The 57,671-nt window shown below is 51.3% G+C and carries 56 protein-coding genes and 4 tRNA genes (1 of these 60 running past the window's edge); 25 read left to right on the top strand and 35 right to left on the bottom strand.

Annotated features, from left to right (window positions below; all coding sequences use genetic code 11):
- From PKH29_00500 to PKH29_00475, 6 genes are all read left to right on the top strand, one after another.
- Positions 1-747, top strand: partial view of a glycyl-radical enzyme activating protein gene (locus tag PKH29_00500; GenBank protein HNX13316.1) — the 3' portion only. Its footprint begins 126 nt before the window's first position; only the last 747 of its 873 coding nucleotides appear in the window; its start codon lies beyond the left edge, outside the window; the stop codon is at positions 745-747.
- 101 nt (positions 748-848) lie between these two features.
- Positions 849-2,984 (top strand): pyruvate formate lyase family protein, encoded by a 2,136-nt coding sequence (locus PKH29_00495; GenBank protein ID HNX13315.1) that lies wholly within the window; start codon positions 849-851, stop codon positions 2,982-2,984.
- The gene (locus tag PKH29_00490; GenBank protein ID HNX13314.1) at positions 2,981-3,190 is read left to right on the top strand and encodes a hypothetical protein; all 210 of its coding nucleotides are present in this window, start codon (positions 2,981-2,983) and stop codon (positions 3,188-3,190) included. The genes PKH29_00495 and PKH29_00490 overlap by 4 nt, the downstream gene beginning before the upstream one ends.
- A gap of 10 nt (positions 3,191-3,200) precedes the next feature.
- On the top strand, positions 3,201-4,562 hold the full coding sequence (locus PKH29_00485) for an FGGY family carbohydrate kinase (GenBank protein HNX13313.1): 1,362 nt from the start codon (positions 3,201-3,203) through the stop codon (positions 4,560-4,562).
- 72 nt (positions 4,563-4,634) lie between these two features.
- Positions 4,635-4,889, top strand: coding sequence for a hypothetical protein (locus tag PKH29_00480; GenBank protein ID HNX13312.1), 255 nt, complete (start codon positions 4,635-4,637; stop codon positions 4,887-4,889).
- Positions 4,890-4,954: 65 nt separating this feature from the next.
- Positions 4,955-5,494 carry a hypothetical protein gene (locus tag PKH29_00475; GenBank protein ID HNX13311.1) on the top strand — a complete coding sequence of 180 codons (540 nt, stop codon included), beginning with the start codon at positions 4,955-4,957 and terminating at the stop codon, positions 5,492-5,494.
- Positions 5,495-5,515: 21 nt separating this feature from the next.
- Here the strand turns inward: PKH29_00475 and PKH29_00470 are convergent, their stop codons facing one another.
- From PKH29_00470 to PKH29_00450, 5 genes are all read right to left on the bottom strand, one after another.
- Positions 5,516-6,460 carry a hypothetical protein gene (locus tag PKH29_00470; protein ID HNX13310.1) on the bottom strand — a complete coding sequence of 315 codons (945 nt, stop codon included), beginning with the start codon at positions 6,458-6,460 and terminating at the stop codon, positions 5,516-5,518.
- 68 nt (positions 6,461-6,528) lie between these two features.
- The gene (locus PKH29_00465) at positions 6,529-6,975 is read right to left on the bottom strand and encodes an HIT family protein (protein ID HNX13309.1); all 447 of its coding nucleotides are present in this window, start codon (positions 6,973-6,975) and stop codon (positions 6,529-6,531) included.
- Positions 6,976-7,070: 95 nt separating this feature from the next.
- A tRNA-Thr gene (locus PKH29_00460) sits at positions 7,071-7,146 on the bottom strand.
- Between the two features lie 3 nt (positions 7,147-7,149).
- Positions 7,150-7,226 (bottom strand) — tRNA-Asp (locus tag PKH29_00455).
- A 58-nt stretch (positions 7,227-7,284) separates the two neighbouring features.
- Positions 7,285-7,360 (bottom strand) — tRNA-Trp (locus PKH29_00450).
- A gap of 155 nt (positions 7,361-7,515) precedes the next feature.
- Here PKH29_00450 and PKH29_00445 point away from each other — a divergent pair.
- The 4 genes from PKH29_00445 to PKH29_00430 are packed head-to-tail and all read left to right on the top strand — an operon-like array spanning position 7,516 to position 11,520.
- The gene (locus PKH29_00445) at positions 7,516-8,313 is read left to right on the top strand and encodes a DUF1730 domain-containing protein (GenBank protein HNX13308.1); all 798 of its coding nucleotides are present in this window, start codon (positions 7,516-7,518) and stop codon (positions 8,311-8,313) included.
- A 20-nt stretch (positions 8,314-8,333) separates the two neighbouring features.
- Complete coding sequence (locus tag PKH29_00440; protein HNX13307.1) at positions 8,334-9,341, top strand: peptidoglycan bridge formation glycyltransferase FemA/FemB family protein; 1,008 nt, start codon at positions 8,334-8,336, stop codon at positions 9,339-9,341.
- A gap of 33 nt (positions 9,342-9,374) precedes the next feature.
- The gene (locus tag PKH29_00435) at positions 9,375-10,451 is read left to right on the top strand and encodes an alanine racemase (GenBank protein HNX13306.1); all 1,077 of its coding nucleotides are present in this window, start codon (positions 9,375-9,377) and stop codon (positions 10,449-10,451) included.
- Positions 10,444-11,520: a metallophosphoesterase gene (locus PKH29_00430; protein HNX13305.1), complete on the top strand. Its 1,077-nt coding sequence runs from the start codon at positions 10,444-10,446 to the stop codon at positions 11,518-11,520. The genes PKH29_00435 and PKH29_00430 overlap by 8 nt, the downstream gene beginning before the upstream one ends.
- A gap of 62 nt (positions 11,521-11,582) precedes the next feature.
- On the opposite strand, the gene PKH29_00425 is transcribed toward PKH29_00430, so the two are convergent.
- The 4 genes from PKH29_00425 to PKH29_00410 all read right to left on the bottom strand — a co-directional run bounded on the left by PKH29_00425 (position 11,583) and on the right by PKH29_00410 (position 15,715).
- On the bottom strand, positions 11,583-12,296 hold the full coding sequence (locus PKH29_00425; protein HNX13304.1) for a hypothetical protein: 714 nt from the start codon (positions 12,294-12,296) through the stop codon (positions 11,583-11,585).
- Positions 12,297-12,339: 43 nt separating this feature from the next.
- Positions 12,340-13,635, bottom strand: coding sequence for a hypothetical protein (locus PKH29_00420; protein HNX13303.1), 1,296 nt, complete (start codon positions 13,633-13,635; stop codon positions 12,340-12,342).
- Positions 13,625-14,518, bottom strand: a complete 894-nt coding sequence (locus PKH29_00415; protein ID HNX13302.1) for an alpha/beta hydrolase — start codon at positions 14,516-14,518, stop codon at positions 13,625-13,627. Before PKH29_00415 ends, PKH29_00420 begins: the two co-directional genes overlap by 11 nt.
- A 375-nt stretch (positions 14,519-14,893) precedes the next feature.
- Positions 14,894-15,715: a hypothetical protein gene (locus PKH29_00410; GenBank protein ID HNX13301.1), complete on the bottom strand. Its 822-nt coding sequence runs from the start codon at positions 15,713-15,715 to the stop codon at positions 14,894-14,896.
- 163 nt (positions 15,716-15,878) lie between these two features.
- On the opposite strand from PKH29_00410, the gene PKH29_00405 reads away from it, so the two are divergent.
- The 6 genes from PKH29_00405 (at position 15,879) to PKH29_00380 (ending at position 21,123) form a co-directional block, all read left to right on the top strand.
- Complete coding sequence (locus PKH29_00405) at positions 15,879-17,063, top strand: aminotransferase class I/II-fold pyridoxal phosphate-dependent enzyme (protein ID HNX13300.1); 1,185 nt, start codon at positions 15,879-15,881, stop codon at positions 17,061-17,063.
- A 63-nt stretch (positions 17,064-17,126) separates the two neighbouring features.
- A complete protein-coding gene (locus PKH29_00400; protein HNX13299.1) occupies positions 17,127-17,897 on the top strand; it encodes an SDR family NAD(P)-dependent oxidoreductase in 771 nt (256 codons plus the stop codon).
- A 36-nt stretch (positions 17,898-17,933) separates the two neighbouring features.
- A complete protein-coding gene (gene rhaM / locus PKH29_00395; GenBank protein ID HNX13298.1) occupies positions 17,934-18,248 on the top strand; it encodes an L-rhamnose mutarotase in 315 nt (104 codons plus the stop codon).
- A 10-nt stretch (positions 18,249-18,258) separates the two neighbouring features.
- Positions 18,259-19,347 (top strand): uroporphyrinogen decarboxylase family protein, encoded by a 1,089-nt coding sequence (locus PKH29_00390; GenBank protein HNX13297.1) that lies wholly within the window; start codon positions 18,259-18,261, stop codon positions 19,345-19,347.
- A gap of 56 nt (positions 19,348-19,403) precedes the next feature.
- Entirely contained in the window at positions 19,404-19,820 is a 417-nt protein-coding gene (locus PKH29_00385) for a shikimate kinase (GenBank protein ID HNX13296.1), read from the top strand.
- Positions 19,821-20,211: 391 nt separating this feature from the next.
- Entirely contained in the window at positions 20,212-21,123 is a 912-nt protein-coding gene (locus PKH29_00380; GenBank protein HNX13295.1) for an AraC family transcriptional regulator, read from the top strand.
- Positions 21,124-21,247: 124 nt separating this feature from the next.
- Here the strand turns inward: PKH29_00380 and PKH29_00375 are convergent, their stop codons facing one another.
- The 19 genes from PKH29_00375 to PKH29_00285 all read right to left on the bottom strand — a co-directional run bounded on the left by PKH29_00375 (position 21,248) and on the right by PKH29_00285 (position 40,139).
- Positions 21,248-23,269: an ABC transporter permease gene (locus tag PKH29_00375; GenBank protein HNX13294.1), complete on the bottom strand. Its 2,022-nt coding sequence runs from the start codon at positions 23,267-23,269 to the stop codon at positions 21,248-21,250.
- On the bottom strand, positions 23,262-24,029 hold the full coding sequence (locus PKH29_00370; protein HNX13293.1) for an ABC transporter ATP-binding protein: 768 nt from the start codon (positions 24,027-24,029) through the stop codon (positions 23,262-23,264). Before PKH29_00370 ends, PKH29_00375 begins: the two co-directional genes overlap by 8 nt.
- 131 nt (positions 24,030-24,160) lie before the next feature.
- A complete protein-coding gene (locus PKH29_00365; protein HNX13292.1) occupies positions 24,161-25,147 on the bottom strand; it encodes a sensor histidine kinase in 987 nt (328 codons plus the stop codon).
- Entirely contained in the window at positions 25,140-25,811 is a 672-nt protein-coding gene (locus PKH29_00360; protein HNX13291.1) for a response regulator transcription factor, read from the bottom strand. Before PKH29_00360 ends, PKH29_00365 begins: the two co-directional genes overlap by 8 nt.
- 77 nt (positions 25,812-25,888) lie before the next feature.
- Positions 25,889-26,557, bottom strand: a complete 669-nt coding sequence (locus PKH29_00355) for a TrkA family potassium uptake protein (GenBank protein ID HNX13290.1) — start codon at positions 26,555-26,557, stop codon at positions 25,889-25,891.
- Between the two features lie 18 nt (positions 26,558-26,575).
- Entirely contained in the window at positions 26,576-27,226 is a 651-nt protein-coding gene (locus PKH29_00350) for a TrkA family potassium uptake protein (GenBank protein HNX13289.1), read from the bottom strand.
- An 11-nt stretch (positions 27,227-27,237) separates the two neighbouring features.
- Positions 27,238-30,072 carry a cation-transporting P-type ATPase gene (locus PKH29_00345; GenBank protein ID HNX13288.1) on the bottom strand — a complete coding sequence of 945 codons (2,835 nt, stop codon included), beginning with the start codon at positions 30,070-30,072 and terminating at the stop codon, positions 27,238-27,240.
- Positions 30,073-30,284: 212 nt separating this feature from the next.
- The gene (locus PKH29_00340; GenBank protein HNX13287.1) at positions 30,285-31,127 is read right to left on the bottom strand and encodes a pyridoxamine kinase; all 843 of its coding nucleotides are present in this window, start codon (positions 31,125-31,127) and stop codon (positions 30,285-30,287) included.
- A gap of 329 nt (positions 31,128-31,456) precedes the next feature.
- Positions 31,457-31,648: a hypothetical protein gene (locus PKH29_00335; protein ID HNX13286.1), complete on the bottom strand. Its 192-nt coding sequence runs from the start codon at positions 31,646-31,648 to the stop codon at positions 31,457-31,459.
- Positions 31,649-31,723: 75 nt separating this feature from the next.
- The gene (gene rsmI, locus PKH29_00330; protein ID HNX13285.1) at positions 31,724-32,539 is read right to left on the bottom strand and encodes a 16S rRNA (cytidine(1402)-2'-O)-methyltransferase; all 816 of its coding nucleotides are present in this window, start codon (positions 32,537-32,539) and stop codon (positions 31,724-31,726) included.
- A gap of 4 nt (positions 32,540-32,543) precedes the next feature.
- Complete coding sequence (locus PKH29_00325) at positions 32,544-33,254, bottom strand: methyltransferase (GenBank protein ID HNX13284.1); 711 nt, start codon at positions 33,252-33,254, stop codon at positions 32,544-32,546.
- A gap of 86 nt (positions 33,255-33,340) precedes the next feature.
- A complete protein-coding gene (locus tag PKH29_00320; GenBank protein HNX13283.1) occupies positions 33,341-33,511 on the bottom strand; it encodes a 4Fe-4S binding protein in 171 nt (56 codons plus the stop codon).
- Positions 33,512-33,821: 310 nt separating this feature from the next.
- On the bottom strand, positions 33,822-34,688 hold the full coding sequence (locus PKH29_00315) for a stage 0 sporulation family protein (protein HNX13282.1): 867 nt from the start codon (positions 34,686-34,688) through the stop codon (positions 33,822-33,824).
- 75 nt (positions 34,689-34,763) lie between these two features.
- The gene (locus PKH29_00310; GenBank protein ID HNX13281.1) at positions 34,764-35,720 is read right to left on the bottom strand and encodes an AAA family ATPase; all 957 of its coding nucleotides are present in this window, start codon (positions 35,718-35,720) and stop codon (positions 34,764-34,766) included.
- Positions 35,720-36,058 (bottom strand): cyclic-di-AMP receptor, encoded by a 339-nt coding sequence (locus PKH29_00305; GenBank protein HNX13280.1) that lies wholly within the window; start codon positions 36,056-36,058, stop codon positions 35,720-35,722. Before PKH29_00305 ends, PKH29_00310 begins: the two co-directional genes overlap by 1 nt.
- A gap of 152 nt (positions 36,059-36,210) precedes the next feature.
- Positions 36,211-37,431: a hypothetical protein gene (locus tag PKH29_00300; GenBank protein ID HNX13279.1), complete on the bottom strand. Its 1,221-nt coding sequence runs from the start codon at positions 37,429-37,431 to the stop codon at positions 36,211-36,213.
- Between the two features lie 30 nt (positions 37,432-37,461).
- The gene (locus PKH29_00295) at positions 37,462-38,724 is read right to left on the bottom strand and encodes a hypothetical protein (GenBank protein ID HNX13278.1); all 1,263 of its coding nucleotides are present in this window, start codon (positions 38,722-38,724) and stop codon (positions 37,462-37,464) included.
- A 225-nt stretch (positions 38,725-38,949) separates the two neighbouring features.
- Positions 38,950-39,729 carry a hypothetical protein gene (locus tag PKH29_00290; GenBank protein HNX13277.1) on the bottom strand — a complete coding sequence of 260 codons (780 nt, stop codon included), beginning with the start codon at positions 39,727-39,729 and terminating at the stop codon, positions 38,950-38,952.
- Between the two features lie 334 nt (positions 39,730-40,063).
- A tRNA-Val gene (locus PKH29_00285) sits at positions 40,064-40,139 on the bottom strand.
- A 138-nt stretch (positions 40,140-40,277) separates the two neighbouring features.
- Here PKH29_00285 and PKH29_00280 point away from each other — a divergent pair.
- Positions 40,278-40,817, top strand: coding sequence for a hypothetical protein (locus PKH29_00280; GenBank protein ID HNX13276.1), 540 nt, complete (start codon positions 40,278-40,280; stop codon positions 40,815-40,817).
- 119 nt (positions 40,818-40,936) lie between these two features.
- Here the strand turns inward: PKH29_00280 and PKH29_00275 are convergent, their stop codons facing one another.
- On the bottom strand, positions 40,937-41,803 hold the full coding sequence (locus tag PKH29_00275) for a dihydrodipicolinate synthase family protein (GenBank protein ID HNX13275.1): 867 nt from the start codon (positions 41,801-41,803) through the stop codon (positions 40,937-40,939).
- 130 nt (positions 41,804-41,933) lie between these two features.
- On the opposite strand from PKH29_00275, the gene PKH29_00270 reads away from it, so the two are divergent.
- Positions 41,934-43,985, top strand: coding sequence for a sulfatase-like hydrolase/transferase (locus tag PKH29_00270; protein ID HNX13274.1), 2,052 nt, complete (start codon positions 41,934-41,936; stop codon positions 43,983-43,985).
- Between the two features lie 175 nt (positions 43,986-44,160).
- Here PKH29_00270 and PKH29_00265 read toward each other — a convergent pair whose 3' ends face one another.
- Together PKH29_00265 and PKH29_00260 are read right to left on the bottom strand one after the other, a co-directional pair.
- Positions 44,161-44,433, bottom strand: coding sequence for a spore coat protein (locus tag PKH29_00265; protein HNX13273.1), 273 nt, complete (start codon positions 44,431-44,433; stop codon positions 44,161-44,163).
- Between the two features lie 13 nt (positions 44,434-44,446).
- Positions 44,447-44,635, bottom strand: a complete 189-nt coding sequence (locus PKH29_00260) for a spore coat protein (protein ID HNX13272.1) — start codon at positions 44,633-44,635, stop codon at positions 44,447-44,449.
- A 174-nt stretch (positions 44,636-44,809) separates the two neighbouring features.
- On the opposite strand from PKH29_00260, the gene PKH29_00255 reads away from it, so the two are divergent.
- The 4 genes from PKH29_00255 to PKH29_00240 are packed head-to-tail and all read left to right on the top strand — an operon-like array spanning position 44,810 to position 50,311.
- Complete coding sequence (locus PKH29_00255; GenBank protein HNX13271.1) at positions 44,810-45,580, top strand: sugar phosphate isomerase/epimerase; 771 nt, start codon at positions 44,810-44,812, stop codon at positions 45,578-45,580.
- Positions 45,581-45,602: 22 nt separating this feature from the next.
- Complete coding sequence (gene cdaA, locus PKH29_00250; protein ID HNX13270.1) at positions 45,603-46,487, top strand: diadenylate cyclase CdaA; 885 nt, start codon at positions 45,603-45,605, stop codon at positions 46,485-46,487.
- 45 nt (positions 46,488-46,532) lie between these two features.
- Positions 46,533-47,891: a hypothetical protein gene (locus PKH29_00245; GenBank protein ID HNX13269.1), complete on the top strand. Its 1,359-nt coding sequence runs from the start codon at positions 46,533-46,535 to the stop codon at positions 47,889-47,891.
- Between the two features lie 23 nt (positions 47,892-47,914).
- Positions 47,915-50,311 carry a 3'-5' exonuclease gene (locus PKH29_00240; protein HNX13268.1) on the top strand — a complete coding sequence of 799 codons (2,397 nt, stop codon included), beginning with the start codon at positions 47,915-47,917 and terminating at the stop codon, positions 50,309-50,311.
- 74 nt (positions 50,312-50,385) lie between these two features.
- Here PKH29_00240 and PKH29_00235 read toward each other — a convergent pair whose 3' ends face one another.
- The gene (locus tag PKH29_00235) at positions 50,386-50,631 is read right to left on the bottom strand and encodes a hypothetical protein (GenBank protein HNX13267.1); all 246 of its coding nucleotides are present in this window, start codon (positions 50,629-50,631) and stop codon (positions 50,386-50,388) included.
- A 29-nt stretch (positions 50,632-50,660) separates the two neighbouring features.
- Here PKH29_00235 and PKH29_00230 point away from each other — a divergent pair, with 29 nt between their 5' ends.
- Positions 50,661-52,766: a family 78 glycoside hydrolase catalytic domain gene (locus PKH29_00230; protein HNX13266.1), complete on the top strand. Its 2,106-nt coding sequence runs from the start codon at positions 50,661-50,663 to the stop codon at positions 52,764-52,766.
- Between the two features lie 11 nt (positions 52,767-52,777).
- On the opposite strand, the gene PKH29_00225 is transcribed toward PKH29_00230, so the two are convergent.
- Entirely contained in the window at positions 52,778-53,419 is a 642-nt protein-coding gene (locus PKH29_00225; protein HNX13265.1) for a 4Fe-4S binding protein, read from the bottom strand.
- A 121-nt stretch (positions 53,420-53,540) separates the two neighbouring features.
- Between PKH29_00225 and PKH29_00220 the strand changes: the two genes are divergently transcribed.
- Positions 53,541-54,185: a Crp/Fnr family transcriptional regulator gene (locus PKH29_00220; protein ID HNX13264.1), complete on the top strand. Its 645-nt coding sequence runs from the start codon at positions 53,541-53,543 to the stop codon at positions 54,183-54,185.
- Between the two features lie 39 nt (positions 54,186-54,224).
- On the opposite strand, the gene PKH29_00215 is transcribed toward PKH29_00220, so the two are convergent.
- Together PKH29_00215 and PKH29_00210 are read right to left on the bottom strand one after the other, a co-directional pair.
- Entirely contained in the window at positions 54,225-54,461 is a 237-nt protein-coding gene (locus tag PKH29_00215) for a DUF6171 family protein (protein ID HNX13263.1), read from the bottom strand.
- Between the two features lie 9 nt (positions 54,462-54,470).
- Positions 54,471-55,898, bottom strand: a complete 1,428-nt coding sequence (locus PKH29_00210; GenBank protein HNX13262.1) for an alpha-L-arabinofuranosidase C-terminal domain-containing protein — start codon at positions 55,896-55,898, stop codon at positions 54,471-54,473.
- 108 nt (positions 55,899-56,006) lie between these two features.
- Between PKH29_00210 and PKH29_00205 the strand changes: the two genes are divergently transcribed.
- Positions 56,007-57,635, top strand: coding sequence for a ribulokinase (locus tag PKH29_00205; GenBank protein ID HNX13261.1), 1,629 nt, complete (start codon positions 56,007-56,009; stop codon positions 57,633-57,635).
- The last annotated feature ends 36 nt before the right edge of the window (positions 57,636-57,671 follow it).

Genomic DNA, 57,671 nt, shown 5'->3' with positions numbered 1-57,671 from the left:
GTTACTCCGACGTTGTTTGTTAACGAAAAAATGCTGGTCAATTCAATTTGCCCTTACAGCGCGGTTCATGATCACCGGCTTGACCGATCTGTCTGTAAATCTTGTTCCGATCGGCCCTGTATTTATCAAAATAAAAATCAGGGCATCGTCTGCAAGTGCAAGTCCTGCGAAATCGACGAAATTCTTGCCGAAGTCCGCAAAAACGTGCCGATGTTTTTTGACAGCGGAGGCGTGACCCTGACCGGCGGCGAACCCACTTGTCAGTTTAAGGCCGTCAAGGTATTGCTCTCACGTTTTAAAAGTGCGGGTATTCATACAGCCGTTGAAACCAACGGAACCCATCCCCGATTACCGGAGTTACTTCCCCTGATTGATCAGTTGATGATCGACTTCAAACATCCTGACGATAAAATTCATCGTGCCGTCACAGGTATCGGCAATCAAACGATCAAAGAAAACATCACCAAAGCGAACATTTTAAAGAAACCAATCGATATCCGAGTCCCTCTCATCGGCGGCTTCAACACCTCTGAGGAAGCCCTGCAAGGAATGATTGCTTTTATCAAAACGCTGGACACGGACTTTTTTACCGTCGAGCTTCTGCGCTATCATGAATACGGCAAGCCAAAATGGCACGCCTGCGGTCTGGAGTATATCATGGACGGAACCGCGCAAATCAGCGCTGAAATCCTGACCCGTTTCCGTGATGCCTTTCTCGCCTGTGGTTTTCAAGTCATCCGTACATAGCGGGTGAGAACCCGCGGTCAAACGCGAATTTTGACTTTTTTTAAAGAAACTCCTGTCTCGCGGTCAAAGCTTAGTGACAATACATAAAGGAGCCGATTGGTATGAACGCCATTTCAGCCATTCTGTCCCCCGAACAACTCGCCCAAAAGGCCAAATTGCTGTTCAAAGAAGAACAGGCGACCAACCGATTGGACGGATGGTTTTTCATACAGGAAATCCGGCGGGACTGCGACGCGAAATTCGCCGGTCAACCTGCCGAACTCAAAGCTGCGAATACGCTGAAAGTAATTGCCGAAAAGCTGCCGATCTCGCTCAGCGAAAACGCAGTCTTTGCCGGAACCCAGCGCGATGCGTTTGCTCGAAGTTATGCACTGATCAACCCGACTTTTAAAGTCCAGTCCTTTTCAGGCTACTGTGACCCTACCGCCGTATTTGACGATATTACCCCCGAGGGCGACTTGACCAAAGAGCGGATTGAAACCCTGCGTGCCTACAACGCCGAAAGCGCTTATGTCAAGACGCTCGCCGAGACCTATCGGCAGGCCACCGATTATACCGGGGAGGTCTGTTTCTTTATCGAACAGGTCACCGGTCATGTGATTCCCGATATGCGTGTAATTTTAGCGCAGGGCATCGACTGTGTGACAAAGCAAATCGAACAAAAACTTTCCATAGAAACCGACCCCGAGCGTAAAACCAACCTATACGCGATGAAAATCGCCCTTGAATCAGCGTTGATTTTAGCTGCTCGATATGCCCGACTCACCCGTAAACAGGCTGAAACCGCAGAAGAACAACGAAAATCCGAACTGCTTTTGCTCGCCCATACGCTCGAAAAGGTCCCTGCCAAAGGCGCGGCCGGTCTTTTCGAGGCCATCCAGAGTTTTATTTTGCTGTGGCAGATGATGTGCATCGAGCAGTCGCCGAACCCGTTTGCCTTCTCGGTCGGAAACGCCGACCGCATTTTCGAGCCCTACCGGAAAGCCGAGAATATGAGCCGCGAGACGGCGGCCGCGTTGTTTCGGCATTTCCTCGTGTTTTTCAATGTCGGCGACCGCAGTTGGGCAATCTCGCAAAATGTCCTCGTCGGCGGCAAAGATACTAGCGGAAACGATTTGACCAACGACTGCACCTGTGCGCTGCTCGACGCCTATTACGATATGAATCTGCCGCAGCCGATTCTCTCGGTCAAGCTGCATCAAAACACTCCCGACGCGCTATATCAGGCGCTGGGTAAATTCTTTTTCACGCCCGGCTGCCTGACGCCCTCTCTGTTCAACGACGATTCGCTGTTTCCGATTCTCGCCTCCGCCGGCATCGAACAAGCCGATTTACCGGATTATTCGATCGCAGGCTGTCAGGAGCCGCTGATTATGGGCAAGGACAACGGCAACACCACAAACAGCTGGCTCAACCTCGGCAAGATTCTGGAACTGACTCTGCTCGACGGCGTCTCGGCGATCTCCGGGAAACCCATCGGCCCCAAAACCGGAATCCACAATGCTTTGGATCGCTTAAAAAATATCCGAAAACTCTTTTATAAAAATGTCGAATTCTATATCGCAGAGATGGCAAAGGCGGCGAACAACGCCACCAAAGCGCTCTCCTACCTGCCGGTTCCGTTCATCAGCACGTTGATGAGCGGCATCGAAAGCGGTTACGACATGCGCGATGTGACGCACCAAGGTACCAAATACAACGGCAGCGGATGCCTGATTCACGGCCTGACCGTCGTAGCCGACTCGTTTATCGCCATCGACATGCTCTTGAGTGAACGTCCGCAGGATACCGACCGATTGATTGAGGCCCTTCGCACAAATTTCGAACACGACGAAGACCTTCGGCAATACCTTTCTTCCTGCGAGAAGTTCGGAAATAACTTCGATCTGCCCGACGAAGAGGCCAAACAGGTCGCCGAAAAGGTCTCAGATATTGTCGCGTCTCAAAGGAATTTGCTCAGTAACCCGTTCCGCCCCGATTTCAGTACCCCCTCGACCCATCTGCTCTACGGCTATTGGGTCAGCGCAACCCCGGACGGACGCAAGTCCCACGACATGCTCAAAACGGACTCGGCTTCCGGATGCTTTCGTGCTTTAACCTGCCTTATGAAAAAATGTGCGGCGGCTATGCTTCCCATTTCGGAATCGACCCGAAATATTTTAAAGGCGATACCTGTGAAGATAAAGGTCTTGAATTTAAGACGCGCGTCATCGCACCGCTGTTTTTCAACCGCATGAATCAAAATACCTCCCCGTTTTATCTCTATGTCAACGTCACAACCGCTGAAATCCTGCGTAAGGTGCTTGCAAATCCGAAAAAGTATGCTCCGAGCGGCGTCTACGTCATGCGCATTCACGGTACCTTCGTCAATTTTCTCGACCTCTCCCCGGCCATTCAAAACGATATCATCACGCGGCTTGACCCGCAGTCCACCGCGATTTAAGGAGCATCATATGAAAATCATCGGCTTGGATATCGGCACAACTTCCATCTGCGCAACGGTCGTCGAAGGTGTATCAGGTGAAGTGCTCGAGACAGTCAATACCGCAAACGTTACGTTTCTGCCGTCTCAAACGTGGGCAAAGATACAAGATCCTGTTAAGATTCTATCCAAAGCGGAAACACTGATTGCCGAACTTACGCAAAAACACGCTTCCATCGGTGCGATCGGCGTGACCGGCCAGATGCACGGCATTGTCTATCTCGATTCAAACGGGCAAGCCGTAAGCCCGCTTTATATCTGGCAGGACGGCCGGGGTGACCTTGTTTATCAAGAAAATCAAACCTATACACAATACCTTTCTGATTTGACCGGATATCATCTGGCCACCGGGTACGGCGCGGTCACGCATTTTTATAATCTCAAAACCAGCCTTGTCCCGAAAGAAGCCGTGACTTTTTGCACCATCCATGACTATGTCGCCCTGAAGCTCGCAGGTCGAGACTACCCTTTGACCCACACCTCCGATGCGGCGAGTTTCGGCTTGTTCGACCTGCAAAATGTCCGCTTTGATATTACCGCTCTAGAAAAAGCGGGAATGAACCCATCTATCTTCCCCGCAGTCACGGATCAATTTGAAGTGATCGGAAAAACCGATGGCGGCATTCCCGTCTCGGTCGCCATCGGCGACAATCAGGCCGGTTTTCTCGGCTCGGTCAAAGACCCTCAGGCAAGCATTCTGGTCAATGTCGGCACCGGCAGCCAGATTTCGCTGCTTGCGGACACCTATCGGCGCGAAAAAGCCATGGAAACCCGTCCCCTTACCGAAAAATCTTTTCTGCTCGTCGGGGCTTCTTTATGCGGCGGTCGCGCTTATGCGATCTTGGAGCACTTTTTCCGTTCGGTGATTGAGATGACGGGAATATCATCAGACCGTCTTTATCCGAATATGGATAAACTCTCCGAGGGCTTTGAAACACTCGAAGATAAACTCATCATCTCCACCCAGTTCAGCGGCACCCGCGAAGACCCGGCTTTACGCAGCTCGATTCAAAATCTCGGCATCGACAACTTCACGCCACAGCATTTTATCGTCGGCGTGCTCGAGGGCGTCGTCAACGAACTATATCTGATGTACAAACAGTTGAATATAAACGATCATCAACGCACTGTTTTGATCGGCTCGGGCAACGGTATTCGAAACAGCGCTGTCATGCGAAAAATGTTTTCGCTAAAATTCGGTCTCCCGATCCGCGTTCCGTTATATAAAGAGGAAGCCGCCTACGGCGCAGCGCTTTCCGCCATGACCGCCTGCGGCTTTTACGCCGACATCCTGCAAGCCCAACAAATCATCCGATACGACGAAATCGAGTAGGGGACTGCTTTGACTGTTTCGGATTAACAATTATAGATGGGAGATTATTCTATGTTTCAAAGGATTCGCCGCATGAAAGAAAAAAAGCTGATCGAAAAGAAAGCGCAGGCCGAACGTGAAGAACGCCTGAGAATCTCACACGAGCAGGGCTTGGAAAAATGCAAAAAAGGCGTTCACCAATGGGAATACACCTATGAGGTTCAAGGTGACGGCGACCCCAATGTTGAGGGCTATATCCTGATCACCCGGGCCACCTGCAGCGTCTGCGGTGAGTCGGAGACCACCATTGAGCCCTATGACAAATCGGACGCGCAGAGCGCTGATTAATACCATAATTTCAGGAGGCCTTCCATGTATAAGAAGTTGTTTGCGGTCATTCTGTCAGCGTTTGTTTGATCGGTGGATGTGCAAACCCAGGGGTTGCCTCAGATAAAAAAGGCCTGTATGATTATCGTGCGCTTTATGCCTATCACAGCGATGCCCCCGCAAAAGAAACCCTTGAGGTAATCGGACAATATTTACAGGCAAAAGACACGTTGGAGTTAAACGGCGTACGGTTTGAAGTGGGACCGGACGGTGTTCACGAGGACTCTGTCCAGTTCGATTACGCGCTGCAGCTCACCCCGAATAATCCCAAGTATACGGTCAACCTTCAGGCAGTCATGCAGGATGTTATCTTGATTTTTGCGCTGTTTCCGAAAATTAATTCCGTGAATATCGAATTTACCCAAGCCGATTACGGTTTTGGCGGTGCGATATCCAGAGAAGAGGCCACCGAGGTTTTCGGTCAAGACATCACCGCTTTCAGCAAGAGTAAAAATAACTTTGCCGAAGCGCTACCGCCTTTATTGGAAGCGGTGGAATATCATCCGGACGTGATGGACACCGTAGATTATTATCACGCCATGGGTTTGGATGAGGCCGGAAATTAACTGTTCTCAATAATCCTATATTTATAACACAACAATCCTCGGATGTATATCCGACCAGTCTAACCCCGCCAGACATAACCCGTCGGTGCGGTCGAATTTATGCACAATATCTTCCGGCGGCCTCGAACAGGACGAGATCACCCATCTGCCGTCGGCGATAAAGATCTCACTCGCGTGGCACGGCCCCAAATAAAACGCGCTCGAAAGCGAGAAATCCGTCAGCGTATCGGAGATGCAGTAATAGGTCCCGTCCCCGTGGCGGTAGAAAAGATAGAACAACCCGTTTTTCTCGATCAGGCAGGGGGATTCGGTTTTCATCACCAGCGCCTCATAAAAAGAATATTTCCGCGATAACACCGGCCCGAGGTGTTTCCAGTCCCGCAGATTTTCCGAAGTCGACAATGCGATGCACGAGGCGTCTTTCGGAGTGTTCAGATCGGCCACCCAGTACATATAAAACAGCCCGTCAGCCGGATTGAAAATCACATGCGGGTCGCGGCACGAACACGGGACATCTTCTTTCCAATAGCTCCAATCAAATGCCGGATAAAATAACGGCTCGCGGTCGCGCTCCCAGTGCTCCAAATCGTTCGAGAACGCATGGCACATATACTGCGCACCCGCCATGTTGTGCGACGCATAAAATAGATGCCACCGGCCCTGATGTTGAATCACATAAGGCGCATAGATACCCCGTTCTTCATGGGGCAGCGTCCCGTCGCTTTCCAACGCGTTGCCGACATGCCGCCACTCGCGCAAGTCACAGCTCACCGCATGCCCGATAATCTGCTCGTTGCCGAGGTCATAACAACCCTTCCCGACTTCACCGTCGATATAAAAACAGTGCCGCTGCGTTCCGTCCGAGACAAAGCAGTGGTCGTTGATGTAACGCCCCGGCGTCTGATAGACAAACCGAAAACACTTCGCCGTCTTTTTAATCAGTTCCCGATCATGCGGATAATTCATATGATCCCTCTCATTTTTAAACAAATAGTTCTGACTATCGGTGACGATGCCATAACTGCTCTGAAAAACTATTCCCCCAGCAGTTGTTTGATCTCGGTTTTGATTTTTAAAATCATTTCTTTCCTTTCATCATCACCGGGTCTTGTTTTTTCATCATATAATTCATCATGAGGCAATTTCCATATCGGGCTGTCTTGCGGAGTATCACCTTTGACTCTCGGGATCAGATGCCAATGAAGATGCGCCACACCGTTTCCGAGCAATTCATAATTCATCTTATCGGGCTTAAATATATTGTAGACAGCCTCTGCAACAATCGACATTTCAAAAAGAAACTTCGCTTTGTATTCAGGTTCAAGTTCATGCAGCTCTTCTGCGTGGACTTTACATTCAAATATTGTATAGCCCTTGAATCGCTGATACAACTTAAGCACCACATATCCTGTTTCCAGTTCCGTAATATAATATGGATCATCTTTTATCGTTTTCAATGATTCACAAATCTTGCATATCATGGGATCATCTCTTTTTCCTCAATTTAATTTAAAACAATATTACCATAAAATGCAAAAGAAGTCGATTGTTAATAATCGACTTCTTTTAAAAATTCTGGAGCTGATAACCGGATTTGAACCGGTGACCTCGTCCTTACCAAGGACGCGCTCTACCGACTGAGCTATATCAGCATCTGGCGACTCGGAAGGGGGTCGAACCCTCGACCTCTAGCGTGACAGGCTAGCGTTCTAACCAACTGAACTACCGAGCCACATGGGTATTAAGGGCGCGACAATCATTTTTCGCAACTTGCGGCGACAGAGCGCCGCTGGCAGGGGCAGAAGGAATCGAACCCTCGGCACGCGGTTTTGGAGACCGCTGCTCTACCTGCTGAGCTATGCCCCTATGCCGATTGTGTCTTTTACAAAAACAAACGCTTTTGAAAGCGCCCCGTCATTATACACAATTTATGCCCCGATGTCAACATTCCTTGAACATTTTTTCGCAATTGCCAAAAAAAATCTCAGGGGTTATAATGATTAAAGAGGGCGGTGAGAAACATGACCGATTCGGTGAATGACGTTTTAATTAAATCCGGCATCGCCGATTTCGGCTTTTGCGCCGCGGAACCTGCGGTTTTCCGCAATCCGCCCAAAACTCCGTTTGATTTCGCACCCGCCTCGGTCATCGCCGCGGTGTTCCCTTATAAAACTCCCTCTTCCGGAGACGAAAACCTCTGTTTATATGCCCGCGTGCCGGATTATCACATCGTCGTTGGCAATCGGCTGAAATCCGCCTGTGAAGCGCTTTCATCCGCATTTCCGGACAATCGCTTTTTGCCCTTCGTCGATTCTTCGGTGCTCTCCGAAGTCGCCGCCGCCCTACGCTGCGGTCTTGGAGTTTTCGGTAAAAACCGACTTTTGATTACACCGAAATATGGCTCCTATGTTTTCATCGGCGTGATTTTGACCGACCTTAAACTCGATTACTATGACAAACCCGTCGCGTTTTGTCCCGACTGCAGGCGTTGTATTGAGGCTTGTCTGACCGGAACCCTCTCTGGCAAGCGCGATTGCCTGTCCCGCATCACCCAAAAAAAAGGTGATTTGACCAATCAAGAAGCCGATCTCATCCGAAAAGGCGGCCTTGCCTGGGGCTGCGATATCTGTCAAAACGTCTGCCCGCTCAACGAAAATGCGGCATTGACCGATCTGCCCGAGTTTCTATGCGGCATAAAAGGCCGAATTTGCGCCAAAGATTTGGACGACCTGACCGGGCGGGCTTACGGCTGGCGGAGCCGCGAAGTGCTCGAGCGTAACTTGAAAATCATAGGCCAATGTGATAAAATTTTGCCATAATTTATTATCGGAGTGATATTTTGACCGACAGAGAGATTGAAAATTTTATCAGGACAAGCCCGAAGGGGCATTTTTGCCAGAGCGAGAAATGGGCCGCCGTCAAACGCGACTGGACCCGCAAGACCGTTGCCGTAACCGATCCAAACGGGCAAATCAAGGGCGCGATTTCATTTTTGCTGCGCAAAACCCCGGTGCTGCCGTATCATTTAATGTATGCCCCGCGCGGCCCCGTCTGCGACCCCGATGATGCCGGGACGCTCAAAGCGCTGATCGAAAAATCCAAGGAACTGGCGAAAAAGTGCCACGGGTACATCATCAAACTCGACCCCGATGTCCCCGTACAAAATACCGGTTTTATCAAGATCCTTGAAGATGAGGGATTTTCCCGTGTCGTGGGCAAGAACTTTGACGCCGTCCAGCCCAATTTCGTCTTTCGGCTCGACATCAAGGGCAAAACCGAGGAAGAGGTTTTCGCCGGTTTTGCCGCTAAAACCCGCTACAACATCCGCGTCGCCGAGAAAAACGGTGTCAAGGTACGCGTCGGCGGCCTGCCCGACCTCGGCGAGTTTGCGCGCATCATGAAAATTACCGGCGAACGTGACGGCTTTGCCACGCGCCCGGAGTACTATTTTAAAGGGCTTCTGACGGCGATGAGCGAAAACGCCCGGCTTTATGTCGCCGAGCTCGACGGCAAGATGATCGCGGCGACCATCCCGATCCAATACGGCAACAAAACTTGGTATCTCTACGGCGCGTCGGATAATGAATACCGCAACGCCATGCCGAATTATCTGCTCCAGTGGGAGATGATCCGCTGGGCGGTTCAGAGCGGCTGCGAGATCTACGATTTTCGCGGCGTCTCGGGTGATCTGTCCCCCGAAAACCCGCTATACGGCCTTTACCGCTTTAAAAAGGGCTTCGGCGGCGAACTCACCGAATTTTGCGGCGAATTCAATCTCGTCACCAATCCGGGTGTTGAAAAGCTGGTCCATCGCGGAATAGAACTAATCAAAAATATCCGGCGGTAGTAAACACCGTTTGTTGAGCGAAAGGAAAATCCTATGGCCATCATTACCGCAAGCGCTGCATCCCTTGCCCGCAACTATGAAAGACTAAAGCAACTTGCTGCCCCCGCCAAGGTCTTTCCGTTTATTAAAGCGGACGGTTACGGGCTCGGGTTGGAATTTGTCGTGCGCACGCTGGCCGGACAGGGCGCGGACAATTTTTGCACCGCTCGATATGAGGATTCCTCTGCCATCCGCCGAATGCTGCCCGAAGCCAATATCCTGCTTTGCTCAGTTTATGATAAACCCGATACGGTCAAGGCCATTCTCTCGGAAAACATCATTCCGACCGTCGGCAGTGTCGAGTCCCTGAAACTTTGCGCCGCGCTGCGTGAAAATAAACTTGATATAAACATCGCCGTCGATACCGGTATGGGGCGTTTCGGCATAAACAAGGAGGAACTCTCTGAGTTTGCCGAAATGTATAATTCTATTAACAATATACATATTGTATCTACATTTACCCATTTTGCCAACTGTTTCGGCGGCAAAAAGGGCAATCGCTCCACTTTGCTGCAGCTTTCGAAATTTAGCGAGGCCGTTCAGACGATGCGTAATCTCGGCCTGAATCCGGGGATTCTGCACGCAGCCAATTCAGCGGCGGCATTGTTATTACCCGAAAGCCGCCTTGACGCGGTGCGCTGCGGCTCGGCATTACTCGGACGCAGTGAGGGTTCCGTTAAAGCCGGACTTGAAAAGGTAGGCCGCCTTTACGGCGAGGTGCTTTGTCTGCGCACTCTCAAGAAAGGCGATACCTTCGGTTACGGCAGCGTTTTCAAGGCAAAAAGCGATATGAACATCGCCATCGTCGACTGCGGCCACGCCGACGGCGTGTTTTTGACCCGCGAACACGACGGCTTCCGGTTTTCCGACCGCCTGCGCAACATCAAGCGCAACCTGACGCAAAAGCACCTATACGGCAGTTTTGACGGCAAAAGAATCCCGATTGTAGGACGCGTCGGCTTAACCAATCTTGCTGTCTCCGCTGAACACTCTGACTTGAAAGCCGGAAACCTGATCGAATTCGAATTCAATCCAATCTTCTGCGGCGCAAAAGAGATCCGCTATGAGTGAAATTCTCCGTGTCAATATCCCGGAGGGCAGCCGCATTCTGGTCACATCCGATGTCCACGGCTATCCGGAATTGTTGAAAACTTTGTTGAAAAAAGCCGAATACCGTCCCGGCGTTGACTTTTTGTTTATCCTCGGCGACACACTCGAAAAAGGCCCCGACAATCTCGGCGCGATGGAATATGTCTACGCGCTCTCGAAAAATGACCGCGTTTATGTGACCGTCGGCAACGTCGACCGCTGGCTGTGGCGGCTTTTTGAAGGCGATCTGCAGAAAGCTCTTGACTACACCGCTTTTCGTCCCGACAATACCCTCACTCAAGCCGCAAAAAAGCTCGGTGCTGCTAAAATCGATAATACATTTCGTAAATCATTCCTTATAAATTACAAAGAGGAAATCTCGTATTATAAAAATCTGCCCTGCTGCATTGAGACCGAGCAGTTTATTCTCTCTCATGCGGGTTTGCCTGAAAACGGCACCCTTGAAGGAACTGATGCGGATTTCATCACAAATTATAATTTCTATCTTTCCCGCAAAAACCAAACCGGTAAAACTCTTATCTGCGGCCATATCCCGACCTATTATCTTAATCCGGGTCCGAACTTCGCCCCCTTTTTTGACTATGAAAATAACGTCATTTTTATCGATGGCGGCACGATCACTTACGCCCGTCAGCTGAATATGTTGATCATTACCGATAAAATTGATTGGATCAGCGCTGACGCGCTCCCAAAAGCCCGCGTGATCAAAGATGTCAACGGCGATATGAGCGCCTGCGTCAAGATTACCGCCGATCGCCACCGCAAAGAACTTGACAACACCGAGATCGAAGTGCTTGAAGACGCGGGCGACTTTTTGCGGGTGCGCTGCGTCAACACCGGCGAAGAGGGACTCGCTAAGTGCGAAATGCTCGACGGCGATGTCTACTGGGGTGAGCTCTCGGCCTTTCTCTCTGCTGAAAAAGGGGATGTCGTCGGCATCGCCAAAAACGGCATGAGCGGCTACACCTATGTCAAAAACGCCGCCGGAGACATGGGGTTTTTGCCCAACGACTCGCTGTGCGCGCTGTAAATACCCGTTCAAAAAACAAAAACGCCGTTTATTAACGGCGTTTTAAATTTTACTGCGTCGATTTAAAAGAACAGGCGTTTTTTGATCTGCTCCTTGAAATTGCGGCGATGCTGCAAAACTGCGGCGCAAAGACCGAGGAAAACGCAGGGGACAAAAGCGTAAAGCGACCACTTCGGAATAATCGGTCCCTTCAGATAGGCATCGAGGATCAGCTCGATCGAAACCGTCAGAAGGCCGGAAGCGAACAACACCGCAGCCAGTTTCGAAAGGCCGGCGACCCGGTGTTTTTTACCGCAGAACAAGGTCGTCAGACCCAGTGCGAGTAATACAACGCTGCCCGAAATCGGAAGCCCGAGCGGCAAAAACCAATCTCCGCCCGAAATGAACGCAATTAAGAAGACATACCCCATCAGGACGAGTCCATCGAATGTCATAAATAAAAAGAAGCGGTTTTTCGGGAAGAAAAACGGAAGCGCGCCGCAGACGAATAATAAAAACAGCGCGCCGATGACATACAGCGACCAGGACAGGCCGCCGCCTGTGATCAGGTCAACGATCACGGTGATCAGCAGCGGGATCATCAGTAAAATGCTTGCGAGCGATGCAAAATACTTCCGGTCGATTTTCCTGGAGATCATCTCCATTCGGGTCGGATAGGACTTTGAGACCGGCAGTTCCGGCACAGACGCTGCCGGATTGATGACCGCAACACCGCAAAGCGGGCACTTTTTTTCGGCGGAGGCAAGCTCCACGCCGCAGTTGACGCAATATGACATACTTTTATGACCGTTCCTTTCGTTGAGCTTGGTATGGTTCCGCTTATTCACATTCCCGGGTTTCCCCGATTTGATTGCTCTCAATTCGCACGGGGATGCCCAGCTTGACCAGCATGCGGAAAAATTCGCGCTCGATAAAGGTCTCTTTTATAATTCGGGTAAAATTAAAATAGACGGTGTTTTGATAGGAAAGCATCGCGGCGATCACGCGGTTTCTCGAGAGCGGCCCGAGGATAAAATCCATACGGGTGACATACTGCTCCATCTCAGGCGGCAGCTTGACTGCGCCGAGATTTGAAATACTGCTGCTTGTCTGGCGGTCGCCGACGAATTTAAAAGTCATCTTCATGGCGATATTCTTGATAAACAGCGGCATCAGACGCAGAACGCGCACTTTTTCAACCTGAACGTTGGTCGCGATTTTTGCGTTCAGTTTTTTCTCGGTGACTTCACTGCCCATATGATGATGAACCGCCGAGAGTACCTCATCAAAAGAAAATAGTCCGTAGCGCGGGTCGATACCGGGATTCGTATAATTGGAGAAGTTGCGCAGCGTGTGGGTCGGATAAAATTTGCGCAAATTGATTGGCACGCAGATTTTGACCGGTTTCAGCTTGCGCTGGGGTCTGCCCTCGGCACGCTGCACCTTGTCGATGGCTAAAATCAACACGGCGGTCAGGTATTCGGTCAGCGTGACTTTTTTCTCCTTTGCCTTGGCGAGCAGCAAATCGAGCGGCATCTGGGCATTCGTGATATGGATGACATCGGGGCGCTCGAGGGTACCCTTGAAATAATAGGCGCTGCTCTCACCGCGAGGGGCGGTATGGCTTTTAGCGTATTTGAAAAAGGCGTCTTCGAGTTCATCGGGTTTGGGCGCTTCCGAACAATCTAGTATTTCGGTGTCACGCGGGATTACTGCGCCGTATTTGATGCGCAGATATTCTGCGACAAGGGTTTTGAGGAAAACAAAACCCCCGGTGCCGTCTGTGAGCACATGGTAGATTTCAACAGCGACGGTGTTTTCGAAATAGCGGACACGGAACATGAATCCCCTGTTTTCCCGCAGGTCCATGCGAACGCAGGGATTTGCGACATCGCGCTGAATTTTCGGCACCCCGTCGATATGCTCAAGATAAAACCAGAACATTCCGCGGCGGAGCCGAAGCGTAAAAGTCGGAAAGCGTTTAGCGCACGATTCGAGGGCCGCCCGAAGAGCGACCGGATCGACCGGCTCGGTCAGGCAGGCAGACAGCCGAAAAAGTGCCGTCCAATTTCGGCGTTTTGCCGCAGGATAGATCTTTGCGGCGTTATCCAGTTTCATCCATGACTTAGCAGCCATTCGGCATCTCCAAAAATTTGTGTATTTTTTCGATTGCATCGTCGGCTTCGGGGCAGCTGAACAGCGGAAAGACATGCCACATTCCGTCTTCGATAATCAGTTCACATCTGCCCCCGCTGGAGACGATGCGTCTGGCAAGGTTTTGCGCGTCGGAGAGCAGCAGCTCGTCCCCGCCCGCGATAATAAGCGAAGGGGGCAGCTCGCTCAGGTCACCGAAAATCGGAGAGACCAGCGGATTTTCGGTATCATCTCCGGCATACATGACGGCATACTGCCGCAGAAGGTCTTCTGAAAGTGAAGGGTCGGCGTCCCGGTTGACCTCATACGATTTGCCGGAAAAGGTCAGATCGGCCCAGGGAGAGATGGCGACCATTTTATGGGGTAGGGGAAGGCCCGTCGCTTTGAGCTCCAGCGCAACGGCGAAGATCAGTCCGCCGCCCGCCGACTCACCGACAAACGAGATGTTTTCAGGGTCGTTGCCCTCATCGAGCAGGTATTCATAAGAGGCCACAGCGTCGCGCAAGGCAGCCGGAAACGGATGTTCGGGCGCAAGCCGGTAAGCGGGGCACATCACATCAGCGCCGGTGCGGGCACAGAGGATGCTGCCGAAACCGCAGGCATATTTGATGTCTCCGGCGGTATAAGCGCCGCCGTGAAGGTAGAGGATCACTTTATTATTGGCATTTTCGCGGCGGGTGATATAGCGGGCTTTAAAAATTCCGAACGTCACCGTGGAAAAATTGAGTTTCCGGGCGTTTGCCGAAGCTCCGAGCGCGCCGAAGGCATCTTGGCCCGCACGGGCAGTCTTGATGTCCATCTTGGAGGTGAGCGGTTTTATAAAGCGAATTTGTTCGCGCAGTGTGATCGAACGCAGCGAGGGCATTTATGGAATCATCCTCCCGAAGATTTTGGGGTGCTTGACCCTTTGCCTTTGTATAAGAACCAAACTCCGGTTTCGAAAAATCTGTTTATCAAACTTCCCGCCTCCGATGATTTTATTGTAGCATAATGTCATAAAACATTCAATCAACTGCATCAAAAAGACGAAACCGGAAATTTAATCAAATAAATCATCAACCGTGAGAAGACCGCCGAGTCTTAAGTCGACGGTTAAAGTAAAAAAGCCCGGAGGACCTCCAACGGAAATGTAACTTAAATTTTATGCCTTACACTTTTCACCGAAAAATTATGAAATAACAAGAGACGGACGGCGATGCCGTCCGTCTCTTGTTTGGGAGAGAATACGTCCTTATATGGACTACCTGTTGCAGCTGCAGCCGGGTCCGGCGACAGCGTTGTTGTCGCCCATGCGCGGAGGGAAGAATTGATCGGTTGGAAATTGAATCTTGTAGAACAGTTCGCAGGGATCTTCTTCGGAGCCGATACACTCCTTCAGCGGGACGCCGAAGCCGCAGGCCGGGATTACCAGCGAGACCTTGCGGGAGATGCTGACAATCGAGAACAGGCCGATGGTGGCCAAAACGACTCTGCGCGGTTCGCAGACGTTGAACGGACCGTCGAATTGTTCGGCGATCGGAGCGGGAATATTCGCTCCGAAGCGGGGAAGGTTGCGGGGAAAATCGCAGATGTCCAGCAGGCGCGCGGATAGCGCGATGGGCTGTACCGTTTCAACCGTGGCTTTTGGCATGTTGGTGCTGAAAGTCGTGCAGTCGTCGCAGTCACCCGAGTACTGGGATGTAAAGATCATCGAGTCGCCCTCGGAGCCATAGAGGATGACTTTTTTGTTGTAGATGGCAAGACCTTCAACGCAATGGCCGCGGTCGCCCATGCAGGTGAAACACTCAAACCAGCAGTGGAAGAAGAAGGTTATGTCGACGGCAAAGAATCCGTTGTTATAGGGGATCGGCTCGACGTTTACGATTACGTTGACGATCTCACACCTCTTGAATTTTACAGAAATGGAATTGTCGATGATATTCTGGCCGTTGTTGGTAAAACAAACCGGGAGATCTTCCAGACAATCCTTGTCGTAGCAGGAATCGTAAATCCTGTCGACGCTGCAATTGACAACTTCCCGGAAAGAGCCGGTCGACGGATTGCATCCGTTACGCTCGTTCATAATATGATGTCCTCCGTTTCAGGTTGCGGCTATAAACGATAATACGGCCGCTCAACCTCATTATATGAGAACGGGGCATTTATGTGATGTGTTGACAGGTTTTTTTACAGGTGGTAAAATGAATTCCAGCTTAACTGCGTATTTTTTTTAGGGGAGTGCTTAGATGGATATCTTCGAAAAATGTAATTTTGACAGAACGGCTGAGGCCAAAAAACTGGGTCTTTATCCGTATTTTCACGAGCTGCAGACCCGTCAGGATGTCGAGGTCGTTATGGAGGGTAAGCGCCGGATCATGCTCGGTTCCAACAATTATTTGGGCCTGACCGTGCACCCCGAGGTCGTCGAGGCGGGCGTTAAGGCACTTGAGCAATATGGCAGCGGCTGTTCCGGCTCACGGTTTTTGAACGGGACGCTGGAACTTCATGTCCGGCTGGAGAGAGAATTGGCGGAATTTTTAGGCAAAGACGCCGTGATGACCTTCTCGACCGGCTTCCAGACCAACTTGGGTATTATCAGCGCGATTGCCGGGAAAGACGATTATATTTTATGCGACCGCGAGAACCACGCGAGCATCTACGACGGCTGCCGGCTGTCGTATGCGCAGATGGTGCGCTACCGCCACAGCGATATGGCCGACCTGGAGAAGAAACTCTCCGAGATCGATGATAAATTCGGAAAGCTGATTGTCACCGACGGTGTGTTCAGCATGGGCGGAGATATTTGCAAACTTCCCGAGATCGTCGCGCTCGCCGAAAAATACGGCGCACGTGTAATGGTGGACGATGCCCACGGGCTTGGCGTGCTGGGCGGCCACGGGCGCGGCACCGCCGAGTATTTCGGGCTGACGGATAAAGTCGATATCATCATGGGTACATTCAGTAAGTCGCTGGCTTCATTGGGCGGTTATATGGCGGCAAATACCAAGATTGTCGAATTTACGCGGCATTCCTCGCGGCCCTTCATCTTCTGCGCTTCGATTCCTCCGGCCAGCTGTGCCACGGCGCTGAAGGCCCTCGAAATTCTGCGCAATCACCCCGAGCGTGTCGAGCGCCTGCGCGAGATCTCGCGTTTTGTCCGGGCCGGGATGGATATGCGCGGCATCGAATACCGCTGCACGGATCTGACTCCGATCATCCCGCTTCCGACCGGCGAGACCTTCAAAACTCTGAGACGGGCAAAGGACTTTTACGATGCGGGCGTCTATGTCAATCCGGTGCTTCCGCCTGCGACGGGGCCTGCGGACTGCTTGCTGCGCACGAGTTATATGGCGACTCATACCAATGCCCTGCTCGACGAGGCAATGGACATTATGAAAGAAGTAATTGAGGCGGAAACAAAAGAGAACTAATAAACGACCGCGCTCGGCTCGGCAATTTTGCAGGATGCCGCGTGCGTAAAAGAGGTATAAAAATTGAAAACGGTTGTTATCAGCGGCGCGTCCGGAGGTATCGGACTGGCGTGTGCTTATGAGTTTGTTAAAAACGGCTGGCAGGTTTATGATCTCTCGCGCCACGGAAAAAGTCATGACGGCATTCTCCATATCACCACAGACGTCACCGATCCGGAAGCGGTCAAAGCGTCATTTGCGCAGATTGAACATATCGATGTGCTGATTGCAAACGCCGGATTCGGCATCTCAGGCGCAATCGAATTTACCGAGACGGCAGCGGTTGAAAAACAAATTTCGGTCAATTTTGTCGGCGCGCACAACTGTGTGAAGACCGCAATTCCGAAACTGCGCGAGAGCGGGGGGCATCTCCTTTTTACGAGCTCGGTCGCGGGAGTTTTGTCGGTTCCGTTCCAGACTATCTATTCGGCGAGCAAGGCGGCGATCAACGCCTACGCCTGCGCGCTCGCAAACGAACTTCGACCATTCGGCATCCGGGTCTGCGCTTTGATGCTCGGCGACGCAAAGACCGGGTTTACCGAAAAACGCGAAAAAGCGCCGATTGAAAATACACTGTACGGAAGTACCATCGAGCGGCAGGTAAAGCAGATGGAGCACGAGGAGCAAAACGGCATGGATCCGGCGGTCATCGCAAAAGTGTTTTATAAAACCGCGCTGCAAAAACATCCGAAAACGCTGAAAGCCGTGGGATTTCAATATAAACTTTTCGTAGTTCTCCAAAAACTTCTGCCGGTTCGTCTGATGAACAGGCTGGTCGGAAAATATTACGGTTGATAAATAAAACATAAAACACGAGAGGAAAGCAGAAACATGATTTACAAGGGCTTTAAAATGAAACTTTATCCGGGAATGGAGGCCGAATACGAAAAGCGGCACAACGAACTCTGGCCGGAGATGATCAAGATGATCCACGAACACGGCGGCAAGAATTATTCGATCTATCTCGACCCGGAGACGCTGATTTTGTTCGGTTATATCGAGATTGAGGACGAGCAGAAGTGGTCCAAGAGTGCCGACACCGCGATCAACCGCAAGTGGTGGGATTTTATGGCCGACATCATGGAGACCAATCCTGACAACAGCCCGGTTGCCAAAGACCTGAAGCTGCTGTTTCATTTGAGTTAGGAAATTGAATATGGATTTAACACCGTATAAGCGAGAGAAATACGACGCGTTCATGGGGCTTGCCCCGAAACACTTGCCGCACTGGGAGCACTGGTCGAACCCAGACGCCGAGACTTATATCACGGGTATCGATGCCTATGACCATCCGAAGCTCTGCCGCGAGCGGATGCTGGAACTGTATCCGCGGCTTGATCTCGCGATTCCGAAGGACGATGCGCCGATTGCGCGTCCGACCGGCGACGACATCTGCCACGGCACGGTGCGCTGGGGCGCGGGACAGACCGGGACATTTATCCACGGCGAGCAGATTTTCAAGAACGCCGAGGATGTGTTCAATTTCAGTCCGCTTGAACACGCCGACATGACCGATTGGGGCTTTGTGGTCGAACACTATGATTTTTCTTCGATGGAAACGATTGAAAAGCGTTTCGAGGTATCGTTTCCGAAACCCTGGGGCGAGCCGGAGCCGTTTTCTGCGCGCGGTGTCGGTTTTTATAACACGACATTTATGTGGCCTCTGCTGACCTTCGGGTGGGAATTGTTTTTGGAGTGCTGCCTCGATGAACGGTTTGAGCGGGTCATGGATGAGTTCGCCGAGATCAACCGGCACTTGTTTTCGGTTTACGCCAAATTACCGGTCAAATTTGTCACCTGCCACGACGACATCGTGACCACGCGCGGGCCGGTCTGTTCGCCCGAGTGGATGCACAAATACGTTTTCCCGCGATATGAAGAATACTGGGGCATGCTGAAAGCCGCCGGAAAACGGGTTATCTTTATGGCCGACGGCTGCATGGATCAATATGCCGATGACGTGTTCGCCTGCGGCGCTAACGGGATTATCTCGGAACCGTACACTGATTACAAGACGATTGCAAAAAAACATAAGGATTGTTTCCTTGCGGGTGAAGGCGACAACCGGATTTTAAAGCGCAACAACCCGGCTGAAATTTCGGATATGGTCGATCGAATGGTCGAGACCTCCAAACTATCCGGCGGGTATATGATGTGCATCGGCAATCACATTCCGTGGGACATTCCCGGCGAAGCGATCAAGTTATATCTTGATCTCGCACAGGAAAGAGCTGTACGTACATAAAAAACAGGGGTCGTTCATGCGACCCCTGTTTTAATAGAATACCGTTAACGACAGAGGTGCGAAAAATACCGAACGGAATTATTGTTTTCGGCGCAAACGGCAGCGGGAAGTCCACCATCGGACGGGAGCTGGCGCGCGTTTTAAATTACAAATTTATGGATCATGAGGATTACCATTTCGAAAAGTCGGAGATCCCCTATACCGTCGAGCGTACACGCGAAGAGTGTTTGCGGTTGATGCTGGCCGATATTGACGAATACGGTTCTTTCGTCCTCTGTACCGTCACCGGGGACTTTTGCGAAGAGATTTCGTCTATATACGATTTTGCCGTATACCTGTCGGCACCGCATGATATTCAATGGAACGCATCGAGCAACGCGCTGTTGAACGATACGGAGACCGCGCTTCAAAGGGCGGCGACATGTATGAGCGGCAAGCGGCATTCCTGGATTTCGCATCAAAGCGTCCTTTGACAAGAATCGAACAATGGGCAAAGACGCTTACATGTACTGTCATACAGGTGGATACCACAAAACCTGTTTTTGAAAACGTAGAATTGATTGCGGAAGAATACTTGCGATTTCGACGTTCTTACTTGCGATGACGACTTCCCGTCTTTGCGAGGAGCTTTAGCCCCGTGAAAATCCATGCGATGGGGACAAACCAGACACTGAGGTAAATTCCCCGCTGGGTGAACCGGACGCTTGCGCTCTGGATTGCTTCGTCCGGCGCGGGGAACCCGCGCTGACTCCCTCGCAAAGACGAAGTGAGCTACAAGATATAAAATGATTGCAAGATCGGTCGAGAAATCAATCTTCGGATTCGGTATAATCAGTTCGGAATTTCACGAAAGGAGTGTGTGAAATGCGGCAGGAAGAAAAAGCATTTGTCGTCGAGAAGCTGCAGGAGTATATCGACCTGCACATCGACCGCCCGATTACGCTGAAACAGCTCTCCGACGTTGCCGGGTATTCCCCCGGATATGTAACGCTGATGTTTCGCGACACGGTCGGACGCAGCCCCTATGACTACATCCGCGCGCGCCGGCTGACAGCTGCGGCTTTGGCGCTGCGCGACGGGGATCACAGGGTGCTCGACATCGCGCTTGACTTTCTGTTTGACAGCCACGAGGGCTTCACGCGTGCCTTTTCAAAGGAATTCGGAATTCTGCCCGGGGAGTATAAGCGCAGCACACCGGCAATCCGGTTGTTTTTGCCGGTGAAAGCGCATCAGAGTTATCGGGCTCTTCATCCTGACAATAGCGACAAGGAGGAAATTATGTCGAATACAAGTTTTAAAACGATTTTTGCACAGGTCATCGAACGTCCCGCGAGGAAATGTCTGTTGAAGCGCGGGAAGACGGCGGACGGATATTTCAAGTGCTGTGAGGAAGCCGGCTGTGACGTTTGGAACGTGCTGCTGAGTGTTAAGGAAGCGCTGTATGAGCCGATCGGCATGTGGCTGCCGAAACACCTGATTCCGGCGGGCACTTCGGAATACGTCCAAGGTGTCGAACTTCCGCTCAATTACGACAAGTCGATTCCCGCGGGATACGAGCTAATCACGCTGCCGCCCTGTACCTTAATGGTATTTCAGGGCGAGCCGTATGATGATGAAAAATTCTGTGAGGCAATCGAGGAAGTCTGGGAGCATCTTGAGACCTTTAAACCCGAATTGTACGGGTACAAATGGGCACCAGAAGCAGCACCGAGTTTTCAACTCGCGCCGATCGGAAGCAGGGGCTATATCGAAGCAAGATCGGTCGAAAAGGCATAAGTCAAATCATGAAAACCGCCCGCCGAATTTTCGGCGGGCGGTTTTGATGTTTAAGAAACAGGAAAGTAAAATGTGACATGCACGGCAGAAATAGAGACGATACCCTTGTCACTCCCTGCAGTGGTCATTTAACGATTTTATAGTAAGTGCGGGCAGTGGCGCGGAAGGCGAAGATATAGACGAGCGAATAAACCACGACGGAAACCGCAATGCAGGTCAGCGTCAGAGCGGTGTTCAGCATGACAAAGGCGCTGATGATTTGGGTGATAATATTCGTCGCGGCAAAAATATGCGCAAGCGCCGCGGCGAGCGGAAGAAAGAAGATGATCAAAACCTGTCGGTTGATGGTGGCGCGGACTTCCTCGTCGCTCATACCGACTTTACGCATGATCTCGTAGCGTTCCCGGTCCTCATAACCCTCGGAGACCTGTTTAAAGTACATAATCAATACGGTGTTGACCAAGAACAGGATGACGAAGAAGATGCCGATGAATAACAAACCGCCGAAGGTGGCGTAGTTTTGGCCGCGTTCGCGGTCGATGCTGCTGGTGCTGTAATCGGGTTCGGAAAGTTGAGAGCCGGCGATCTGACCGATTTTTTCACCCGCAGCATCAGTAAATGCGATACGGGCTTCAAAATCGGTGCCGGATAAGTTGATGTCGGTGAGAATGCGTCTGAGGTCAACGGAATCGGCTGAGCCCGTGTAATCGAGCTGCCCGCAGGCAGCCATATCTTTAGCAACGATGTAAATGACTTTGGTTCGCACGCTGTTTTTGCAGTCGGTAAAGACCGTACCGGAACGGACGAATTTTATCGTGAAAACGTTTCCGTTCGGAGCGGTGACATTTTTGGAGCTGACCGGCTCATCGCTCAGAACGAGAATTTCGTTGTCGTTGAGTGTTTCTTTTTCACCTGTTACAGCATTATAATCGGAAAGCGGAACCAGATAGAGTTTATATTGCCTGTCGTAATCGCTGAGACCTTTGATTGAGAGGGTTCCGTCGGCGGATTTCAAGGCCAATTCGCCGTCGGAAAGCATGGCAAAATTCTGAATGGCATTATAGGTGTAAATCGATTCGATTTTTACGCCTTTTTCTTCAGCAACCGCCCGTACCGTTTCGGGAACTGCGGACATATCGGGCATCGGCCCGGAGGCATTATAAGAGATGTCGATCTGATAATCGACCGGATGCTGGGTCTCAAGAATGCCTTCCTGACCGAAAAACAGCGCGCAGACCGACGACACGGTGACAAGCACCATTGTGGAGAGAATACAGATGTTTGCAAGGCCGAGGGCGTTTTGCTTCATTCGGTGCACAAGCCCCGAGACCGAAATAAAATTTTTGGGTTTATAATATAAACGGGGATTTTTTTTGACGGCTCTGAGGACAAACTGGCTGCCCGAGACGAACAGCAGATTGGTGCCTACGATGACCAGAATGACTGCGGGCCAGAAATAGCCGATTGCAGCTCCCGAACCTTTCACAATAAATGAGGCGTAGTATCCGAGGCCGGCGCAGGCAAGGCCCAAAATCGTGAGCGGAATCACACCGCGCAGTTTTTTCTCACCTTTCTTTTCTCCGTTGATCAAGTCAATCGGGTTTGCCAGCCGCACGCGGAACTGGTTATAGATTGAGGAGATTAAAAAGATAACGCCGAAAAATAAAATTGTGGCGGCATATGCCCAGGGGGAAAGCTCAAATTTACTGTCCGGGGCCGAACGGACGATAACCATGAGCAGCATGAAGATCAATTTTCCGAAGACCGTGCCGATCAGCAGCCCTGCCCCCAGCGACGAGAAGTTGAGCATCGTGTTTTCGGCTAAAATGATTCTTCCGACATGGCGCTTTTCGAGTCCGAGGATGCCGTAGAGACCGAATTCCTTTTTGCGCCGTTTAATCAGAAAACTGTTGAGGTAGAGCATATAACCGAAAGTAAATAACGACATGACGATGATGCCGAAAACGAGCATGGTCATCATGGTCGGGCCGTAGCTCATGTTGGAGATGCTCTTGCTGAACACGGTATTGACGATGATGAAAAACATCGCAGACATGATGGCCGAGGCGATGGCGTAAGGCAGGTACATCCGCCGGTTACGCGCGAGATTCGCCTTGGCAAGCCGGATAAAAAGGCGGTTATTCAACGTCGACACCTCCGTCGTTGAGGACCGTGAGGGTCGACACGATCTTGTCGAGGAATTCCCGGCGGGAGAGCGAGCCGCGGTAAATTTGGTTGAACAGTTCACCGTCTCGGATGAACAACACCCGTCCGGCATAACTCGCTGCGGTGGAACTGTGGGTGACCATCAATAAAGTACGCCCCTCGGCGTTCAAGTCATAAAACTGCTCAAGCAAAGCCGCAGAGGCCTTGGAGTCCAGCGAACCGGTCGGTTCGTCAGCGAGAATGATCTTCGGGTCGGTGATGACGGCCCGCGCGACTGCGGTGCGCTGCTTTTCTCCGCCGGAGACCTCGAACGGGAATTTATCAAGCAGTTCGGCGATGCCCAAGTGCTTTGCAAGCGGCAGAAGGCGGCTTTCCATCTCCTTGATCGGCATATTCGAAAGCACGAGCGGCAAGAGAATGTTATCACGAATCGAAAAAGTGTCGAGCAGGTTGAAATCTTGAAATACAAAGCCGAGGTTGTTGCGCCGGAAAGCCGAAATTGCCTTATCGCTGATGGAGTTGAAATTCAGTCCGTCGAGTAAAATTTCTCCCCCCGTGGGCTTGTCGAGCGAGGCAATCAAATTTAACAGCGTGGTTTTGCCCGAGCCGGATGCGCCCATGATGGCCGTGAATTCGCCGTTGCCGACCGTGAAGCTGACGTCGCGCAGGGCGACGCACTGTTTACCGCCGAGGCGGGTGTTATAGACCTTTTTCAGATGTTTTACTTCAAGCAGTTCCATTTCTCTCTTTTGCTCCTTTTTTATGTCTCGAGCGATTTTTTACGCTCCGGGTATTATCATACAAAAAAGGAGAAACGGCTGCCATAATTTTGGCTTACATTTCCCCGTCTCAATCTTACAGTTTTGTCACTTTAGGGTTCTTTGATGACTTTTTCGAGCCCGATCATCAGCTTTGCGCCGGTTTTACGGTTCCGTCCGGCGCTTAAAGTGAGGTTGAGTTCGTTTGCGATAGTCTTCGCCATAAATAAGCCGAGACCGCTGGCGCGGCGGTCATACCGACCGTTATATCCGGTATAGCCCTTTTCAAAAATACGGTCGACGTCGTCGCTGCGGATGCCGATTCCGGTGTCCTCAACCGCAAGAGAACGGTTTTCAAGGCGGATTTTGACGCCGCCTTTTTCGGTGTATTTGACGGCATTGGATAAAATCTGTTCCAGGATAAATGCCAGCCACTTTTCATCAGTTACTACGACAAAACCGGTTTTTTCAAAGCTGACGGTCAGATTTTTTTGTATAAAGAGGGTTGAATATTTTTTGATGCAGGACAACACCAACGCATCGAGGTCACAGGACGCAAGCACGAGGTCGCTCTCCAGCCGTCCGATTTTGGCATATTGCAGCGCCATATCAACATACCGTTCGATCTTGAACAATTCCGCGGTCAGAATCGGGACGGCGCTTTGCGCATCGGCACCATCAGCGTCAATCGCAAGACGCATAGCGGCAATCGGAGTTTTAATCTGATGAAGCCAGGCGGTGTAATAGTCGATCTGTGCGCCTAAGGTCTCGCTGTGTGCGTCGCGTTCAAGGCGCAAAAGTTCGTATAAAGAGATGATGATCTCGGTGTATTCGGCACTGATGACTTCGGACGGTTCGGGCAGATTATGCTGCACATCCGAGAGATTTTCACGGATGTCGATCAGCGTCTTAATTTTTACACGAAAATTGAGAAAGTCAAAAATACAGATGCACAGAATCGTGAAAGCGGAAATCAAGAAGGTATATAAAATATACTCGGACTTGAAACCGGCCAACCATGTGACGGCGGAGATAAAAATTTCGGCGACAAGCCAAAGCAACAGGGCGAACCGGCGGAAACGAAGATATTTTCTAATCATGGATCAGATACCCCTCGCCCTTGCGTGTCGAAATCAAGTCGTCAAGGCCGCCGTCAGACAACTTTTTACGCATGCGGTTGATGTTGACCGTCAGGGTGTTGTCATCGATAAAGTCTTCGGACTCCCAGAGCGCTTTCATTAACGCTTCGCGGGAGACGATCTGATTTTTATGTTCGATTAAAATTTTTAAAATACGAAATTCGTTTTTTGAGAGCTCGATTTTTTGACCGTTATAAGACAGCGCACCGTCGGCACAAAGCAGAGCGCCGCGCGCTTCGAGGGCGGGCGGCTCTGCGGTATAGCTGTATGCTCTTCGCAGTAACGCGTTGATTTTCGCAATCAGCAGTTCGGGCGCGAAAGGCTTGGTTATGTAATCGTCGCCGCCCAAGTTTACTGCCATGATCGCATCCATGTTATCGGTGTGGGACGAGACGAACAAAATCGGCACTTTGGATTCGCGGCGGATCTGCTCGCACCAGTAATAGCCGTTATAAAACGGCAGCGAGACGTCCATCACGACGAGATGAGGGGCAGCAGCCCGGAATTCGGCCAGCACCGCCGAGAACTCCGAAACACAACCGACGGCAAATCCCCATTTTTCAAGTACTCTGCCCATCAATTTTGAAATGGTGGGGTCGTCTTCGACGATGAAGATTTTATACACCGCTGTTTTTCACCCTTTCCGCAGGAATTCAGGACTGACTGCGCCCCGGGCAAGAAAACAATGTCCGTGCGATTGCTTTATTCCTTCGGCGCAAGAAACGCAGCAAGCGTTTTGATCTTCGACACATGGGAGACCGCGAGAATTTCGTCATTTGCTTCAAGCACGGTATCTCCGCGCGGGATAATCAGGTTTGAATCGCGGATAACCGCACAGAGAACGCATTCGACCGGCAGACCGAGATCCCGAAGAGATTTTCCGACAGCGGGGGATTTGGGATGGACTTTTTCCTGAATCAGAGAGTGTTTGCCTTTATTCAGCTTCATCAACGTCATCATGTCGCCGAGTGACATCTCTTCGGCCACGATGTGAGCCATTAAATCGGCCTGGTTGAGGCCGACGTCGACACCCATTTCGGGGGTAAAAATCCAGTTGTTTTTCGGATTGTTCACGCGCGCAATCACTCGCCCGACGCCGAATTCGAATTTTGCAAGAGTGGACACAACCAAATTGGTCTCGTCCTTTGCGGTGACCGCAACGACGACATCTGCTTTTTCGATACCGGCTTTTTCAAGGACTGCCGGATCGGTGAAGCCGCCGGCGATGATGTTTACGCCTTTAAACTCGTTGTTTAAAAGGGTAAGCTGTTTTTGCCGTTCTTCGACCAAGGTAACTTTATTGTTGTCTTTTACGAGCAGGGCTGCAAGATAGGAGCCGACTTGTCCGCCGCCTACGATAATAATGTTCATAGTAACACTTCCTTTCCCTTACGCCAAACCGAGCAGCGTTTTCAGCCGTTCGCTCGACGCCGCCGAAACGGCGATGTTCAAAAGATCCCGCTTTTCGAAAACAGTTCCGAGGGTGGGAAGAAAGGTCTTGTTGTTTCTGGTGATCGAAATCACGACGAACTCACCCGAGGCCGTAAGGTCCCGTACGGTATGTCCCGCCATCAGGATCGGAACCTCAACCTCCACGATATCCACATCACCGCTTCCGAAACTGGTGACGGCATTCAGCTGAGAATAGCACAACAGGTCGTAAATGCGGTTGATTCCCCAGGTGGAAGGATCGATGGTTTGAATTCCGAGGCGCTTGTAGATTTCAGCTTTTCGCCTGTCATACAGACGCGCGACGACCTTCGGCACTCTGAAGATTAAACTGGCCATGCGGGCGATGACGGCGTTCGCTTCGTCGCTTTCGGTGACTGCGGCGAGTCCGTCGGCCCTTTCGATACCGGCTTTGGCAAGCACATCACGGTCGAATCCGATACCGACGACCTTGTTGCCTGAAAACGAAGCGGGCAGGCGTTCAAAAGCCATGGGATCAAGGTCGATCACCGTGACGGTGTGCCCGTTCTTTACGAGGGTTTGGGCAAGTCCTGCGCCCATTCGCCCGCATCCTACAATAATCGCTTTCATAACAAGACCTCCTAATTGATATTTTTATACGAGGCGGTAATACGCCTTTCTTTTTTGCGGAGCACCGCTTTCCGAAGTTCTTCCAAGAATAACATCAGCGGGGGCAGTACGATGAGGAAAGCAAAGTCGCGAAGGCCGAGAGGCGCCGTGTTGAACAGATTATGCAGGAACGGGACATAGGACAGGGCCGCGAGCAGGGTCAGTTCGACTCCGATACCGACCAACACCATGCGGTTTTTAAAGATTCCGACTTTGAATACCGAAGCCAAGTCCGTTCTGCAGTTAAACACCACGCCGATCTGGCAGAAGACAATCGCGGCGAGTGTCATGGTCGTGGCCAGCATATAGGGTGTTCCGGAAGTTGCCATCGGGGATGCAGGCCAGCCGTGCAGCCAGTTTTGATAGAAGAAAGCAAGCATTGCGGCTGCCGATTCAAGCATACCGTACCAAAGGAACGCGCGTAAAAACACTTTTTTATTGAGCAAGTGCTCCGTTTTTTTTCGCGGAGGCCGGTTCATAATCCCCTCTTCGGGCAGCTCGGTTCCGAGAGCGATGGCGGGGACCATATCGGTTCCGAGGTCGATTGCAAGCACCTGCATGACCGTCAGCGGCAGCGGAATGGCTCCGCCTGAGAACAGATAGAAAATGCAGGGCACGGCTTCAGGTGTATTGCTGTTGAGGATGTAAATCGCAAATTTACGGATATTGTTATAGACCGCGCGGCCTTCTTCAATCGCGCTGACAATAGACGCGAAATTGTCGTCGGTCAGGATCATGTCCGCGGCTTCTTTTGCGACGTCGGTGCCGGTGATGCCCATCGCGACACCGATATCGGCCTTTTTGAGCGCCGGGGAGTCGTTTACACCGTCTCCGGTGACCGCGACGACATTGCCCATTCTCTGAAGCGCCGAAACAACGCGCAGCTTTTGATCCGGGGCGACACGGGCGAAGATGATCTCGTCCTGAAGGTCTTTTTGAAGCTCGTCGTCGCTGATTTTTTCAAGCTCGATGCCTGTCAAAATTCGAACTTTATCGCCTTTAACAATGCCGATTCTGCGGGCAATGCTCTCCGCTGTGAGGCCGTAGTCGCCGGTAATCATGATGATGCGGATCCCGGCATGGCGGCATTTTTCGACGGCTTCGGAGACCTCCGGACGCGGAGGATCCATCATTGCGATCAATCCGAGAAATACCATGTCCTGTTCCACAAGCTCGGGCGTATAGGCGCTCAATCCTGCGGGAAGGCCGGTTTCGGCGTTGATTTTTCGGATTGCGACCGCGAGGACGCGGAGGCCGTTGCGCGCATAACGGTCGTTGGCTTCCATGATGCGTTCACGCATCGCGTTATCCATCGGCTTTTCCTGTCCGTTGGAAGACAACCGTGTGCAGAGTTCAAGCACCTCTTTCGGCGCGCCTTTAATATACGCGGCCTTTTCGGCCGAATCGGATTGGTGAATCGTCGACATGCGTTTGCGGTTCGATTCAAAGGGAAGTTCCCGCAGGCGCGGCGTACGGCGAAGTTCGTCGCTGAGGTTTATGCCGCCCTTTTGCGCGGCGACCAGCAGGCAGGCCTCGGTCGGATCGCCGAGAACGGTCCAGCGGCCGGAGGAATTCTCCGGCGGGACCAGCCGGGAATTGTTGCAAAGTCCGGCGCAAATTAAGAGCTGACGGAGGCCGTTATCGTCTTTTTGCAGCGGCTTCATCTCGCTGTCCAGGATTTTCCCCTCGGGCGCATAACCGACTCCGGTCACTTTATATTGCCTGTCCACCGTCCAGATGTCGTTGACGGTCATTTCATTCTGCGTCAGAGTGCCGGTTTTATCCGTACAGATCACCGTGGTGCAGCCGAGGGTTTCCACTGCCGAAAGCCGTTTGACAAGGGCATTTTTCTTGGCCATCCGCTGAACGCCCATCGCAAGCGACAGTGTCACGGTGGGCAATAAGCCCTCCGGAATAAATGCGACGATCATGCCCATTCCGAAGATAAAGCTCTCCGCAAGGTTGGCTTTTGCGAGAAAAATCGAGGCAATAAAGAAGAAAACACCGATACTTACAGCCATGAACGAGACCTGTTTTGTAACTTTGGCAAGCTCGGCCTGAAGAGGGCTGATCTCTTCTTTTTGACTTTGTGTGAGGTTTGCGATTTTACCGAATTCGGTATTCATTGCGGTGGAAAATACAACCGCTTTCCCCGTTCCGGAAGCGACGTTCGTCCCGGCAAAAACGATATTGGGCATTTCCAAGTGGGAGATGTCTTTGCGGAAAACCGCTTCTCTCGTCTTGCTGACGGAGTGAGATTCGCCGGTAAGCGTGGATTGGTCGGCCTTGAGATCGCTCTCATCGATGAGACGCGCGTCCGCCGAGATTTTATCGCCCTCCGCAAGCAGGATGAGGTCTCCGGGCACCAAATCTTCGGCGAGAATCCGCTGCTCCTCGCCGTCGCGGATGACGTGGGCATAAGACGGCAGCATCTTTTTTAATACCGCGGTGGCTTTTTCAGCGCGAAACTCCTGCATAAAGCTGAATACGCCGTTGATGATGTTGACCATCCAAATGGCAATTCCGAGTTCCGGCATTTTAGCGATAAAGCCCACAATTCCGCCGACCCAAAGCAAGATTGCCATGAGATGTACAAAATTTGACAGGAATCTGACAATCAGCGGTTTGCCTTTCACTTCCCGGATCGTGTTGGCGCCGTATTTCTTCAGGCGATTTTCGGCCTCCGCTTTGGACAGTCCCGACGGACCGGTTTCCATTGCGGAATAGACCTCATTGACCAGAAGTTCGGCAATCTCTTTTGTCGGGCCGCTGCTGCCTTCTTTTCCGTTTACATTCAATGTTTCCATAATTCCCTGTTCCTTTTTGATGGAAGCGGCTATATAAGTGTGTACCGTCATAAACCGCTTGTTTTTCAAAAGTTAAAGTTTGATTTTTTTCTCTTCGGACTTGCTCATTTTCACGGCAAACCGAAGAGATAAGGGCTATTATAGTTACAGTAAACCTACATTACAAGCAAAATCAGAAATCCTTTATACAATCTTTATACGACCTTTATGCTTTATGCATTCAGTGCTTTGATGAAGTTCGGGAGCGATTCCTCGAAGTCGACGCCGTTGCGGGGTTCGGTCTTTGCAGCGGCGGTGCGCTTGATGCTCTCGAGTGTAAATTCGGTGGCGATTTTGATGGCTTCGGGAAGGGTTTTGCCGCGCAGTACCGCCGAGAGCAGCGCCGAAGCGAACACGTCGCCGGTGCCGTGGAAGTAACCGGGCACACGCTCGTTGAAATAATAATCGACTTTTCCGGTGTCGGTGTCATAGCAGGCGGCACCGAGTTTGTCCGGTGCAAAGCTGATGCCGGTCAAAACGACCTGTTTCGGGCCGAGCCCGGAAAGCTTTTTTAACAGGGTCTCGATATAAGCGCGGTCGTAGGTGTCGCCGACAAACTTTTCACCGAGCATAAATGCCGCTTCGGTGAGGTTCGGGACGATCAGATCAGCTTTGACGCAGAGCTTGGCCATCCCGGCAGGAAAATCGGGCGAGAAGCCGCCGTATAAAATGCCGTTGTCGGCCATGACCGGGTCGATCATCACGATGCCGCTCCCCTTAAAGGAATCAAAGAACTCGCCCATTAAGCGCAATTGTTCAAACGAGCCGAGATAACCCGTGTAGATTGCGTCAAACTTGAGACCGAGCGATTTCCAGTGGGCGGCGATCGGCGTGATGTCGTCGGTGAGGTCACGATAGGTATAGCCGGTGAATCCGCCGGTGTGGGTCGAGAGTACCGCGGTCGGAATCGCCGCAATCTCGACGCCCGCAGCCGAGATGATCGGCAGCGCGACGGTCAGCGAACACTTTCCGAAGCAGGAGATATCTTGAATGGTAACGGCTCTTTTTTGTGCCATGGGAGACATTCCTTTCATGGAAGCCGAAAACGGCGTCATAATATCCATAATAATCCCGAACCTTCCGATTCGTGGGATTTATGGTATATTATACCGCAGAAACAGCAATAAATCAAATGAAGAGCAAAATGTAAAGGGTAAAACGTAAAGTTCAGGCGCTTTAAACAGAGAATCACCTCAGCATGTGCATATAAAGTGAACATGACATCCCTCCATAGAGGGGAATTTCCCGGATTTGTCACTGTACACTTTTAACTGCGAACTGTAACTGATTTGTCACTTTACATTTTACACTTTCAACTTTACACTGTTTCTATGTATCGGGCCCGCTATTTGAGCATGTACCCGATTGCGTCCGCAATGCCGCCCATCGAACGGAGCGTCTTTGCGATTTTCTTTTTAAACTGACAAAACATGTTCATTGCTTTCGGCGCGGGGCGATAGAATATCGCAGTTGCAATTCCGCTCACAACCGCGCCGATTGCCATGGTGCAGAGCACCTTTGCGAGTTTTTGATTCATATATCCTCATACCTCCGTAAGCGGTTTACCTGTATTTTGCGAAGATTTGAGGGTTTTTATTCCGCAGCTCAAACTTTATTTTTTGTTTCTATTTAAGATACGGGCGTAAATTTCGTTCTTTTTGACTCCGAGCTTTTTAGCGGCGTATTTTGCGGCGTCGGAGGCAGAGACTCCGATGGCGGTCAATTCGAGCGCGAACACAGCCGGGTCTTCGGTTTTCGTTTCGGGGGTGTTTTCGAGCACGATTACATATTCACCGCGCACATCTTCGTAACCGCTGCGAAAATCGAACAGTTTACCCGGGATGACCGTCTCATAAATTTTAGAGATCTCTTTGACGAGGACAGTGGGTATATCTCCGAACGAATCATACAGATCACATAAGGTCTTTTGCAGTCGGTGCGGAGCCTCATAAAAAACTACGACGCCTTCATAACCGGAGGCACGGGAAAGCGCGTCTATGCGCTCTTTGCCCGAAGCAGGCAAAAAGCCCTCGAACGAAAAGCGTTTTTTCGAAAAACCGGAAAGAGCCACCGCGCAGACGACAGCCGAAGCGCCGGGGATGACAGTGACCGGGATATTTTCTGTACGGCAGGCGGCAACGAGCTCACAGCCGGGATCGCTGACCGCGGGCATACCCGCATCGGTGACCAAAGCGCAGGACTCGCCGTTTTTCAAACGCTCTGTGATCTGTTTTCCGGCGATAAATTTATTATGTTCGTGATAGCTGACGACCGGCTTGGAAATTCCGAAATGCGAGAGCAGTTTTAATGTGACGCGGGTGTCCTCGGCAGCGATAAAATCAACTTCGGACAGCGTTTTCAAAGCGCGCTCTCCGATGTCGCCGAGGTTTCCGATCGGCGTCGCGGTGATAAATAATGTTCCGGCCATGCGCTCACTTCCTATATGTTTCATAGATGTTTAAGTAATCTTCGGTGGGTTTTCGGCCTTGGTAAAGAAAAAAATCGGATAGTCGGCTGAGTTCTCCGCTGCCCTTTTTACCCTCGAACAACACGAGAAACGGCTTTTTTTCGGAGTCATGCCGTATATATTGTTGACGGGTTGGGGTGATTCCGGACGCTTGCAGGAGAGTTTTGAGTTCTTCGGCCCGATCGGGCCGAATACAAACTGTCAGGCGGCCATTTGATTTTAGCAGATAGGATGCTGCTTTGCAGATGTTGTCGAGGGCAGCGGTTTGGTCGCTGCGAGCGAACGCCCGTTCGGGATTGGGGCTGATTGTTCCCGCACCGACCTGATAAAAAGGCGGGTTGACCGCAATCAGATCAAACCACGAGGGAGAAAACAGAGCTTTATAATCGCGCAGGTCGGCGCAGAGCACCGAAACATGGTCTTCGATCATGGATAACAGCACACCTTCGCGCGCGAGCTCGGCGGCTTTAGGCAGCAATTCAAGCGCGGTGATATTTCGGCAGTCCCCGTCCCGCGCCCAGAGCAATGAGACGATGCCGCATCCGGCGCAGAGGTCAAGGGCGAGTTCGTTTTCCCGCGGTACCGAAAACCGCGCCAGTAAGAAGGCGTTGACGCCGTAAGTAACGGTTTTGTCCGAACAGACGAAAATCGAGTCGGAGAGAGGTTCTCTTCTCATTTTACTTCATAAACCAAAAAAGGGCCATACGGCCCTCCAGCAGATTGAATGCGCTGAAAGTCCAGGCCCCTTTTTCAGGGTAAATCTTATTGTTCTTTGGGGGCATTGACCGGGCAAACACCCGCGCAGGCGCCGCAGGAGATGCATTCATCCGGGTTGATGACATACTTTTTGTCGCCCTCTTTGATGGCGCTGACCGGGCATTCGCTCTCACAGGCGCCGCACTTGATGCATTCGTCACTGATGGTATAAGGCATGTTTTATGTTCCTCCGTGTAAAGTTTCGGGCAAAAGCGAAATTTTATCCGCAAAAGCCCGTTGGGCGGTTCCCAACATCATATTTTAACATAGTTTAATGAAAAATGCAAGATAAAAACCCGAAAATTGTGGAGATAATCCGTATAAATTAGATAGAGTTTTAATCCGGCACGATTTCCGCACTCACCCCCGTGTACAACAATTTTTCCCTCTTCACGATTATTTCTTATTTCAAATAAACCCGCCCCGCCGGAGTCAAACGGCGGGACGGTTTCGGAAAGCATTATCGGAATTATAATATAATATTGATTCAATGATCCGAGAGTTCTTCGAGTTCTTTGGGGACTTCTTCGCGCGGGGGACGAGCCGGGCGAAGCAGCTTGACGTCCGAGACGCTGTATTGCTTGGGCAGGACGTCGGGTGTGCGGTCGAGCCGCACCTTGACGGTACTCTTCAGCAGCGAAGATTCGGTGACGCAGCCCGTGCCGTCGGGCGTATCGACCGTGGAACCGGGGCGCGGCGTGATTTTCTGGAGATCCTCATAGGCGTTCTGCTCATATTTGAGACAGCACATCAGCCGCCCGCAGGCGCCGGAAATTTTGGCGGGGTTCATCGAGAGCCCCTGTTCCTTTGCCATCTTGATCGAGACCGGTTGGAAATCGCTTAAAAACGTGGCACAGCAAAACGGCTTTCCGCAGACCCCGAACCCACCGAGCATCTTGGCCTCGTCGCGCACGCCGATCTGGCGCAGCTCGATTCGGGTGCGGAAAGCCGAGGCGAGGTCCTTGACGAGTTCACGGAAATCGACGCGGCCGTCGGCGGTAAAAAAGAAGATGATCTTGCTGCCGTCGAAGTTGTAATTGACCTCGATCAGCTTCATCTCGAGTTTGTGGTTGGTGATCTTCTGCTCGCAGATTTTAAAGGCGTCGGCCTCTTTTTTTCGGTTTTGTGCGTCTTGTTTGGCATCGGTGTCGGTTGCGATTCGCACAATTTCTTTTGTGGGTTCGACGTTTCCGCCGGGTTCGAAATCGAGCGCATCGGTGGCGGCTTCGCCATACTCGGGGCCATGCGCGGTCTCGACGATCACGTGGTCACCGCTCCTGACCGGCAGGTCTCCGGCGAGAAAGTGATAGACCTTTCCGCCGTTTTGAAAACGCACTCCTGCGTATTTGGGCATATCTATTTCATCCTTTCAAGTAAAACGGACATTAATGATGATGTCCGAACTGTTAATCGTTATGCAGACGAATCTTTATGAACGCATTTGGGCTGCCAGCAAAAGCATGATCGCAGTCATGCTGCCGTTGGCATCGAGATAGTTTCTGCAGTCGTCGATGGCATCACAAATTTTGACAAGACGGCCGGTTGAGATCTTGAGTTCAAAACCCTCCGGTACGCCCGCAGCCGCCTTTTTATTTTGTTTGGCGGAGAGCGCCGAGCAGGTTCGGTCAAACAACAGGTCCAAAAACTCGGTGATCTCAGGGCGCTTGCGGCTGCACAGTGACTGCAGCAACAGGTTCAATTCATAGGAACCCGGCGTAATCGATGCCTCCAGAATGGATTTGATAAGGCTGATATCGGCGGCGAAATGATCGTCTGTAAGATATCGAACGGCTTTCCCGATGTTTCCGCCGAACAAAGCGGCGGTCTCCCCGGCTTTTCCAAGCCCGCAGTTTGCGTCTTTGGCGACAAACGGAGCCGCAATTTCAGGGTCGACCGGAGTAAGCAGAAACTCGGTAAGCCTCGAACGAATGGTCGGCAGCAGTTTCGCGCGCGACGGCGAGGTCAGAATGAACAGCGTGCGCTGAGGCGGGTCTTCCAGCGCTTTTAAAAGCGCATTTGAAACTTCGGGGCTGACGTCCCAGGCGTCTTCGATAATATAGACCTTGGTCTCGGCTTCGTTCGGGATCAGATAGAGTTCGGATTTGAATTGAGGAATATCTTCCTTTTTTTTAAAGGCTTCTGCATCGTTATAAATGCGAATGTCCGGGTGCGACCCGGACTGCGCTTTTTTACAACCCGTACAAACTCCGCAGGGCTTGTCTGCATTCCTGCAGACGGCGGTTTCCGCAAGCAGCCGCGCAAGCATTGATTTGCCGGTTCCGCTTTCGCCGGCGAGCAAAACCGCGTGCGGCATTCTGCCCGAGGCGACGAGATGTTCGAGTCGGGAGACGGTCGCTTTATTGCCGGCAAAATGTTCGGCTAACATTACATTTTTTCAAAGCGTTCGATGTTCAGAACAAAGACTGTCGCACCGCCGATCGAGACCTCTATCGGAGCCGAGCCGGTGTTCATCGGAGCACCGGAATAGACGGTGGTCGGCATGGAGCTGGGCAGCACGGTCTTGCGGCGTTTGCTGTATTTACCGATAATCGAGATGATTTTATCGACGTCGGCATTTTCCGCGCCGATCAAAAAGGTGGTATTTCCGGCCTTCAGAAAACCGCCGGTCGAGGACAGTTTGGTGGTGAAATAGCCCTCGGAGGTCAATGCCGCCTGCACGGCGGAACTGTCGTCGTTTGAGACGATACAGAGCAGCAGCTTCATGGGGTTCTCCTTTCAAATATGGGATATGCGGAGGTTCGACTCGAATTCGGAAGTAATGCTTTCTGCTTCGTGTTAAAATCCCAATTATCTAAAACTGCCGCGGCAATTTTGATTTTCGTTATAAAAATGGCCGCACAGAATCGGTTACGAAACTATTTTAGCACATCTATGGCAATTTTTCCATAGGTTTTTAAAAATTTGACGGTTTTGGCGGTGATCAATTCCCCGCAGCACAAAACTGTTCGGCATGGCGGGCAGATACAGACGCTCTCGGCGGCGATTTTTCCGACGGAATCGTTGATTGAAACTGTGTGAGACGGAGCAAAACAGGCCTCCCGCGGAGTGCGTTTCATTTTCAAAAATTCCGGCGGCGCAATATCCCGCTTTTTCGGCCGCAAGATACGGCAGACCGCGCCGAGGCGCTCGAAATCGATCTCACGGTTATACGGCGAGCAGAGCAAAACCGCACAGTTGTCATCGGCATATTCGGGCGAGATTGCGGCATCGTCAAGGGCTTTTGCGGCGTTTTCGCAGCAGAGCACCAGACGAGTCGGATCGTCGTTACGATAAAATAAAGCGGGAAACTGAGCCCGGAAAGTATTGCAGAGGGTCGCTGTCGCCTGCCAGCGGTCTTGATCGTCTTCCAGTGATGCCACTGCGTTTTCCGCGGAGAGAGCGATCAGATACGACGGGCTGGTGCTGCCGAACAGGCGCATTCCGCTGCGGACTTTGGCGGTCTTTTCTGCGTCGGAAAGCAGAACAGCCGCGGCTCCGGTCAGCGCGGGCAGAGTCTTATGCAGCCCGATAACGCAGGCATCCGCTCCCAATGCGATCGCGGACGGCAGACCGATTGCCGGAAAATGCGCGCCGTGGGCGGAGTCAACAAGCAGCGGGATGTGTTTTTTATGACAGGCAGCGGCGAGCTTTTTATAATTGAGCAGATTGCCGAAATAATCGGGTGATGTCAGAAAGGCACCGTCGGCATTGCGGGATTTCGATAATGCGTCGCCTGTGTCGGCTGCCCAAATCGGTACAAGGCCAAGCAGAACCAGCATGTTGACGAGCGCCCGGTGGCTGTCGCGCAGCAGCAGGATTTTATCCCCTGTTTTAAAGTATGCGGCACAGAGCGCCTGTATTCCGAGTGTGCTGCCGCCTGTCGAATAAAGCAGCGCCGGCACATTGTAGACCGCGGCGGCTTTTTTCATCGAGTCGGCGAAAAAGCCGGTTTCCTCGTATAAATCGCCGGTACGGGCAGTTTCGGTCAGGTCAAATTTGATTTCCGAAACTCCCTGGCCTTTATGCCCGGGCATGCAAAAACGCGCGAAATCCGCGCCAATATAGTTTTTCAGTTCCTCATAAATAGGTTTGTTCATAAACTTGTGAGTTGTGAGAAGCTTTTATTTTTACGGCCTCCAACAGTCCTCGATGACTTCACGCAGAACCTTAACGGCCTTCGCGGGTCTGCCGGGGTCGCCCATCAGAGTATAGACATCACGGAAGATGATCTCGATCTCGCACCCCCGTGCCTTGGAAAGGGTGTCTTTCATATATTTGCGGTAACCGTCTTCGTCAAACACCGGATCGACGCCTAAAAATTTCGGCGACGGCTTTCGGGAATAGATCACTTTCGTGCCCCTCAGCGCTTCGCCCATAATATCTTCGTCGCACCAGGCCGAAATCGAGACTTTGCGCATATTGGGCAGATTTTTCAGACATTTGTGCCAAAGCGCATGAACCGGTTCGCAGCAGCCGTAATAGACCAGACCGAACCGCTCTGCGATTTCGGCGATATACGGATAGACGAACTCGGCATACATATCGGGGGATATGGCGAACGATTCCTGCGAGTTCACGTTTCCCCAGACGTTTTTGGCCATGGGCTTGCCGTCCGCGGGAATTTTCAGCTCGTCGGTAAAACCGTAACTGCCCGCTCCGGCGTAGTTGTTGCCGTTATCGGGCGTGAACAGCTTTTCTCTCTCCAACCAGTCGATGAACCGCAGCATGTTGTCGTTGAGATAGCGCATCAGTTGATGCACTGCATCGGGATTGTCGGCAAGTTCGTACATCCACTGTTCCATGCTCAGCAGCTGAATCACCTTGGCGGTGTGCATGTAATACCAGACATGATGGCGGTTGGTCGGCACGCAGGGCAGAATGTCTCCGATCGCTTCCCTGACCGCCGCGAGTTTATCGGCAAACCGCTTTCGGTCAAAATTGAACTCAAACGGTTTCAGTTTATTAAAATCTTTTTCAAGCGATTTAATCGGGTAACTGAATTCATAACCCACATCGCGCCCCTTTGTATCGGTGGCATGATGAATTTGAACCGGCACGCCGAATTCCCGGCATTCGACATCCATATAAACCTCGAAAACACCCGGCACCACAATGTCGTCGTCGATGCGCTCGTGTTGTAAAATCTTCGAAAGCAGCTGCCGTTCCAGATCCGCGGCGAATTTCCCCTCGCATTTCATCTCCGGTAAAAAATCGCGGCCGAATGAACCCTGCTCCACCACGATCAGCGGCTTGACACCTTTGACCGCATTGTGCGCATACCATTGTTTTGTGCGCTCGGCCATCACCGGCAGCGCAGCATATTCGGCCTGCTTCTTGGCCAGTTCCCTTAAATATGCTTTATCCTTTGCGGAAATATAAAATTCGTCCAACTTTAAACACCCCCGCTCTATTATAAAGGCAACCGTGTGTCGGGTCAATAGAAATTTCGGCATTTAACAGTTGGCCTTAAATGAGTAGAAATGGAAATCGAAAGCAGGGTGCGGCATCCCTTACGCGCCGTTCAAAAAAGCAGAGAGAGATTTTTATTCCGTCTCCGCGATGGTTAGAGTATCATCGATATCACTTTGCGGCATAAGTCGAGCCCGAAATATGTTTTATCTTTTTCTTTCTATGCCCCAGCACGAAAATGCCATTAATAAAATCAAGACGACCTGAAACCATTCGACCGCGGTCTCATAGAGAAAAAACGAGCAGAATAACGGATAACACATCCCTGCGACCACCTGGACCGGTGTGAACAGCACAATATCTCCGATCCGGAATGCCGATTGTGCCGCACCTACGGAGGCCGCGCCCGTCAGCAGGTAAAAATATAAAAACGGCGAGACGAAAATTTGCGCGGAAATCGTTTGGTTTTGTTTGACCAATATATTCAGCATCACGACGCTGAGTCCCATCATTAGACCCGAAAACACGCCGAGCATCGCAACTCTGCGTTTTTTATCCATCTTTTTAAACAGGAGCGGAATCAGCAGCGTCAGCGGCGCCGCCAGAAGCGAATAAAGATAAGTCCGGTTCACTTCGCCCGAGGTATCGGTCAGATGAAAGCTCAGCAATGCAATGGAGCCGGCAATCACCAGCCCATAATGAATATCCGAACGGAAGAGTTTCTCTTTTAGGAAAAAGTGTGAGAGCACCACAGTCAAAGCGATGTTGAACCCCGATAACGATGAAATAATGTGGGGGGCAAGTTTTTTCGAAGCGATGACCAGCGGCACCGCCGAAAACGCATAAGCGACAACCATTCCGGCTGCCCAAATCAAAAACAGAGCCTTTGCGTTATCCGGGCGCTTTTCGCTGCGTACCATCCAGCCGCTGCCCTTCTTTTGCAGGACCGTGCCCGCCGAGCCGAGTACCGAGCTGAGCAGTGCCATTAAAATATAAAAGATCCCTGCCGCCCCCTCTATGCCTTTAATATGATTCCGGCGGACCAGTATATATTATATAACTTTTTTATATGAAAAACATGCGATTGAATAATATAAATGAAGTGTCGGCTATGCCGACATGAAGCATCTCGCTGCGGCAAGAAATGAAGTATTTTTGTTTAACAAAAACATGAAGTGAAGCGTTCCTAATGTGTCCGCAAACACACTTCACTGCCCACGCGCACGTTGCGGGGTGGTAACTTCATGTCCGAAGGACACTTCTTGTACCAACAGGAACGCTTCATTGAAAAAACACTTGCCGAAGCAAGTGTCTTTTTTATGGTGGGCGCTAACGGACTCGAACCGCTGACCATCCGCACGTCAAGCGGATGCTCTACCAACTGAGCTAAGCGCCCAAAGCCGTTCCATTTTAGCATAAGGGAATCAAGAATGCAACCCTTTTTCAAATTTTTTTTCGTGAATGTGTTTGACAGTATCCTAAAAAACGGATTATAATGTAAATGTCTTTTTTGTCGTATTAACGGAGGCGGCTTATGAAAAAGAGGTCCATGTGTTCCTTATTTTTTGTACTGCTTTTAGCGGGCTGCGATGCTGTCAGCAGTTATACGCCCGCCATTATCAAATCATCCCGGATTGAGTTGTCTTCGGTTCCCTTGCTGTCTTCTGCAAAAAACAGTTCCGAAGCGGCCCGGTCCGAACCTTTCATTTCAAAGGCCTTTTCAAATGCCGTGCCAAAAACTTCTTCCCAAGTCGGTTCCCGCGTTTCATCGAATACGGTTTCCGCCGTTACAGCGGACAAAAATATAGAGGTCCTTTCCCTGACTTCGCCGATTGTGCGCGGGCAGGAAGCCTCAGTCGCTATAAAAGGCAAACCCGATATCGAATACACCATCAAAGTCATCTATAAATCCGGTCCCAGCTCGGCAAAAGGGCTTGAACCGAAGATCTCCGAACCGAACGGAACCGTCACATGGACCTGGAAAGTCAGTGCCCGGACCTCGGCAGGAAATTGGAGCATTGAAATCTCGGGTGGTGAAAGTTCTGTCACTGTGCCGTTCATCGTCACTGAGTGAGTCGTTTTAAAGGAGTAAAACTCGCGCGTCAATCTGTGCGGAAAGAGTGGGGACACCCTTGCCGCTCCGCATGCAAAAAACAAAACCCGCAGTCTATATACTTCGGGTTTTTCGGTAAATCAACAATTCTCTCTCACTGCTTTTTCGATTCGCGCTTTTTCGGCGGAAGTCAACGGGCGCAGAGGGCGGCGGCAGATGTCGCAATCCATTACTCCGAGTATTTTTGCGGCGTATTTCATACCCGGCAGAGTGTTGGCTTCGACGGTTGCCTGCACCACGTTGTTGAGCCGAATTTGTTCCATATAAGCGGCTTTCATGTCGTTTTTGCCGAACAATCTCTTAATTTTAATAAACTTCTCGGCCTGGAAGTTCATTGAAGTTCCAATCGCGCCGTCAGCTCCTGCAGCAAGCGCATAGGCAAAGCACTCATCCATTCCGCTGTAAATCGGCTTTTTTACAACCTGCTTGATGCGGTCGAGGATATAATAATTCGGTTGTGTGTATTTCAAGGCATAGACCCGCTCGTCTGAAAGCAAATCACAATATTGATCCAAACTCATCGCGCCCTGAGTGGCTAACGAGTATACCATGATTTTCAAGCCGCAGGCATCGGCGATATCGATGTAATAATTTTTGATCTCATCGGGTTTATAGGGATAATAAAACGGTGGGACTGAAGCAACTGCGTTCGCACCGAGTTTCGCGGCGTATTTGGCGAATCCGATGGCATTGTCGACGCCCGGAGAACCGATGTGCGCCACGATATGCGCACCGTCTGCGGCTTTTACAGCAGCTTCGAGCGTCTTGTTGCGCTCTTCCTCAGTCAACAAAACAAATTCGGCGGAGCTCCCGCCGGTATAAAGCCCATCGGCGCCTTTGTCAAGAACGCTGCGCACGAGTTTTTTCAGAGCGTCGTAATCCACGGAATAATCGCTTTTAAACGGGGTAAAAATCGGAACCAGTATTTCGGGATTTACTTTTGACATCATATAACCCTCTTTCGTGAGTTTCTTGTGCCATTCTACCTCTTCGGGCTGCCGCTGTCAATGTTGCAATTTTCGTCCGCCGGTGTTACAATATGCAGGCATACCCAAGAAGGAAATCGGGGGAGATTTTATGAGAACCGGCAAAAAAAAGCCCGTAAAGAGAGAAAACGGCGAATTTAAAACTTTTATCAAAAAACGGTGGTTCTGGCTGTTTTTCCCGATCGCCGTCATCTATATGGAAATCGTTCTTAAGATTGCCGATTATCAGAATCCGCTCAATATCGGTCTTTTCTTTATGACATTGTTTTCGCTGTCGATCGGTTTTCTTCTGACGATGCTCTGCACGCTGTTTTCTCAAAAAACCAATCTGCGGATCGCACGGTTCATCAGTATTTTTCTTTGGATCTGGTTTTCAACCCAAGCCGTCTACCACACGATTTTCAAAACTTTTATGGTGATCTATTCGATCCAGGGCGGCGGCGACGCAATCACAAACTTCTGGAAAGCCGCGCTCAACGGTATCTGGAGAACGTCTCCGGTCATCATTTTGCTGTTTGTCCCGTCTTTGCTGCTGATTCTTTTCGGAAAAAAGTTCTTGCTTCCCCGCAAGACCAACTGGCGGTTTTCTCTGCTGAACGCCGGGGCCTCTGCGGTCTTTTACGGCCTCGCGGTTTTGATTGTTTTCAGTTCCGACACCGGCGACATCTCAAGCAAATTCATGTATTTCGATTCCTTCAATCCCGATCTTACGGTCAACCGCTTCGGCCTTCTGACCACGACCCGGCTCGACCTCAAACATACGCTGTTCGGCTTCGAGGCACAGGCTCCCGATGACGATCCCCGCGATACTTCCTCTGCCTCATCGGGAAGCACAGCACCCACCCAAACCGGTTATGAAGATCAGGTTATGGACATTGACTGGGCGTCTTTGATCGCCAACGAGAAGGATGAAAACCTGCTCAAGATGCATCAGTATTTCTCCTCGCTGACGCCAACCAAAACGAACGGGTATACCGGCCTGTTTAAAGGTAAAAATTTAATTTTAATTACCGCCGAGTCCTTTTCGCCCTACGCCATCGACCCCGTCCTGACGCCGACGCTGTATAAAATGCAGCAGCAGGGTTTCAATTTTACCGACTTTTATACGCCCGGCTGGACAGTCAGCACATCGGACGGCGAATATGTCGCCAACGTCGGATTGATTCCGAAATCGGGCGTTTGGAGCTATTACCGTTCCGCGGATAACTTCATGGCGTTCAGCATGGCCTGCCAGTTCCGCCAGCTCGGTTATTGCGCCTACGGCTATCACAACAACACCTATACCTTCTATAAACGCAACCTGACTCTGCCGAACATGGGCTACATCTATAAAGGTCTCGGAAACGGGCTTCAGGTCGAGCGCTCCTGGCCGGAGTCCGACCTTGAGATGATGGAGAAAAGCGTTGACGAATATATCAATCAGCAGCCGTTTCACGTATTTTATATGACGGTCAGCGGCCATATGGACTACACCTATTACGACAACGCCATGGCCACGAAAAACCGACAGACGGTCGAAGATTATTACGGCGATTCGGTCTCACTGCAGGTCAAAGCCTATCACGCCTGCAACATCGAGCTTGACAAGGCGATGGAATATCTGCTCAAACGGCTCAATGAGGCCGGCATTGCGGAAAACACGGTCATTGCGATCAGCCCCGACCACTACCCCTACGGGCTGACCGACGAACAGATGGACGAACTTTCCGGTAAAACGCTTGAAAAGACTTTTGAACTGTATAAAGGAATCTTTTTGCTGTATTGCCAGGGTCAGCAGCCGGTTACAGTCGACAAGCTTTCATGCAGTATGGATATCATTCCGACGCTGTCGAACCTGTTCGGATTAGATTATGATTCCCGCCTGCTGATGGGGTATGACATTTTCTCCGACACTCCCGGTTTGGTTATTTTTTCAAATTACAGCTGGCTGACCGACAAGGGCGTTTTCAACGCCAAGACCCAGACCTTCACACCCAATCCGGGCATGACGGTCGATGAGAATTATGTAAGCGCCATGTCAAAAATCGTCTCCCGGAAATTTATCTATTCGACCAAAATCCTCGATTACGACTATTACCGGGTAATCTTCGGCGCGGATAAAACCTCAGCAGTCAATCCGATCCCGGGTAACGACGATAACTAAAACAGCTTTTCATGTAAGATGGTGAGTTTCCGGCGTAAAGCGATATTCCCGAAATTATCGGCATAAACAAAATCTCTTTCCCGTCTTTGCGTTTTTTACTTTAAACTATACATTAATAAATCCCGCCCGTAAAACCGTGATAACCGGTATGCGGACGGGATTTTTAATAACTAATTTATGATGAAAATTTCGTCTTCACCGTTTCCAGCTCGGTGGGATCGGCGTTTTTGACTTGATACCAGCCTCGCGCGTGCATCTGGTTGAAAATATCCGATTGGATATCATGTTCTTCGTCCAGCAGAGTCAGCAGGCTCGAGCGCAGCTCCGTGTTGACGCATTCGCCCGCGTAATAGTTGTAATTCGCGGTAACCTGTTTCTCGGTATCCAGAAATTCCGCAAGATAGTCTTTATCGGTCATAGTCTGAGCCTGAGTTAGGGTACTCGGCATATCGTTATCCTTTCTATCCCAAAAATTTTCTCAAGGTGTCATAATGTTTTTGATGGCTGTCGGCCATCGTGGTAAAATGCTGTTTAATTGACGGATCGGTGCAGGCAGTCGCCGCCGCACGGCAGCGTTTGACAAGGAGCTGCTCGGTCCCGAGCTGTTCGTCGAGCGCGCAGAGCTCCTTGGATGTCAGAGATGTGGTCATATCAGTTCCCCTCAATTGAATTAGCGCTGATTCGGGTTTTGGCCCCAAACCGTTTTGCACATGAAAATTGTGCGCAATTTTTTTCAAAAAATCCGCAAATGCTTGCAAAAAAACGAAAAAGTATTTATAATGAGTTCGGCAGATTATGCTGATTCTTTTTTCGGAGGTATGCAAATGATCACCGGTTTCGGCGCTCAGCTGTATACCGTCAGGGACTTTACCAAAACCCCGGCGGACATCGAAAAAACCTTTCACAAAGTCGCCGGGATCGGATATAAAAGTGTCCAAATTTCGGCACTCGGCGAAATAGAGGCAAAACAGCTTGACGAAATCGCAAAAAAGACAGGCCTTGCAATCGCGCTGTCTCATACACCGCCTCAGAAGCTGCGTGAAAACATAGCCGGAGTTATGGAGGACCACAGAACGATCGGCTGCAAAATCGTGGGTATCGGGGCCATGCCGGCCGAATATAAAACCGGCGAATCGGGCGTGAAAAACTTTTTACGGGATTTTTCGCCGATCGCGAAAGAGCTTTCCCAAAACGGTTTTACCTTCGCATACCACAACCATGCGTTCGATTTTGTCAAAAACAACGGAGTCACCTTGATGGATATCATGCTTCAAAATACCGAAGCCGATTGGTTTAAACTGATCGCCGATGTCTTTTGGCTGCAGGCCGGGGGCATCGATCCGGTCGGTTTCATCCGCAAAAACGGCAGCCGCATCGCTGCTCTGCACCTGAAAGACATGGCCGCTACCTATGAAAACAAGAGCGAGATGGCCGAGCTCGGAAACGGAAACCTCGACCTTGCCGGCATCATCGGCGCGGCAAAGCAGGCGAAGATTCCGTGGTATATGGTCGAACAGGACACCTGCAAAGGCGACCCGTTCGATGCGCTTCGGGTCTCTTATCAGTACATGGAAAAAACGAGATTGCTCGGTTAGTTCAGGAAAGGCACCGTAATTTATGTGGGATACGATTGCTGAATTTTTCAACACAATCGGCGGACGTTTTTCGTCCCCCCACTTGATTATTGATATCATCGACATCGCAATCGTCGCTTACTTGATTTATAAGGTGCTTCAGCTCGCGGTCCAGACCCGCGCCGAGCAGCTTTTAAAGGGCATCGTCATCGTCTTGATTCTATACGCGGTCGCCAGTTGGCTCGATATGGTGGCACTCAGCTTTATTATGAGTTCGCTGCTTCAGGTCGGTATTTTAGCCGTTGTGATTCTGTTTCAACCCGAAATCCGGCGCGCGCTCGAACAGATCGGGCGGAGCAAAGTGGGCAATACGCTGCATATCTTTGACCGGGTCAATCTGATCGAAATCGAAAACGCAAAAATCGGCCATGCCGTGGAACAGGTCTGCCGCGCGGTCACCGAGCTCTCTCTTTCCAAAACCGGCGCGCTCATCGTGTTTGAGCGCAAAACGAAACTCGGCGAGATCATCGCTACCGGAACTCCGGTCGACGCCAATGTGACCGTCGAGATGATCGGTACCATCTTTTTCCCCAACACCCCGCTCCACGACGGCGCGATGATCATCAAAAAAGACCGTATTTGGGCAGCCGGCTGCTTTTTACCGCTTTCTCAAAATTTCGAGATCAGCCGCGAACTCGGCACCCGCCACCGCGCGGCGCTTGGGTTAAGCGAAGTCTCGGACGCTGTTATTGTCGTTGTTTCTGAGGAAACCGGGAAAATTTCGGTGGTCGAGGATGGCCAGATGCTGCGCGGCCTTTCGATTGAGGAACTCAAAACACGTCTGGCCTCTGCACTAGAGACACCGGCCCCCAAGGCAAAAGAACATCCGATCAAACGGTTTTTCAACGGAAAGAAATCCGAAAAATAAAATGAACCGCAGCCTCGTCCTCTTTTTACGCGAAAGGTGCCTGTGATGAACAATCCCGAGAAAAAACAAAGCAATCCGAAAAATAATCTCACCTCGGGCCGTAAAAAGCCCTTTTTTCCGCTGACCCGCAAAAACGGCGAGCCGGTGACCTGGGCATCCATTCTCTCGAATAAGCGTATTCTGCAGATTTTATCCGTGATCGCTGCTGTATTCATCTGGGCGGCGGTCTCAACGGGCGCCGCGGTGCAGGAAACAAAGACCATCAAAAACGTTCCGATCGAATTCGATTCCTCCGGCGGCTTATATCAGACCTACGGCCTCAAAGTCGTCAGCAGCGATGCCGACACGGCCGACGTCATGGTCACCGGTCCGCGCTATGTTATCAGCTCTCTCAGCGCAAGCGATATCAAAGTCACGGCAATCACTACCGATGTGATTTCGGCGGGCACTTATTCCGTGATTTTACGCTCTTCATTTCAGAATGCAGGTATCGACGCAGAAGTTGTTCTGAAGTCCGCCGAACCGGTCAACGCCAAATTTGATACCTTCACCTCTCTGCCCCTCACCATCGAAGCCGAAAAAGAAGGGACCATCAGTGTCGCGGCCGGATATGTGCTCGGTTCGGTCTCAGTCAGTCCGGCGACGGTCACCGTGGACGTACCGACTTCTTATTCATCGGTGATCTCGCGCGCTGTCGTCAAATACAGCAATAAAACCTCAAAACTGACGAACGGATTTATCATTGACAACCCTATCACGCTGCTGGATGCCGACGGAAATAAAATCAATATCCCGAGCGTTACGCTTTCGGCAAACACCGCCGAGGTCTCGGTTCCGGTCTTAAAGCGTAAAAAAGTCAATGCCGCCATCACACTCCTGAATGCGCCCGATGGCTGGTCCAAATATATCAGCATCACGCCGGCTACCATCGAAATTGCCGGTCCTGCCGATGTTATCGATATGATGACCGACTGCCCGGTAGGCAGTATTGATGTCTCCGCCATTGAAAAAACCGAACGCAAAACTTTCCCTCTTTCACTGGGCCAAAATATTTTAGACGTCAACAACACCGGATTTGTCACCGTCGACATCAACTATTCCAAGGTCAAATCCAAAACTCTCTCTATCAACAATATCGGGTTTGATAATATCAACGATATAAATTTGAGCGGCTATTCGGTGACGGTGGCAACACAGGTACTTGAAAACGTCAAAGTTTTTGCGCCTTCAAGTGATTACAGCGGTATCTCGAGCGACAATCTCCGGGCTGTCGCGACACTCGACCCCAACAGCCTTACCGGAGGCCAGATTTCCCTTCGGGTCAGAATTGTTTCCACCGAAGGAAAGATGGTCTGGGCGGTCGGTACCTACACCATTCTGGTCGACATTACGGCAAAAAGCTGAATAATATAAGGAACGGATTTGTTTTGAATATCAGCAGATTTAACGAATATAAGCGGGAAGCGCTGCAAAAACGGTTTGCCTCGCTGAATCCGCAGCAGCGGGAAGCGGTCTTTTGCGTCAAAGGGCCGCTGCTCATTCTTGCCGGTGCGGGCAGCGGAAAGACGACGGTACTCATCAACCGCATCGCTTACCTGCTCAAATTCGGCAACGCTTTTCACAGTGATGAAATCCCCGGATATCTCGTAGAAAACGACCTCGTATTTTTGGAACATTGCGCCAAAAACGGGGTCGCTTCGACCGACGATACGCGTTTTGCCCATTTGATTGCCACCGATGTCCCATCGGCCTGGTCGATTCTCGCAATCACATTTACGAACAAAGCCGCTCAGGAGCTGCGCGATCGCCTCTCCCGTTCCGTCGGCGCGCAGGCCGAATCGATATTGGCCTCGACCTTCCACGCGGCCTGCGTGCGGTTTCTGCGCCGAGACATTGAGCGCGTCGGCATGTCCGGCAATTTCACGATTTACGACTCCGACGACAGCGCCCGAATGATCAAACAGATCATCACAGACCTCGCCGTCGACGACCGCAATTTTTCCTCCAAGACGATTAAAAATGCCATCAGTGCGGCAAAGAACGATTTTATCCTGCCCGCCGATTACGCCCTTTCCGCCGGAAACGATTATTACAAACAGGTTGTATATAAAATCTATGTGGAATACCAGAAGCGGCTGAGGGAAAACAACGCCCTCGACTTCGACGACATTTTGCTGCATACGGTCAAGCTCTTTGAAGAAAACCCCGACGTCCTCGAGCATTATCAAAATAAATTTCAATACATCTTTGTCGATGAGTATCAGGACACCAACATGGTCCAATATAAACTCATCTCGATGCTCGCCCGAAAACACGGCAACCTCTGCGTGGTCGGCGACGACGACCAGAGCATCTACAAATTCCGCGGCGCGACCATCGAAAACATCCTCTCGTTCGAGCAGCACTTCCCGAACGCAACGGTCATCCGCCTCGAGCAAAACTACCGCTCAACCGCGAATATCCTCGACAGCGCCAATGCCGTAATCGCCAAAAACACCAGCCGCAAGGGCAAGACCCTCTGGACGGCAGGCGGTAAGGGCGATAAGGTCTTACAACGTTGCTGCTCCGACGAGCGCGACGAAGCCAATTATATCGCATCCGAGATTCAAAGCGCAGTCAAAAGCGGCTCTGCATACAGTGATTTTGCGGTTCTTTACCGGGTCAACGCGATTTCGAGTTCTCTCGAACGTGCTCTCGTCAGCCGCAGTATTCCCTACCGGGTCTTCGGGGGCCTGCGTTTTTACGACCGCAAAGAGATCAAAGACATGTTGGCGTATCTTGCGCTCATCAACAACAGCGCGGACGAACTGCGCTTAAGCCGCATTATCAATGAACCTAAGCGCGGAATCGGCGACGGCACCTTGGAAACGGTCAAAAAGATCGCCAAAGAGCAAAATCTCCCGATGATGGACGTGATTTTTACAGCCGACCAGTATGCCGCTCTTTCGGCAAAATCCAAACCCTTGATGGCTTTCGGCAACATGATCGCCGATCTTCGGGGAATGGTCGAGAGCGGAAAACCGCTTTCCGAGGTCTATTACGAATTGTTGCAGCAGAGCGGTTACCTGACCATGCTCGAAGCCGGCGGATTCACCGAGCAAGGGCGGGTTGAAAACGTCACCGAATTATTATCCGAAATCAAAAAGTACGAGCAGTCCGCCGCCGAGCCGTCGCTCGACGGATTTTTGGAGGACTGCGCGCTGATGACCGATTTTGATAATTATGACGACACTGCCGAAGCGGTCGTACTGATGACGGTGCACGGCGCAAAAGGGCTGGAGTTCGAAACTGTATTCGTCGCCGCCTGCGAGGAAAACGTCTTCCCGAGTTATTTAAGCTTGTTCGAACAGGCTGAGGTTGAGGAGGAACGCCGTCTTGCTTATGTCGCGTTCACCCGCGCCAAAAAGCGTTTGATTCTGACCCACTGTACCGCCCGCCTGCTCTACGGCAGCACTTCACGAAACAAGCTCTCCCGTTTCGCCGAAGACATCCCCGAAGATTATAAAACCGTCTGTAAACCGCAGATCGACATCCCCTCCGGCGGTGCAGTGAACTTCTTAAAACGCCCCGCCGGTTCCTATCACGCGCCTGCGTCCGGACTTTCCGGCGCTTCCCGTCCCGCACCGTATGCCCCGCCGACCCCGAGACCCGCCACCGGCTCCGCACTGAATTTCAACGTCGGTCAGCGCGTGATCCACCCCTCGTTCGGCGCAGGCATGATCACAAAAATCACGCCGATGGGCGGCGACACCCTGCTCGAAATCGCCTTCGACACCTCCGGCACCAAGCGCATCATGGCCAATTTCGCGCGTCTGAAGTCCTAATGCCCACTGTCTTTGCAAAGCAACTTTAATTGCCACAACGGTCTGGATTTCCGCGCTTCGCTCGCAATGACGGATTACGAGGAGAATATGAAAAAGCCATTATAAAACCGGAATTCTGTAAAAACTGTTCCACTTGCCATGTCAAAGAGAAATGCGATGGTGACGCCATCATCAGAGAGAGCACCGAAGATAAACCATGGGTTGATTTTTATAAATGCAGAGGGTGCATGAAATGCATCGGCTATTGCCAAAACAATGCCGTGGCAGAAATCATACATCCGTGTCATTGATATAAAACTCAAAATTTCGATTTGCTGCATTCTGAATTAACCCGAAAGCCGGTATCCCCATGACCAACACCGATTTCATCACCACAAACCGTGAATCCGATACCGCACCGTTATTTCGGCGTAAATTTATGCTGCTGCCGGACAGGCCCTTTAAAAAAGCCGTCCTGACCGTCTGCGGCCTCGGTTACGGCTATTATTGGCTGAACAGCCAACGCGTCACGACTGACCTGTTCACCGCCCCGGTCAGCGATTACACCAAAACCCTGTGGTACAACCGCTACGACGTGACCAAATATTTAAAACCCGGCGAAAACATTGCGGCGGTAATCTTGGGCAACGGCTGGTATAACGAAAGCTATTCCACGCCCTGGGACTATGACAAAGCCCCCTGGCGCGATAAGCCCAAATTCGCGCTTGAACTCGAACTCGACGGGGAAGTACTCTTAAAAAGCGACAGCGAATGGAAATATTCCTTCGACCGCTCCCCGATCATCTTCAACCACCTGCGCAGCGGCGAGCACTTCGACGCCCGACTTTATGACCCCGCGTGGAACACCCTTGATTATGATGATTCGGATTGGCAGTTTGCCTTTTCAGACCCCAACCCGCCCGCGGGGATTTTACGCGAATGCACTTGCGAACCCATCCGCGAATGCGCGGAATTTTCCCCAAAAAGCATTGTAAAACTCCCCAGCGGCGATTATTTATATGATTTCAACCAAAACATGTCCGGATATGTCCGCGTGACCGCAAATCAAAAAAGCGGCGATAAACTGACAATCCGTTACGGCGAGCAGGCCGACGATAACGGTTTGGTGATGAACGGCATGCGCGAATATTTCCCGCACAGCGTCTTTGCGACCGATGAATTCATCTGCTCCGGCAAACCCGCGACCCACAGCCCTCTTTTCGCTTATCACGGCTTTCGCTATGTCACGGTCACGGGTCTCGAGAAACCCGAGAACGCCAAGCTGACGGCGGTGTTCGTCCATCAAAACGTCAAATTTGCCTCTAAATTCTCCTGTTCCGATCCGTCGCTGAACGCCCTGTTTAAACTCGGTCAGAACGCGACGCTGTCGAACCTATTCTATATGCCAACCGATTGCCCGACCCGCGAAAAACTCGGCTGGACCAACGATGCGGCCTCCTCCACCGAGCAATTTCTGCTCGATTTTTCGACCGAAAAGCTGTTGAAAAAATGGCTGAGGGATATCCTCGACGCGCAGCGCCCCGACGGCTCTCTGCCCGGCATTATCCCGACCGGCGGTTGGGGTTATGAGTGGGGAAGCGGCCCGCTCTCGGGTTCGGTGCTGTTCGAAATCCCAACTCGCCTCTACCAAATCCGCGGCGACAAGCAGCCTTTAGTTGACTGCCTTTCCGCGTTTACCAAATACCTCGCTTTTAATGAACGCAAGTTCAACGCAGACGGTTTGATCGCGTATGGTCTGTGTGACTGGGCGGGTCCTTATGAGACCCTCGAGGCCTCCCCGACGCCGATTGAACTGACCGATTCCGCAATGCTCGTCGGTTTTTACGACATCGCCGTACTCGCCGCGCAATTGGCGGGTCAAGAATCCGATTTCGCCGAAAAAGCCGCCGCCCTGCGCGAACGCATCAAAGCGAAATACATCAAAGACGGCCTTTGTACCGTCGACGAACAGACCGCCGTCTCCATGCTGATCTATTACGACATTTACGACGACCTCGCCCCGCTCGCCGGTCAGCTTGCCCGAGCGGTCGAACGCCACAACCTCCACCACCACTGCGGCATGGTCGGCCTGCGTCGGCTCTACCCGGCGCTCGACAAATGTGGTCTCTCGGAATACGGCTTAAAAATCCTGCTTTCCGAGGGCTATCCGTCCTATACCGATTGGCTCAAGCGCGGCGCGACCACCCTGTGCGAGACCTGGCAGGAAGGCAACTCCCAAAACCACCACATGTATTCCTCGTTCATGGCGTGGCTCATCAAAAGCGTCGCCGGAATCAAGCCCGCCGAACCCGGATTTTCCAAGGTGCGCATCCGACCGCTTGCCTTCGGAGACCTGACCCGCTGCGACTGCGAGCTCGACACGGTCAAAGGCAAAATCACCGTGCATTGGAAACGTAAAAACGGTAAACTCGAACTCTCCTGCACCGTCCCCCACGGCGTGGAAGTGATCGCATAACTCTGATTGATTTATGGTTTCTTTTTAAAAGTCCGTCCGTAATCAATTGCGTTCTTGGGGCATATCAATGTGCAATTTTCGCATTGGTGGCACAACTTTTTATCAATTTTAGCTTTTTTATCTTCCAACATAACGGCAATCGCTTTTGACGGACAGGCCTTTTCACACAATTTGCAGCCGATACAGCGGTCGGAATGAACTCTCTTTGATAAGAATGAGAACTTTCCCGCCAGCTTTTGCAAAGCACCGAAAGGGCACAACAAATTATGAAAGACCTCCGGCTTGTACCGCAGCGTCACGAGCACGGAAATAGCCAGCCAGATCAACAAAAACGGCAGATTTTTATGTAAAACTTTTTGAGATATCACCACAACCGCAACGGTCACAACGAAAAATATCCAGGCAAAAACACCGTTTTCCAGCCATTTGGGCGTTTTATCGGTCTGAAATTTCAGTTTCTTTGAAAGCCATTGCGCAGGAATCATCAGCGTGTTCATCGGACAGATATAACCGCAGTAGATCCGGCCGAAAAAAATCGCCGCCGCCAAGCTGACACCGAACAGCGCAAGCCATAAAAACATTTTACCTGTGATGACGAGAAACAAAAACAAAGCCAAAAACAACACCCTGATAATCGCAGCCCAAATCTTCATATGTATCCTCCTTCAATCCGGCTCCTGTTTGCCGGGGCATCGGTCAACCCTTGCCAAGGACACATGATATCATTATAATAAAAAGCAAGGCGTTACCAAGGTAACACTTCGGGAGAATTATATGCAATATGAAAAGCTGCTGAATCATTCAGCCCTGCTCAGGAATTTGTCCCAAAAAGAAATTCAGTCCTATCTCAATCATGGGCAGTTCCGGTTTATCTCTTACGGCAAAAACACCGTAATCCATCTTGAAAATGAATTATGCACCGGGCTGGAAGTCATCCTTTCCGGGAAAATCGCTATAGAGAGAATCGATGAATCCGGCGGGTTGCTGACAATCGCAGAGTTCTCCCAAGGAGATTTGCTCGGGGGAAATCTGTTGTTTTCCAAGAACGGAAATTATCCCATGACCGTGGCCGCCAGGCAATCCGGAGTGATTCTTAAAATTGAAAAGCAGACCCTGCTGCATTTGTTTTCAATCCATCCCGATATCCTGTTGTCCTTTTTGGAATATATCTCCGACCATGCTTTTATTTTGAGCAATACCATCAAGCGTTATGTCAACAAGACCATCAGAGAGAGTTTGATCGAATTTCTGAAAGGTGAAAGCAAAAAGCAGGGTTCCGACTGTGTGCGTCTGAACATGACTAAAAAGGCGCTTGCGGATCAGTTCGGCGTTCAGAGAACTTCTCTTTCAAGAGAACTGGCCAAAATGAAGCAGGACGGATTGATCCTATTTGATCAACATTCGATAACGCTTCTTTAGCTTTTATAAGGGTAAAAGGCGATATCCGAAATGCCGTGATCACCAATTCCGGTCTTCATGCGGACATCTTTGATCCTTTTTCGCCGCCCTTGCCTGCACATAACACCCGCATTTTCGGCAGATGCCGTCCCAAAGGCAATCGCATTTTTCGCAAATCGCCAGCCGCATATTCACCGTCTTTTCGTCGGCTTTCAGTTCTTCGGGCAGCGCGGCGAGATAGGCGGCCACCGTATCATACAGCGGTTCTCCGTCTTTTAACAGACATTTGCAAGGCATATCAATCGATTAAAATTTTACCGAGACGACGCTGCACGGCGGCAATGTGATCCTCAATCCGCCGTGAACCGCTTTTACGCCGTCAAACGGTTTGATATTGACCTGTTCGGGCTTTTCAAAGTCGTTATAAGCCAACCGGTCGGCAGTGATAATCTCGGCGTTGACTGCCTTGGTTTCATGCCCGACCACAGTCGCATCGAGTTCATAGCTCTTGTCCAAAGACGTGTTGGAAATGGTCAAAAACACTTCGCCGTTTTCGTTGACCGATGCTGTGTGCGAGATATTTTCATTCTCATTTTCGGCGAACGACCCGAGCAGCGTGCTTCCCATATGCCCGGTGTAGAGTTTGAACGCATAAAACGTCGGCGTCTTAACCATCCGTTCACCCTCGGTCAGCACCGCCGCCTGCAGCACGTTTGCCGTCTGGGCAATGTTCGCCATGCTGATGCGGTCGCAGCGCGCGTTAAAGATATCGAACGAGATCGCCGCAACCAGCGCGTCGGCCATCGTGCTCTGCTGATATAAAAATCCGTCGACGCTGCCGAGTTCCTTGTGATACCAGGTGCCCCATTCGTCCACAATCAATTTGACTTTGTGCTCGGGGTCGTACCGATTCATGATATCCAAATGTCCGTCGATGAATTTGCCGATGATGCGCGCACGCTTCATCAGCCCGTCGTATTGCTCTGCCGAGACCTCACGCGCTCTCGATTTGCACCAGGTGTAGCAGTGCAGCGAAATTGCGTCACAGCGGTCCTTGACCAGCGGAATGATCGTTTCGGTCCAAGAGTACAGATCATCGTAAGGTCCGCAGGCCACTTTATACAGTTTATTACCCGGATAATTGCGGCAGTAAGTCGCATACCGGCGGTATTGGTGCGCGTAAAACTCGGCGGTCATGTTGCCGCCGCAGCCCCAGTTTTCGTTGCCGACGCCGAAATATTTAATCTTCCAAGGGGCTTCGCGTCCGTTTTGCTTGCGCAGCCGGGTCATTTCGGAGTCGCCCTCGGCGGTCATATATTCAATCCACTTCGACATCTCTTCAACCGTGCCGCTGCCGAGGTTACCGGTGATATACGGCTCGCAGCCCAGTTGTTCGCAGAGCTCCAAAAATTCATGCGTGCCGAAGCTGTTGTCGTCGCTGACACCGCCCCAGTGGGTGTTGATCATCGGCGGGCGTTTTTCCTTCGGCCCGATGCCGTCGCGCCAGTGGTATTCATCGGCAAAGCAGCCGCCCGGCCAGCGCAGCACCGGCAGTTTCAGTTCTTTCAGCGCCTCGACCACATCGGTGCGCATGCCGTTTTTGTTGGGGATATTCGAATCTTCGCCGACGAAAAGCCCCTCGTAGATGCATCTGCCGAGGTGTTCGGCAAAACTGCCGTAAAGTTCGGGCGCGATCACGCTTTTGCGGTTGGTGCAGTCGATGGTCATGCGCATAGGAATTGTGCTCCTTTCGGTATTGATATCATTATAAATCTTGCCAAAACAAAGTCAATATGCTAAAATCATAAAAACGGCAAAGGACGCGAAAGGGTGGCATTTTTAATGAAAAAATATGCGATCGGAATCGACTACGGAACGCTCTCGGGAAGGGCGGTTTTGGTCGATATTGCCGACGGCAGCGAGGTCGCCTCCGCGGTCTATGACTACCCACACGGGGTCATGGACGAAAAACTCCCTTGCGGCACGCCGCTCCCGCCCGATTACGCGCTCCAGCACCCCCGCGACTATATCGATGTGCTGACCCACACCATCCCCGAAATCATCAAGGATATCGACCCCAAGAGTATTGTCGGGGTCGGAACGGACTTTACCGCCTGCACCGTGCTGCCGGTCGATGCCGACGGCGTCCCGCTGTGCTTTTATCCGGAATTTGAGGAAAACCCTCATGCTTACGTCAAACTCTGGAAGCACCACGCCGCCCAGCCGCAGGCCAACACCCTCAACAAAATGGCCTCGAATCAGGCCTGGCTGCGCAATTACGGCGGCAAAATCTCGTCCGAGTGGGCGGTTCCGAAAGTCATGGAGCTCGTCCAGCAGGCCCCCGAGATTTACGACGCGATGGCGCGTTTTGAAGAAGCGGGCGACTGGATTGTGCGCGTGCTGACCGGAAACGAGACCAAAAACGCCTGCGCCGCGGGCTATAAATGGCTATATAATAAAAAGGGCGGATATCCTCCGCGTGGGTTTTATGCCTCGCTTGACCCGAAACTCGAAAATTTCGTCGCAGAAAAGGTCTGTCCGACGGTCTCCCCGCTCGGCACCTGCGCGGGCGGCATCAGCGAAGCCGCATCGAAGCTCACGGGTCTGCGCAAAGGCACCCCTGTCAGCGTCGGCAATGTCGACGCACATGTCTGCCTGCCCGCCGTCGGCATCGACGGAGTCGGCAAGCTGCTCGCCATCATGGGCACCTCGACCTGCCATATTATGATGAGCGACCGCGATATCAAAGCGCCGGGCATCTGCGGCGTCGTCGAGGACGGCGTGCTGCCGGGCTTATTCGCCTACGAAGCCGGCCAAAGCTGTGTCGGCGACCACTTCTCGTGGTTCATTCAAAACTGCCTGCCCGAAGAATACAAAAAGCACGGCAACGTGCATCAATATTTACGCGAAAAGGCGCAGGCGCTTTCGGTCGGCGAGAGCGGCCTTGTCGCGCTCGATTGGTGGAACGGCAACCGCTCGGTGCTGGTCGACGTCGACCTGACCGGCATGATCGTCGGCATGACGCTTCAAACCAAGCCCGAAGAGATTTATCGCGCGTTGATCGAGGCGACGGCCTACGGCACCCGTATGATCGTCGACAACTTCCGCGAAAACGGACTCGCGGTCGATGTGATGTACGCAAGCGGCGGCATCAGCCAAAAAGACCCGTTTATGATGCAGATTTATGCCGATGTGCTGAATATCCCGGTCATCGTCGCGGCGGCGAGCCAGGGTCCGGCGCTCGGAAGCGCGATTTTCGGCGCAGTCGCGGGCAAGGCCTATCCGACCATTGAAGCCGCAATCGCCAAAATGGGCGCCGCCGAGAGCAAAACCTATACCCCGATTGCCGAGAACGCCCGAACTTATCAAAAGTTATTTTATGAATACCGCATGCTGCACGACTACTTCGGCAGAGGCGGAAATGACGTGATGAAGCGTCTGAAGGAGATCAAGAAATGCTCGAAAAGCTGAAAGAACAAGTCCTTGAAGCCAATCTGGAACTCGTGA

The sequence above is a fragment of the Oscillospiraceae bacterium genome (genome assembly GCA_035353335.1).
Taxonomy (GTDB): domain Bacteria; phylum Bacillota; class Clostridia; order Oscillospirales; family JAKOTC01; genus DAOPZJ01.
Note: the sequence above shows the minus strand (reverse complement) of the source record. Positions and strands in the feature narration are given on the sequence as shown.

Bases quoted from the DNA above. Each gene is read 5' to 3' on its own strand.
- PKH29_00495 (HNX13315.1), top strand. From the start codon at position 849: ATGAACGCCATTTCAGCCATTCTGTCCCCCGAACAACTCGCCCAAAAG.
- PKH29_00490 (HNX13314.1), top strand. From the start codon at position 2,981: ATGAATCAAAATACCTCCCCGTTTTATCTCTATGTCAACGTCACAACC.
- PKH29_00485 (HNX13313.1), top strand. From the start codon at position 3,201: ATGAAAATCATCGGCTTGGATATCGGCACAACTTCCATCTGCGCAACG.
- PKH29_00480 (HNX13312.1), top strand. From the start codon at position 4,635: ATGAAAGAAAAAAAGCTGATCGAAAAGAAAGCGCAGGCCGAACGTGAA.
- PKH29_00470 (HNX13310.1), bottom strand. From the start codon at position 6,460: ATGAATTATCCGCATGATCGGGAACTGATTAAAAAGACGGCGAAGTGT.
- PKH29_00465 (HNX13309.1), bottom strand. From the start codon at position 6,975: ATGATATGCAAGATTTGTGAATCATTGAAAACGATAAAAGATGATCCA.
- PKH29_00445 (HNX13308.1), top strand. From the start codon at position 7,516: ATGACCGATTCGGTGAATGACGTTTTAATTAAATCCGGCATCGCCGAT.
- PKH29_00435 (HNX13306.1), top strand. From the start codon at position 9,375: ATGGCCATCATTACCGCAAGCGCTGCATCCCTTGCCCGCAACTATGAA.
- PKH29_00430 (HNX13305.1), top strand. From the start codon at position 10,444: ATGAGTGAAATTCTCCGTGTCAATATCCCGGAGGGCAGCCGCATTCTG.
- PKH29_00425 (HNX13304.1), bottom strand. From the start codon at position 12,296: ATGTCATATTGCGTCAACTGCGGCGTGGAGCTTGCCTCCGCCGAAAAA.
- PKH29_00420 (HNX13303.1), bottom strand. From the start codon at position 13,635: ATGGCTGCTAAGTCATGGATGAAACTGGATAACGCCGCAAAGATCTAT.
- PKH29_00415 (HNX13302.1), bottom strand. From the start codon at position 14,518: ATGCCCTCGCTGCGTTCGATCACACTGCGCGAACAAATTCGCTTTATA.
- PKH29_00410 (HNX13301.1), bottom strand. From the start codon at position 15,715: ATGAACGAGCGTAACGGATGCAATCCGTCGACCGGCTCTTTCCGGGAA.
- PKH29_00405 (HNX13300.1), top strand. From the start codon at position 15,879: ATGGATATCTTCGAAAAATGTAATTTTGACAGAACGGCTGAGGCCAAA.
- rhaM (HNX13298.1), top strand. From the start codon at position 17,934: ATGATTTACAAGGGCTTTAAAATGAAACTTTATCCGGGAATGGAGGCC.
- PKH29_00390 (HNX13297.1), top strand. From the start codon at position 18,259: ATGGATTTAACACCGTATAAGCGAGAGAAATACGACGCGTTCATGGGG.
- PKH29_00380 (HNX13295.1), top strand. From the start codon at position 20,212: ATGCGGCAGGAAGAAAAAGCATTTGTCGTCGAGAAGCTGCAGGAGTAT.
- PKH29_00370 (HNX13293.1), bottom strand. From the start codon at position 24,029: ATGGAACTGCTTGAAGTAAAACATCTGAAAAAGGTCTATAACACCCGC.
- PKH29_00365 (HNX13292.1), bottom strand. From the start codon at position 25,147: ATGATTAGAAAATATCTTCGTTTCCGCCGGTTCGCCCTGTTGCTTTGG.
- PKH29_00355 (HNX13290.1), bottom strand. From the start codon at position 26,557: ATGAACATTATTATCGTAGGCGGCGGACAAGTCGGCTCCTATCTTGCA.
- PKH29_00350 (HNX13289.1), bottom strand. From the start codon at position 27,226: ATGAAAGCGATTATTGTAGGATGCGGGCGAATGGGCGCAGGACTTGCC.
- PKH29_00345 (HNX13288.1), bottom strand. From the start codon at position 30,072: ATGGAAACATTGAATGTAAACGGAAAAGAAGGCAGCAGCGGCCCGACA.
- PKH29_00340 (HNX13287.1), bottom strand. From the start codon at position 31,127: ATGGCACAAAAAAGAGCCGTTACCATTCAAGATATCTCCTGCTTCGGA.
- PKH29_00335 (HNX13286.1), bottom strand. From the start codon at position 31,648: ATGAATCAAAAACTCGCAAAGGTGCTCTGCACCATGGCAATCGGCGCG.
- rsmI (HNX13285.1), bottom strand. From the start codon at position 32,539: ATGGCCGGAACATTATTTATCACCGCGACGCCGATCGGAAACCTCGGC.
- PKH29_00325 (HNX13284.1), bottom strand. From the start codon at position 33,254: ATGAGAAGAGAACCTCTCTCCGACTCGATTTTCGTCTGTTCGGACAAA.
- PKH29_00320 (HNX13283.1), bottom strand. From the start codon at position 33,511: ATGCCTTATACCATCAGTGACGAATGCATCAAGTGCGGCGCCTGTGAG.
- PKH29_00315 (HNX13282.1), bottom strand. From the start codon at position 34,688: ATGCCCAAATACGCAGGAGTGCGTTTTCAAAACGGCGGAAAGGTCTAT.
- PKH29_00310 (HNX13281.1), bottom strand. From the start codon at position 35,720: ATGTTAGCCGAACATTTTGCCGGCAATAAAGCGACCGTCTCCCGACTC.
- PKH29_00305 (HNX13280.1), bottom strand. From the start codon at position 36,058: ATGAAGCTGCTGCTCTGTATCGTCTCAAACGACGACAGTTCCGCCGTG.
- PKH29_00300 (HNX13279.1), bottom strand. From the start codon at position 37,431: ATGAACAAACCTATTTATGAGGAACTGAAAAACTATATTGGCGCGGAT.
- PKH29_00290 (HNX13277.1), bottom strand. From the start codon at position 39,729: ATGGCACTGCTCAGCTCGGTACTCGGCTCGGCGGGCACGGTCCTGCAA.
- PKH29_00280 (HNX13276.1), top strand. From the start codon at position 40,278: ATGAAAAAGAGGTCCATGTGTTCCTTATTTTTTGTACTGCTTTTAGCG.
- PKH29_00275 (HNX13275.1), bottom strand. From the start codon at position 41,803: ATGTCAAAAGTAAATCCCGAAATACTGGTTCCGATTTTTACCCCGTTT.
- PKH29_00270 (HNX13274.1), top strand. From the start codon at position 41,934: ATGAGAACCGGCAAAAAAAAGCCCGTAAAGAGAGAAAACGGCGAATTT.
- PKH29_00265 (HNX13273.1), bottom strand. From the start codon at position 44,433: ATGCCGAGTACCCTAACTCAGGCTCAGACTATGACCGATAAAGACTAT.
- PKH29_00260 (HNX13272.1), bottom strand. From the start codon at position 44,635: ATGACCACATCTCTGACATCCAAGGAGCTCTGCGCGCTCGACGAACAG.
- PKH29_00255 (HNX13271.1), top strand. From the start codon at position 44,810: ATGATCACCGGTTTCGGCGCTCAGCTGTATACCGTCAGGGACTTTACC.
- cdaA (HNX13270.1), top strand. From the start codon at position 45,603: ATGTGGGATACGATTGCTGAATTTTTCAACACAATCGGCGGACGTTTT.
- PKH29_00245 (HNX13269.1), top strand. From the start codon at position 46,533: ATGAACAATCCCGAGAAAAAACAAAGCAATCCGAAAAATAATCTCACC.
- PKH29_00235 (HNX13267.1), bottom strand. From the start codon at position 50,631: ATGCAGCAAATCGAAATTTTGAGTTTTATATCAATGACACGGATGTAT.
- PKH29_00230 (HNX13266.1), top strand. From the start codon at position 50,661: ATGACCAACACCGATTTCATCACCACAAACCGTGAATCCGATACCGCA.
- PKH29_00225 (HNX13265.1), bottom strand. From the start codon at position 53,419: ATGAAGATTTGGGCTGCGATTATCAGGGTGTTGTTTTTGGCTTTGTTT.
- PKH29_00220 (HNX13264.1), top strand. From the start codon at position 53,541: ATGCAATATGAAAAGCTGCTGAATCATTCAGCCCTGCTCAGGAATTTG.
- PKH29_00215 (HNX13263.1), bottom strand. From the start codon at position 54,461: ATGCCTTGCAAATGTCTGTTAAAAGACGGAGAACCGCTGTATGATACG.
- PKH29_00210 (HNX13262.1), bottom strand. From the start codon at position 55,898: ATGCGCATGACCATCGACTGCACCAACCGCAAAAGCGTGATCGCGCCC.
- PKH29_00205 (HNX13261.1), top strand. From the start codon at position 56,007: ATGAAAAAATATGCGATCGGAATCGACTACGGAACGCTCTCGGGAAGG.